This window comes from Pelomonas caseinilytica (assembly GCF_021353235.1).
Lineage (GTDB): Bacteria > Pseudomonadota > Gammaproteobacteria > Burkholderiales > Burkholderiaceae_C > Pelomonas > Pelomonas caseinilytica.
In genome coordinates this window covers 224,863-279,070 of record NZ_JAJTWT010000005.1, presented here as the reverse complement: position 1 = coordinate 279,070, position 54,208 = coordinate 224,863, and the positions used below count along the sequence as shown (strand labels likewise).

55 protein-coding genes (2 of these 55 running past the window's edge) are annotated in these 54,208 nt (G+C 69.4%); 18 read left to right on the top strand and 37 right to left on the bottom strand.

Annotated features, from left to right (window positions below):
* The 4 genes from LXT12_RS14105 to rpoH form a co-directional block, all read left to right on the top strand.
* Positions 1-1,179, top strand: partial view of an ABC transporter permease gene (locus tag LXT12_RS14105; RefSeq protein ID WP_233392821.1) — the end only. Its footprint begins 1,383 nt before the window's first position; the window shows 1,179 of its 2,562 coding nt (coding positions 1,384-2,562); the start codon falls outside the window, past its left edge; its stop codon occupies positions 1,177-1,179.
* Positions 1,176-4,358: a CHASE domain-containing protein gene (locus tag LXT12_RS14100; RefSeq protein WP_233392820.1), complete on the top strand. Its 3,183-nt coding sequence runs from the start codon at positions 1,176-1,178 to the stop codon at positions 4,356-4,358. The genes LXT12_RS14105 and LXT12_RS14100 overlap by 4 nt, the downstream gene beginning before the upstream one ends.
* Before the next feature lie 32 nt (positions 4,359-4,390).
* Positions 4,391-4,891 carry a chemotaxis protein CheW gene (locus LXT12_RS14095; RefSeq protein WP_233392819.1) on the top strand — a complete coding sequence of 167 codons (501 nt, stop codon included), beginning with the start codon at positions 4,391-4,393 and terminating at the stop codon, positions 4,889-4,891.
* A 147-nt stretch (positions 4,892-5,038) separates the two neighbouring features.
* Positions 5,039-5,956: an RNA polymerase sigma factor RpoH gene (gene rpoH, locus LXT12_RS14090; RefSeq protein WP_233392818.1), complete on the top strand. Its 918-nt coding sequence runs from the start codon at positions 5,039-5,041 to the stop codon at positions 5,954-5,956.
* 93 nt (positions 5,957-6,049) lie between these two features.
* Here the strand turns inward: rpoH and LXT12_RS14085 are convergent, their stop codons facing one another.
* The 5 genes from LXT12_RS14085 to LXT12_RS14065 are packed head-to-tail and all read right to left on the bottom strand — an operon-like array spanning position 6,050 to position 10,025.
* Positions 6,050-6,661, bottom strand: coding sequence for an SCO family protein (locus LXT12_RS14085; protein ID WP_233392817.1), 612 nt, complete (start codon positions 6,659-6,661; stop codon positions 6,050-6,052).
* Positions 6,658-7,563 carry a heme o synthase gene (gene cyoE / locus LXT12_RS14080; protein ID WP_233392816.1) on the bottom strand — a complete coding sequence of 302 codons (906 nt, stop codon included), beginning with the start codon at positions 7,561-7,563 and terminating at the stop codon, positions 6,658-6,660. The genes LXT12_RS14085 and cyoE overlap by 4 nt, the downstream gene beginning before the upstream one ends.
* Before the next feature lie 2 nt (positions 7,564-7,565).
* The gene (locus LXT12_RS14075; protein ID WP_233392815.1) at positions 7,566-8,654 is read right to left on the bottom strand and encodes a COX15/CtaA family protein; all 1,089 of its coding nucleotides are present in this window, start codon (positions 8,652-8,654) and stop codon (positions 7,566-7,568) included.
* Positions 8,651-9,358, bottom strand: coding sequence for an SCO family protein (locus LXT12_RS14070; protein ID WP_233392814.1), 708 nt, complete (start codon positions 9,356-9,358; stop codon positions 8,651-8,653). The genes LXT12_RS14075 and LXT12_RS14070 overlap by 4 nt, the downstream gene beginning before the upstream one ends.
* Positions 9,315-10,025, bottom strand: coding sequence for an SURF1 family protein (locus LXT12_RS14065; protein WP_233392813.1), 711 nt, complete (start codon positions 10,023-10,025; stop codon positions 9,315-9,317). Before LXT12_RS14065 ends, LXT12_RS14070 begins: the two co-directional genes overlap by 44 nt.
* Positions 10,026-10,067: 42 nt before the next feature.
* On the opposite strand from LXT12_RS14065, the gene LXT12_RS14060 reads away from it, so the two are divergent.
* Positions 10,068-10,289 carry a DUF2909 domain-containing protein gene (locus LXT12_RS14060; RefSeq protein WP_233392812.1) on the top strand — a complete coding sequence of 74 codons (222 nt, stop codon included), beginning with the start codon at positions 10,068-10,070 and terminating at the stop codon, positions 10,287-10,289.
* A gap of 54 nt (positions 10,290-10,343) precedes the next feature.
* On the opposite strand, the gene LXT12_RS14055 is transcribed toward LXT12_RS14060, so the two are convergent.
* The 7 genes from LXT12_RS14055 to LXT12_RS14025 all read right to left on the bottom strand — a co-directional run bounded on the left by LXT12_RS14055 (position 10,344) and on the right by LXT12_RS14025 (position 16,214).
* Positions 10,344-11,228, bottom strand: a complete 885-nt coding sequence (locus LXT12_RS14055) for a cytochrome c oxidase subunit 3 (protein ID WP_233392811.1) — start codon at positions 11,226-11,228, stop codon at positions 10,344-10,346.
* Positions 11,229-11,276: 48 nt separating this feature from the next.
* Positions 11,277-11,519: a DUF2970 domain-containing protein gene (locus LXT12_RS14050; protein WP_233392810.1), complete on the bottom strand. Its 243-nt coding sequence runs from the start codon at positions 11,517-11,519 to the stop codon at positions 11,277-11,279.
* Positions 11,516-12,130: a cytochrome c oxidase assembly protein gene (locus tag LXT12_RS14045; protein ID WP_233392809.1), complete on the bottom strand. Its 615-nt coding sequence runs from the start codon at positions 12,128-12,130 to the stop codon at positions 11,516-11,518. Before LXT12_RS14045 ends, LXT12_RS14050 begins: the two co-directional genes overlap by 4 nt.
* A gap of 13 nt (positions 12,131-12,143) precedes the next feature.
* Positions 12,144-12,254 carry a cytochrome oxidase small assembly protein gene (locus LXT12_RS14040; RefSeq protein ID WP_233392808.1) on the bottom strand — a complete coding sequence of 37 codons (111 nt, stop codon included), beginning with the start codon at positions 12,252-12,254 and terminating at the stop codon, positions 12,144-12,146.
* A gap of 8 nt (positions 12,255-12,262) precedes the next feature.
* Entirely contained in the window at positions 12,263-13,909 is a 1,647-nt protein-coding gene (gene ctaD, locus LXT12_RS14035) for a cytochrome c oxidase subunit I (RefSeq protein ID WP_233392807.1), read from the bottom strand.
* Positions 13,910-13,936: 27 nt separating this feature from the next.
* The gene (gene coxB / locus LXT12_RS14030) at positions 13,937-15,118 is read right to left on the bottom strand and encodes a cytochrome c oxidase subunit II (RefSeq protein WP_419964779.1); all 1,182 of its coding nucleotides are present in this window, start codon (positions 15,116-15,118) and stop codon (positions 13,937-13,939) included.
* A 172-nt stretch (positions 15,119-15,290) separates the two neighbouring features.
* Complete coding sequence (locus LXT12_RS14025; protein ID WP_233392805.1) at positions 15,291-16,214, bottom strand: class I SAM-dependent methyltransferase; 924 nt, start codon at positions 16,212-16,214, stop codon at positions 15,291-15,293.
* Between the two features lie 23 nt (positions 16,215-16,237).
* Here LXT12_RS14025 and LXT12_RS14020 point away from each other — a divergent pair, with 23 nt between their 5' ends.
* Together LXT12_RS14020 and trmL are read left to right on the top strand one after the other, a co-directional pair.
* On the top strand, positions 16,238-16,993 hold the full coding sequence (locus LXT12_RS14020; RefSeq protein ID WP_233392804.1) for a ComF family protein: 756 nt from the start codon (positions 16,238-16,240) through the stop codon (positions 16,991-16,993).
* A 23-nt stretch (positions 16,994-17,016) separates the two neighbouring features.
* Complete coding sequence (gene trmL, locus LXT12_RS14015) at positions 17,017-17,487, top strand: tRNA (uridine(34)/cytosine(34)/5-carboxymethylaminomethyluridine(34)-2'-O)-methyltransferase TrmL (RefSeq protein WP_233392803.1); 471 nt, start codon at positions 17,017-17,019, stop codon at positions 17,485-17,487.
* Between the two features lie 2 nt (positions 17,488-17,489).
* Here trmL and LXT12_RS14010 read toward each other — a convergent pair whose 3' ends face one another.
* The gene (locus LXT12_RS14010) at positions 17,490-18,488 is read right to left on the bottom strand and encodes an NAD(P)H-dependent glycerol-3-phosphate dehydrogenase (RefSeq protein WP_233392983.1); all 999 of its coding nucleotides are present in this window, start codon (positions 18,486-18,488) and stop codon (positions 17,490-17,492) included.
* Between the two features lie 271 nt (positions 18,489-18,759).
* Here LXT12_RS14010 and LXT12_RS14005 point away from each other — a divergent pair, with 271 nt between their 5' ends.
* Complete coding sequence (locus LXT12_RS14005) at positions 18,760-18,921, top strand: hypothetical protein (RefSeq protein ID WP_233392802.1); 162 nt, start codon at positions 18,760-18,762, stop codon at positions 18,919-18,921.
* Between the two features lie 18 nt (positions 18,922-18,939).
* Here the strand turns inward: LXT12_RS14005 and LXT12_RS14000 are convergent, their stop codons facing one another.
* Complete coding sequence (locus LXT12_RS14000) at positions 18,940-20,040, bottom strand: cation diffusion facilitator family transporter (protein WP_233392801.1); 1,101 nt, start codon at positions 20,038-20,040, stop codon at positions 18,940-18,942.
* A gap of 61 nt (positions 20,041-20,101) precedes the next feature.
* On the opposite strand from LXT12_RS14000, the gene LXT12_RS13995 reads away from it, so the two are divergent.
* From LXT12_RS13995 to LXT12_RS13985, 3 genes are read left to right on the top strand one after another with little or no spacing between them, the layout of a single operon-like run.
* A complete protein-coding gene (locus LXT12_RS13995) occupies positions 20,102-21,088 on the top strand; it encodes a chromate resistance protein ChrB domain-containing protein (RefSeq protein WP_233392800.1) in 987 nt (328 codons plus the stop codon).
* A complete protein-coding gene (locus LXT12_RS13990; protein WP_233392799.1) occupies positions 21,085-22,263 on the top strand; it encodes a chromate transporter in 1,179 nt (392 codons plus the stop codon). The genes LXT12_RS13995 and LXT12_RS13990 overlap by 4 nt, the downstream gene beginning before the upstream one ends.
* A gap of 16 nt (positions 22,264-22,279) precedes the next feature.
* Entirely contained in the window at positions 22,280-23,191 is a 912-nt protein-coding gene (locus LXT12_RS13985) for a Fe-Mn family superoxide dismutase (RefSeq protein ID WP_233392798.1), read from the top strand.
* 57 nt (positions 23,192-23,248) lie between these two features.
* Here the strand turns inward: LXT12_RS13985 and secB are convergent, their stop codons facing one another.
* From secB to LXT12_RS13970, 3 genes are all read right to left on the bottom strand, one after another.
* Positions 23,249-23,722 (bottom strand): protein-export chaperone SecB, encoded by a 474-nt coding sequence (gene secB, locus LXT12_RS13980; protein ID WP_233392797.1) that lies wholly within the window; start codon positions 23,720-23,722, stop codon positions 23,249-23,251.
* 132 nt (positions 23,723-23,854) lie between these two features.
* Positions 23,855-24,115 carry a glutaredoxin 3 gene (gene grxC / locus LXT12_RS13975; RefSeq protein ID WP_233392796.1) on the bottom strand — a complete coding sequence of 87 codons (261 nt, stop codon included), beginning with the start codon at positions 24,113-24,115 and terminating at the stop codon, positions 23,855-23,857.
* 38 nt (positions 24,116-24,153) lie between these two features.
* The gene (locus LXT12_RS13970) at positions 24,154-24,564 is read right to left on the bottom strand and encodes a rhodanese-like domain-containing protein (protein ID WP_233392795.1); all 411 of its coding nucleotides are present in this window, start codon (positions 24,562-24,564) and stop codon (positions 24,154-24,156) included.
* Positions 24,565-24,651: 87 nt separating this feature from the next.
* On the opposite strand from LXT12_RS13970, the gene gpmA reads away from it, so the two are divergent.
* The gene (gpmA, locus tag LXT12_RS13965) at positions 24,652-25,395 is read left to right on the top strand and encodes a 2,3-diphosphoglycerate-dependent phosphoglycerate mutase (RefSeq protein ID WP_233392794.1); all 744 of its coding nucleotides are present in this window, start codon (positions 24,652-24,654) and stop codon (positions 25,393-25,395) included.
* 290 nt (positions 25,396-25,685) lie between these two features.
* On the opposite strand, the gene LXT12_RS13960 is transcribed toward gpmA, so the two are convergent.
* The 3 genes from LXT12_RS13960 to LXT12_RS13945 form a co-directional block, all read right to left on the bottom strand.
* The gene (locus LXT12_RS13960) at positions 25,686-25,988 is read right to left on the bottom strand and encodes a helix-turn-helix domain-containing protein (RefSeq protein ID WP_233392793.1); all 303 of its coding nucleotides are present in this window, start codon (positions 25,986-25,988) and stop codon (positions 25,686-25,688) included.
* Between the two features lie 10 nt (positions 25,989-25,998).
* Positions 25,999-26,391, bottom strand: a complete 393-nt coding sequence (locus tag LXT12_RS13955) for a type II toxin-antitoxin system RelE/ParE family toxin (protein ID WP_233392792.1) — start codon at positions 26,389-26,391, stop codon at positions 25,999-26,001.
* A gap of 550 nt (positions 26,392-26,941) precedes the next feature.
* Complete coding sequence (locus LXT12_RS13945; protein WP_233392791.1) at positions 26,942-27,889, bottom strand: glycosyltransferase family 9 protein; 948 nt, start codon at positions 27,887-27,889, stop codon at positions 26,942-26,944.
* Positions 27,890-27,933: 44 nt separating this feature from the next.
* Between LXT12_RS13945 and LXT12_RS13940 the strand changes: the two genes are divergently transcribed.
* Positions 27,934-28,557, top strand: a complete 624-nt coding sequence (locus LXT12_RS13940; protein WP_233392790.1) for a DUF4254 domain-containing protein — start codon at positions 27,934-27,936, stop codon at positions 28,555-28,557.
* Entirely contained in the window at positions 28,554-29,315 is a 762-nt protein-coding gene (locus LXT12_RS13935) for a hydroxypyruvate isomerase family protein (protein WP_233392789.1), read from the top strand. The genes LXT12_RS13940 and LXT12_RS13935 overlap by 4 nt, the downstream gene beginning before the upstream one ends.
* Here the strand turns inward: LXT12_RS13935 and LXT12_RS13930 are convergent.
* From LXT12_RS13930 to LXT12_RS13905, 6 genes are read right to left on the bottom strand one after another with little or no spacing between them, the layout of a single operon-like run.
* Entirely contained in the window at positions 29,299-30,027 is a 729-nt protein-coding gene (locus LXT12_RS13930; protein ID WP_233392788.1) for a lysophospholipid acyltransferase family protein, read from the bottom strand. The two genes, LXT12_RS13935 and LXT12_RS13930, sit on opposite strands and share 17 nt — an antisense overlap.
* Positions 30,027-31,334: a dihydroorotase gene (locus tag LXT12_RS13925; protein WP_233392787.1), complete on the bottom strand. Its 1,308-nt coding sequence runs from the start codon at positions 31,332-31,334 to the stop codon at positions 30,027-30,029. The genes LXT12_RS13930 and LXT12_RS13925 overlap by 1 nt, the downstream gene beginning before the upstream one ends.
* Positions 31,331-32,293 carry an aspartate carbamoyltransferase catalytic subunit gene (locus LXT12_RS13920; RefSeq protein ID WP_233392786.1) on the bottom strand — a complete coding sequence of 321 codons (963 nt, stop codon included), beginning with the start codon at positions 32,291-32,293 and terminating at the stop codon, positions 31,331-31,333. The genes LXT12_RS13925 and LXT12_RS13920 overlap by 4 nt, the downstream gene beginning before the upstream one ends.
* Entirely contained in the window at positions 32,293-32,778 is a 486-nt protein-coding gene (gene pyrR, locus LXT12_RS13915; protein WP_233392785.1) for a bifunctional pyr operon transcriptional regulator/uracil phosphoribosyltransferase PyrR, read from the bottom strand. The genes LXT12_RS13920 and pyrR overlap by 1 nt, the downstream gene beginning before the upstream one ends.
* Positions 32,775-33,173 (bottom strand): Holliday junction resolvase RuvX, encoded by a 399-nt coding sequence (gene ruvX / locus LXT12_RS13910; protein ID WP_233392784.1) that lies wholly within the window; start codon positions 33,171-33,173, stop codon positions 32,775-32,777. Before ruvX ends, pyrR begins: the two co-directional genes overlap by 4 nt.
* Complete coding sequence (locus tag LXT12_RS13905; RefSeq protein ID WP_233392783.1) at positions 33,173-33,751, bottom strand: YqgE/AlgH family protein; 579 nt, start codon at positions 33,749-33,751, stop codon at positions 33,173-33,175. The genes ruvX and LXT12_RS13905 overlap by 1 nt, the downstream gene beginning before the upstream one ends.
* A 22-nt stretch (positions 33,752-33,773) precedes the next feature.
* Between LXT12_RS13905 and LXT12_RS13900 the strand changes: the two genes are divergently transcribed.
* A complete protein-coding gene (locus LXT12_RS13900; RefSeq protein WP_233392782.1) occupies positions 33,774-35,210 on the top strand; it encodes a cryptochrome/photolyase family protein in 1,437 nt (478 codons plus the stop codon).
* 24 nt (positions 35,211-35,234) lie between these two features.
* Here the strand turns inward: LXT12_RS13900 and LXT12_RS13895 are convergent, their stop codons facing one another.
* The 7 genes from LXT12_RS13895 to LXT12_RS13865 form a co-directional block, all read right to left on the bottom strand.
* A complete protein-coding gene (locus LXT12_RS13895; protein WP_233392781.1) occupies positions 35,235-36,272 on the bottom strand; it encodes a GGDEF domain-containing protein in 1,038 nt (345 codons plus the stop codon).
* A 28-nt stretch (positions 36,273-36,300) separates the two neighbouring features.
* Positions 36,301-42,297 carry an Hpt domain-containing protein gene (locus tag LXT12_RS13890; RefSeq protein WP_233392780.1) on the bottom strand — a complete coding sequence of 1,999 codons (5,997 nt, stop codon included), beginning with the start codon at positions 42,295-42,297 and terminating at the stop codon, positions 36,301-36,303.
* A 153-nt stretch (positions 42,298-42,450) separates the two neighbouring features.
* The gene (locus LXT12_RS13885) at positions 42,451-44,823 is read right to left on the bottom strand and encodes a methyl-accepting chemotaxis protein (protein WP_233392779.1); all 2,373 of its coding nucleotides are present in this window, start codon (positions 44,821-44,823) and stop codon (positions 42,451-42,453) included.
* A gap of 69 nt (positions 44,824-44,892) precedes the next feature.
* Complete coding sequence (locus LXT12_RS13880) at positions 44,893-45,423, bottom strand: chemotaxis protein CheW (RefSeq protein ID WP_233392778.1); 531 nt, start codon at positions 45,421-45,423, stop codon at positions 44,893-44,895.
* Positions 45,424-45,436: 13 nt separating this feature from the next.
* Complete coding sequence (locus LXT12_RS13875; RefSeq protein WP_255763612.1) at positions 45,437-45,802, bottom strand: response regulator; 366 nt, start codon at positions 45,800-45,802, stop codon at positions 45,437-45,439.
* 34 nt (positions 45,803-45,836) lie between these two features.
* Entirely contained in the window at positions 45,837-46,226 is a 390-nt protein-coding gene (locus LXT12_RS13870; protein ID WP_233392777.1) for a response regulator, read from the bottom strand.
* Between the two features lie 55 nt (positions 46,227-46,281).
* On the bottom strand, positions 46,282-46,434 hold the full coding sequence (locus LXT12_RS13865; protein WP_255763633.1) for a rubredoxin: 153 nt from the start codon (positions 46,432-46,434) through the stop codon (positions 46,282-46,284).
* 182 nt (positions 46,435-46,616) lie between these two features.
* Between LXT12_RS13865 and thiD the strand changes: the two genes are divergently transcribed.
* Genes thiD through mpl form a run of 3 tightly spaced genes read left to right on the top strand, consistent with a single transcriptional unit; the run spans position 46,617 to position 50,259 of the window.
* Positions 46,617-47,564 carry a bifunctional hydroxymethylpyrimidine kinase/phosphomethylpyrimidine kinase gene (thiD, locus tag LXT12_RS13860; protein ID WP_233392775.1) on the top strand — a complete coding sequence of 316 codons (948 nt, stop codon included), beginning with the start codon at positions 46,617-46,619 and terminating at the stop codon, positions 47,562-47,564.
* Between the two features lie 17 nt (positions 47,565-47,581).
* Positions 47,582-48,868 (top strand): glutamate-1-semialdehyde 2,1-aminomutase, encoded by a 1,287-nt coding sequence (hemL, locus tag LXT12_RS13855; RefSeq protein WP_233392774.1) that lies wholly within the window; start codon positions 47,582-47,584, stop codon positions 48,866-48,868.
* Positions 48,869-48,897: 29 nt separating this feature from the next.
* Entirely contained in the window at positions 48,898-50,259 is a 1,362-nt protein-coding gene (gene mpl / locus LXT12_RS13850; protein WP_233392773.1) for a UDP-N-acetylmuramate:L-alanyl-gamma-D-glutamyl-meso-diaminopimelate ligase, read from the top strand.
* Between the two features lie 43 nt (positions 50,260-50,302).
* On the opposite strand, the gene aspS is transcribed toward mpl, so the two are convergent.
* The 4 genes from aspS to LXT12_RS13830 form a co-directional block, all read right to left on the bottom strand.
* Positions 50,303-52,093, bottom strand: a complete 1,791-nt coding sequence (gene aspS / locus LXT12_RS13845) for an aspartate--tRNA ligase (RefSeq protein WP_233392772.1) — start codon at positions 52,091-52,093, stop codon at positions 50,303-50,305.
* Between the two features lie 84 nt (positions 52,094-52,177).
* Positions 52,178-52,861 carry a DUF502 domain-containing protein gene (locus LXT12_RS13840; protein ID WP_233392771.1) on the bottom strand — a complete coding sequence of 228 codons (684 nt, stop codon included), beginning with the start codon at positions 52,859-52,861 and terminating at the stop codon, positions 52,178-52,180.
* A 13-nt stretch (positions 52,862-52,874) separates the two neighbouring features.
* Positions 52,875-53,192, bottom strand: coding sequence for an FmdB family zinc ribbon protein (locus LXT12_RS13835; RefSeq protein WP_233392770.1), 318 nt, complete (start codon positions 53,190-53,192; stop codon positions 52,875-52,877).
* Between the two features lie 110 nt (positions 53,193-53,302).
* Positions 53,303-54,208, bottom strand: partial view of a high affinity choline transporter 1 gene (locus tag LXT12_RS13830; RefSeq protein ID WP_233392769.1) — the 3' portion only. 558 nt of this gene lie beyond the right edge of the window; 906 of the gene's 1,464 nt are visible here — the last part of the coding sequence; its start codon lies off the right edge, out of view; it ends in the stop codon at positions 53,303-53,305.

Here is a 54,208-nt window from a genome sequence, read left to right as displayed (position 1 = left end):
CTCGTGCCGGTGAACGTCAGTGGCGCCGCCCTGCCCCGCTGGCTGCTGCTGGCCACCCGCCAGGTCGCGGCCCGGCCGGGCTTCGCCGTCATGCAGGTGGCGTCTTTGGCAGTGGGCCTGCTGGCCCTGGCCCTGCTCGTGCTGCTGCGCACGGACCTGATCGACAGCTGGCGCCGCGCCACGCCCGCCTCGGCGCCTGACCGCTTCGTCATCAACATCCAGCCCGACCAGGCCGACGCCTTCCGCAAGACCCTGGCCGACGCCGGCGTGACGCGCTACGACTGGTATCCCATGATCCGCGGGCGGCTCACCGCCATCAATGGCGACGCGGTGCAAGGCCGGCGCTTTGCCGACGAGCGCGCCCAGCGCCTGGCCGAGCGCGAGTTCAACCTCAGCCATGCCGGCGACCGGCCGGAGCACAACCAGATCGTCGGCGGGCGCTGGGGCAGCGCGGCGGCGGGCGAGACGGGCCTGAGCGTGGAGGAGGGCCTGGCGCAGACGCTGGGCCTCAAGCTCGGCGACACCCTGGCCTTCGACATCGCCGGCCAGCCGGTGCAGGGCCGCATCACCAGCCTGCGCAAGGTGGACTGGTCGTCCATGCGGGTCAATTTCTTCGTGCTCTTCGAGAAGGCCGACCTGCCGGACCTGCCCTCGACCCAGATCGCCGCCTACCGCAACCCGGCCGCCGGCCAGCTGGACCGCGAGCTGGCACGGCAGTTCCCCAACCTCACCGTCATCGACGTGTCGGCCCAGCTCAACCAGGTGCAGGGCGTGCTCGACCAGGTCATCCAGGCGGTGCAGTTCCTTTTCGGCTTCACGCTGGCGACGGGCCTGGTGGTGCTGCTCGCGGCGGTGGGCAGCACCCGCGAGGCCCGCACACGGGAATTCGCGCTGATGCGGGCCCTGGGCGCGCCGTCCGCGCTGCTGGCCAGGGTGCAGCGGGCCGAGCTGCTGGGTGTGGGCGCGCTGGCTGGTTTCCTGGCCGGCGGCGTGGCGCTGGTGCTGGCCGCGCTGCTGGCCCGCTACGTCTTCGAGTTCGAGTGGCAGGTCAAGCCCTGGGCGCCGCTGGTCGGCTCGGCCTGCGGCGCCCTGCTGGCCTGGGGCGCCGGCTGGTGGAGCCTGCGCGGGGTGCTGCAACGCCCCGTCGTGCAGACGCTGCGCGAGGCCCAGGCCGAATGAGGGCCCCCACGCCCCGCGAGGCGGGCCGCTATCTGCTGCTGACGGCGGGCATCACCCTCGTCTACTACCTGCTTGGCCGCCTGGGCCTGCTGATGGTGCTGCCGCCCTACCAGGTGGCGCCCATCTACCCGGCCGCGGGCTGGGGCCTGGCCGTGCTGCTGGTGCTGGGGCTGCGCTACCTGCCGGCGGTGGCCCTCGGGTCCTTCGTCGTGCAGGCCACGATGCTGGGCGAACTCAGCAGCCATCCGGTGGCGCTGGCCCTGGGCATCGGCCTGGGCGCCGCGGCGCAGGCGGCGGCTGGCACCCTGCTGATGCGGCGCTGGTGCGGCCGGCCGCTGGTGCTGGCCTCGCCGCGCGAAGTGGCGGGTTATCTGGCCGCGGCGGCGATCGCCGGTTGCGTCAGCCCCAGTTGCGCGACGCTGGTGCTCATGGCCGCCGGCGTCATCGCCAAGGCACAGATGGGCCTGGTTTGGACGGTCTGGTGGACGGGCGACCTGATGGGCGTGCTGATCGCCACGCCCATCACCCTGGCCCTGATCGGCCAGCCGCGCGCGGCCTGGGCCACGCGGCGCTTCAGCGTGGGGCTGCCCATGCTGCTGACGACCCTGCTCGTCGGGCTGGGCGTGGCGGCCACCATGGAGTGGGACCGCCAGCGCAACCGCGCCGATTTCACCCGCGACGCCGCCAGTGCCGCCCAGGACCTCGTCGGCCGGTTGCGCGAGCCGCTGCTGGCGCTGGAAGGCGTGCACGGCCTGCTGCAGGTCAAGCCGCGGCCGACGCGCGAGGAGTTCGCCCGCGCCACCCGCGGCCTGCTGGCCGAGGACAGCCCCTTGATCGCGCTGGGGCTGACGCTGCGCGTCGCCCGCGCCGACATCGGGCACTTCAATGCCGCTGCCGCGGCGGACGGCTTTCCCGGCGGCTACCAGGTGCGCGAACGCTCGCGGGCCGGCGACCTGGCCCCTCCGCCCGACGAAGACGTCATGGCCATCCGCCTCATCGAGCCGCTGTCGCGCAATGCGGCGGCGCTCGGCGTGAACGTGCGCACCATCCCCGGCGCGCGCGCGGCCATCGGCCGGGCCGCCGCCCTCGGGCGCGCCGTGGCGTCGGCGGGCTTCGAGCTGTCTCAGGACAAGCAGGGCGCCGTGGGCGTGGTCGTCTACCAGCCGCTTTACCGGCCATCGGCTGGTTCCAGCGATCAGGACCTCGACGGCGTCGTCTTCGCGACCTTGCGCCCTGACCTGCTCATGTCGCGCCTGGCCCAGCACTGGCCCGAGCACCTGGGAGCCTGCCTGGTCGACCTGGAGCCGGGCGCCAGCTTCGTCCGGCTGGCCGGCCGGCCGGGCTGCGAGGCCGTGCAGCGCGGCCAGGACGCGACGCTGCCCCTCGTGAAGATGCCGGTGGAGTTCGGCGGCCGGCACTGGGAAGTCCGCATCTACGACCTGCCCGGTCTCGCGCAGGCGCCCGGACGCAGCTGGGCCTTCGCCCTCGTGGGCCTGCTGTCCACGGCCATGGTGGGGGCCCTGCTGCTGCTGATGTCGGGCCGCACCCAGCATGTGGAGGCCCTCGTGAAGGAGCGCACCGCGGCGCTGGAGCGCGAGATCGCCAGCCGCGCCGAGGGCGAGCAGGCGCTGCGCCAGAGCGAGCAGCGCTTTCGAAGCATCTTCGAGACGGCGCCCATCGGCATCGCCTTCACCGACCTCAACGGCGGCTTCCAGGAGGTCAATGCGCATTTCTGCAGCCTGGTCGGCTACCCGCCGGAGGCCCTGGTGGGCCGCCGCGCCATCGATGTGACCCACGAGGACGACCGGCGCGAGGACATCCGCCTGGCGCGCCGGCTGATGCGCGGCGAGATCCCGTTCTACCGCCGGCTCAAGCGCTACGTGCGGCCGGGTGGCGCCATCGTGCATGCACGGGTGCTGGTGAGCCTGCTGCGCGGCGCGGACGGGCGCCCGCACCGCCTGGTGGGGGTGGTCGAGGACATCACCGACCAACTGCGCATCGAGGAGCTGGACCGGGCGCGCGAGGCGGCCGTCGCGGCCAACCAGGCCAAGAACGAATTCCTGTCGCGCATGAGCCATGAGCTGCGCACGCCCATGAACGCCATCCTCGGCTTCACCCAGCTGATGCAGATGGACGCGGTGGAGCCGCTGTCCAGCGCCCAGCGCGGCCGGGCGCAGCAGATCGCCCAGGCCGGCTGGCATTTGCTGGAGATGATCAACGACACGCTGGATCTGTCCCGCATCGAGTCGGGCTCACTGCGGTTGGAGCCGGTGGCCCTGGAGCTGCCGCCTCTGCTTGCCCGGGCGCTGGCCCTGGTGCAGCACAGCGCCGCCGAGCGCGGCCTGGTCATCAGCCAGCGGCTCGACCCGGCCGCGCTGCGCGTGGTGGGCGACCCGACGCGGGTCACGCAGATCTTCACCAACCTGCTCAGCAATGCCGTCAAGTACAACCGCCCCGGCGGCAGCGTGAGCATCGAGGCCCGCTCGCCGGAGCCGGGCTGGGTGGAAGTCGCCGTACAGGACACCGGCCTGGGCCTGACGGAGGAACAGCGGGCCGCCCTCTTCCAACCCTTCAACCGCCTGGGCCGCGAGCACACCGGCCTTCCGGGCACCGGCATCGGCCTCGTCATCAGCCAGCGCCTGGCCGAGATGATGGGCGGCAGCCTGCGCGCCGAGGCCTCGTCCGGCCCCGGCGCCCGCTTCGTGCTGCGGCTGCCCGCAGCAGGCGGCGCGGTCACGCCCGTGGCGGAGCCGGCGCCGCAGGAGCCGGCAGCCCTGCGGCCGACGGCGCACCGGCGGCTCCTCTACGTGGAGGACAACCCGTTGAATGTCGAGGTCATGCGGGGCATCCTGGACCAGCGTCCGGGGCTGGAGCTGGAGGTCGCGACGACGGCCGCGGCCGGGCTGCAGGCCCTGCGCCGGCAGCCGCCGGCCCTGCTGCTGCTGGATTGGCAGTTGCCCGATGGCGATGGCCTGACGCTGCTGGCTCGTCTGCGCGAGATGGGCGGCACGCCGCCGCCGGTCATCGTCGTCTCGGCCAATGCCCAGCCCGAGCAGATGGCCCTGGCCCAGACCGCCGGCGCCCAGCATTACCTCACCAAGCCGCTGGACGTGCGCGAACTGCTGTCCCTGATCGACGAATTGTTGGCAGTGCCCGCCGGGCCGGAGCGGGCAAAATAAAAGTTTCGCCCCCCGCTGCTTCACTGCGCCCGATGAGCTCCACCGACCTCGTTCCCAGCACCGGCGCCCAGGCCGTCCAGACCCTGGCGCGCACCGATGGCCGACAGTTCCTGACCTTCCGCATCGGCGAGGAGGAATACGGCCTCGACATCCTGCGCGTGCAGGAAATCCGCTCCTACGAAGCGCCGACGCGCGTTGCCAACGCGCCGGCCTTCGTCAAGGGCGTCGTCAACCTGCGCGGCGTCATCGTGCCCATCCTGGACCTGCGCGTGCGCCTGGGCCAGCCGGGCGAGTACAACGCCTTCACCGTGGTCATCGTGCTGAACGTGGCCGGCCGGGTCGTGGGCATCGTTGTCGACTCGGTCTCCGACGTGCTGGAGCTGAGCGCCGAGGAGATCAAGGCCCGCCCCGAAGTGCCGGCGGCCATGGACGCCCGCTTCATCACCGGCCTGGGCAAGATCGGCGAGCGCATGCTCATCCTGCTGGACATCGAGGCGATGATCCAGAGCCCGGATTTCGGCTTGGTGGACTGAAAGAAGTTGGTGGAAGCTCACCGTTTCACCAGCGTCAATACTGCGTTTCTCGTATAGGGTCTCGATTCTTAGCACTCGGCAAAGCGGAGTGCTAATATTCCATCACCGCCCCAGCTTCACGGGGTGGTTCTGGAAGGATTCAAGACGATGTCCGCCTCTTCTGCCATTGCCGTGCGCGACCCCTGGGCCCTGGTGCCCTCGCTGGGCAATCTGGACGCCTACATCTCCGCCGTCAACCGCCTGCCGCTGCTGACGGCGGAGGAGGAAAGCTCCGCCGCCCGCAGCCTGCGCGACCAGGGTGACCTCGAAGCCGCCGGGCGGCTGGTGCTGTCGCACCTGCGCCTGGTGGTGGCCATCTCCCGCCAGTACCTCGGCTACGGCCTGCCCCAGGGCGACCTGATCCAGGAAGGCAACGTCGGCCTGATGAAGGCCGTCAAGCGCTTCGACCCCGATCAGGGCGTGCGCCTGGTGAGCTATGCGATGCACTGGATCAAGGCCGAGATCCACGAGTACATCCTGAAGAATTGGCGCATGGTCAAGGTCGCGACGACCAAGGCCCAGCGCAAGCTCTTCTTCAACCTGCGCTCGATGAAGCACCAGCTCAAGGCCGAGCAGGCCGATGGCGAGACGCACCGCAACACGCTCACCGAAGCCGAGGTGGCCCAGGTGGCGCGCGAGCTGAACGTCAAGCGCGAGGAAGTGCTGGAGATGGAGACCCGCCTGTCGGGCGGCGACGTGGCTCTCGAGCCGCAGACCGACGACGAAGGCGAGACCTTCGCCCCCATCGCCTATCTGGCCGACGAGACGCAGGAGCCCACCCGCGTCATCGAGGCCCGCTCGCGTGACGAACTCGCCGGCAACGGCATCACTCGCGCGCTGGACGTGCTGGACCCCCGCAGCCGCCGCATCGTCGAGGAGCGCTGGCTGAAGGTGAACGACGACGCCTCGGGCGGCATGACGCTGCACGAACTGGCCGCCGAGTACGGCGTGTCGGCCGAGCGCATCCGCCAGATCGAGGTCGCCGCGATGAAGAAGATGAAGAAGGCGCTGACCGAAGCCGCCTGAGCGCCGGCCTCCCCCGCAAAGCAAAGCCCCGGCATGCCGGGGCTTTGTTCATGGTGCGTCGGGTTGCCGGTTGGCGTCCGGCCAGCCGTGGGTTTACTTCTTGGCCTCGGCGAGCAGCAGCTTGATGTCGTGCGCCAGGGGCTCGGCGCCGGCGCCGTAGCGGGCATAGACCCGCACGCGGCCTTCGGTGTCGAAGATGAAGCTGGCCGCCGTGTGGTCCATGGTGTAGGTCTCGGGCGTCTTGCCGGGCACCTTGGCATAGAAGACCTTGAACTCCTTGGCCGCCGCCTGCGTCTGCTCCTCGCTGCCGCGCAGGCCGATGAAGCTCGGATCGAAGCTGGCGAGGTAGTTCTTCAGCAGGTCGGCCGTGTCGCGGGCCGGGTCGATGGTGACGAAGATGCCCTGCACCTTGTCGCCGTCAGCGCCCAGGGAGCGCTTCACCTCGGCGACCTCGGCCATCGTGGTGGGGCAGACGTCGGGGCATTGCGTGTAGCCGAAGAAGACCACCAGCACCTTGCCCTTGAAGTCGGCGAGGGACCGGGCGCGGCCATTCTGGTCGGTCAGGCTGAGCTGGCGCGCATATTCGGCGCCGGTCAGGTCGATGCCCTTGAACGCCGGCTGGTCGGGCGCCGCCTTCTGGCAGCCGGCAAAACCCAGGGCGACGAATGCGGCCAGTGCGGCCAGGCCGAGGCGACGTGTGGTCATGAGATGTAGTGGTCGATCAACAAGGCCGCGAACAGCAGCGACAGGTGCCAGATGGAGAACCAGAAGGTCCTGCGGGCCAGCGCCTCGGAATAGGCTCGCCACAGCCGCAAGGCGTGGCCGCAGAAGCCCAGCCCCAGCGCGACGGCTGCCACCAGGTAGAACCAGCCGCTCATGCCGGTGAGGAAGGGTAGCAGCGTGGCGGCGAACAGCACCCAGGTGTAGAGCAGGATCTGCAGCCGCGTGTAGTCGTTGCCATGGGTGACGGGCAGCATGGGCAGGCCGGCACGCGCATAGTCCTCGGCGCGGTACAGGGCCAGGGCCCAGAAATGCGGTGGCGTCCAGAGGAAGATGATCAGGCACAGCAGCCAGGCCTCGAAGCCGACCTCGCCTCGCATGGCGGCCCAGCCCAGCACCGGCGGCATGGCGCCCGAGGCGCCGCCGATGACGATATTTTGCGGCGTCATGGGCTTGAGGATGACGGTGTAGACGACCGCATACCCGACGAAGGTGGCGAAGGTCAGCCACATCGTCAGCAGGTTCACCCAGATCGCCAGCATGACCATGCCGGCCGCGCACAGCAGCGCCGAGAAGGCCAGGGTCTGCGCACGGCTGAGTTCGCCCTTGGCGGTGGCGCGCCAGGCGGTGCGCTTCATGCGGGCATCGATGCCGTCCTCGATCAGGCAGTTGAAGGCCGCGGCCGCGCCCGCGACGAGCCAGATGCCGGCGACGGCAGCGGCCATGGTCATGGCCTGCGACAGGTCCGGCAGCCCCGGCACGGCCAGGGCCATGCCGATGGCGGCGCAGAAGACGATGAGTTGGACGACCCGCGGCTTGGTCAGCTGGTAGAACTGCTGCCAGCGCGGGCTGTGCACGAGGGCACTGGCGGTGGACGTGGAAGCCATGGTCAGGGGCGCCCTTTCTGCAGGCGCGCAAGCAAGGTGGTGAGCAGGGCCAGCAGCAGCGCAGCGCCGCCGGTGTGGCCCAGGGCGGCGACGATGGGCCAGTCGAGCACGACGTTGGACAGGCCGGTGGCGAGCTGCCAGCCGCCGGCCGCCAGCAGCCAGCGCGACCACGCGGGAGCGGGCCCGCGCAGCACCCAGGCGAGGGCGATGAGGGCGCAGAACACGACGGCCGCGCCGATGCGATGGGCCATGTGGATGGCGGCCAGGGCCTCGAAGCCCAGCCAGCCGCCGTCGGCGCGGCGGCCGAGGTCGCGCCAGAGTTCGAAGCCCTGGGCGAAGTCGAGGTGAGGCCACCACTGGCCGCCGTGGCAGGTGGGGAATTCGTCGCAGGCCAGGACCGCGTAATTGGTGCTGACCCAGCCCCCGAGCGCCACCTGCAACAGCGCCAGGGCCAGCACCAGGCCAGCCGCGCCGCGCAACCACGCCGGCGCAGGCAGCGGGCGCAGCTCGTAGGCCTCGCGCTGCCAGGCCAGCAGCATCAGCAGGCCGAGGCCGAACAGCAGGTGCAGCGTGACGATGGCCGGAAAGAGCTTCATGGTGACCGTCAGCGCGCCGAAGGCGCCCTGCACGCAGACCCAGGCCAGGGTCAGGGTCGGCCACCAGGGCGAAGGCGCCGACTCGCCGTCATGGCGCCTGAGCCGCCAGCTCAGCACCGCCATGACGAGGATGAGCAGGCCCACGGCGCTCGCCAGGTAGCGGTGCAGCATCTCGATCCAGGCCTTGGCGTGCGTGACCGGCCCTGTCGGCATGGCCGTCTGGGCGGCCTCGATGTGCTCGTGCGCACCGACGGGGCTGGCGGCGCTGTAGCAGCCCGGCCAGTCGGGGCAGCCCAGGCCCGAGTCGGTGAGGCGCGTGAAGGCGCCGAAGACGATGAGGTCGAAGGTCAGGAACAGCGCCAGCAAGGTGAGCGCGCGCAGGCGGCCGGTGGGCGTGGCAGCACGAGCACGCTGACGCCACCACAGCAGCGGGCCGAGCGCCACGGCACCGCCGATGGCGGCCACCTGGCCGAGAGGCAGCAGCAGGTCGTTCATCGAGGTCCGCCCGGGCGCCCGGCCTGGTCCCAGCCGGCGCTGGCGCGCAGCAGCTTGTCGAGGTCGGCCTTGAGCTTGCGGGGTTCGGGCTCGGCCGGCGCGCGCAGCATCCAGCGGCCGAGCGGATCGACGACGTAGAAATGGTCGGACAGCGCCTTGCCGGCCGCCGGCCGCAGCCACGCCGCCAGACGGTCGCTCGGCACGCGCAGGACCGTCACCTCCGCCCCCTTCTGGCTGATGGCCGACAGCACACGGGCGTCGGGCAGGGTGTCGCCGGGCACGAGCCAGACCTTGTCCACCCGGTCGCGCTCCTTGCCCAGCATCTCGCGCAGCTGGCGCTGCACGTAGAGCTGGCGTTCGCAGGCCGCGCCGCAGGCGGCGGGCTGGGCGACGACGAGCAGCCACTGGCCTTGCAACGAGGCCGCCGGCACCGCGCGGCCCTGCACGTCAGTCAGGGGTAGGTCGGCGGGTATCTCGGCGGTCGGCGAGATGAGCTCGCCATAGGCCGAGCCGTGCGGGCGGATGACGTAGAAGGTGAAGTAAGACGCGACGACCGGGGCCGCGCACAAGGCCAGCACAAGCAGCATCTTCCAGCGCCCGGCGCGCTGGGCCGTGACCTGCCTCGGGTCGGGCAGGCTGTGCACCGCGAAGCTGAGGGGTTCAGGGCTTGCGGAGCCGCGGGCGGACGAGTTGGAACCAGACATAGAGACCCAGGATCAGCGCGCAGAGCGCGAACCATTGAAAGGCATAGCCATAGTGCTTTTGCAGGCCGAGATCGGATGCCGGCCAGTGGCGCAGCAGGCCGTCTTGCGCGCCGGCGGGGGCGGTCTGCACGACGGTCAGCGGCAACAGGGCGAGCCCCGACTCGACGGCGAAGGCCGCGGGATCGAGATTCTGCCGGATCGTTCCGGTGGAACCCTCGCCGAGCTGATAAAGCCGCGATGGCGAGGCGGCCAGGCGGCCCACCACCTCGACTTCGCCCGAGGGCGTGTCCACCGGCGGCAGGTGCTTGCGGTCATAGGGATCGCGCGGCGCCCAGCCACGCTCCACGAGGACGGCATCGCCGCGGCCGGCGAGCCGCAGCGGCGTGACGACGTGAAAGCCGGCCCGGCCGTCCATGGGCCGGTTGTCCAGCCAGACGGTGCGTTCGGCGACCCATCGGCCACGCAGCCGAACCTGACGATGCACCTGACCGGCGCCATCCGTCGCCAGCTCGGCATTGCCCAGGGCCGGGCGGACGGCCTCGGCATCGATGGCGGCCTGCAAGGCGATCTTCTGGGCGGCGCGGTCCAGCTGCCAGACGCCCAGGCGGGCCGTCAGGGCCGCACCCAGCAGGGCCGCCGCCAGGATGAGCCAGCGCCGCGCCGTCATGCCGGGCGGCCCAATGCGACCCGGGGCGGATAATTCGTCGTCATGAGATTCCTGATCCTGGTCGCCTTCCTCGGCATCCTGGGCGCCCTGGGGGCGGCCGGGTTCTTCATGCTCCGCAAGGGCCGCGGCGACGGCAAGCGCAGCCCCAACATGGCCCGGGCGCTGGCCCTGCGGGTGGCCTTGTCGGTGGCGCTCTTCCTGATCATCCTGCTGAGCTGGAAGATGGGCTGGATCCACCCGACGGGCCTGCCGGTCAGATCGTAGCCGCCAGCAAAAAGCGCCGCTTGAGCGGCGCTTTGCTTTCGGGGCCTCGCGGCCTCACATCCAGTAGACGATGACGTACAGGCCCAGCCACACGACGTCGACGAAGTGCCAGTACCAGGCCGCGCCCTCGAAGCCGAAGTGGCGTTCCGGCGTGAAGTGGCCCTTCATCAGGCGGATGGTGATGAACAGCAGCATCAGCGCGCCCACGCAGACGTGGAAGCCGTGGAAGCCGGTCAGCATGAAGAAGGTCGAGCCGTAGATGCCGGAGCTGAGCTTGAGGTTGAGTTCGGTGTAGGCGTGGTGGTATTCGTAGGCCTGGAAGCCCAGGAAGGTCGCGCCCAGCAGCACCGTGATCCACATCCACAGGATGGTCTTGCCGCGATTGCCGGCGATCAGGGCGTGGTGGGCGATGGTGAGCGTGACGCCCGAGGTCAGCAGCAGCGCGGTGTTCAGCGTCGGGATGGGCCAGGGGCCCATGGTGCTGAAGGCTTCGACGGTGCCCGCGGGCGAGGCCGTGAAGCCCGGCGTCGTGCTCGGCCAGATGGCCTTGAAGTCGGGCCAAAGCAGCGAGTTCTCGAGGCTGCCCAGCAGCGGCACGGAGTAGACCCGCGCCCAGAACAGTGCGCCGAAGAAGGCGGCGAAGAACATCACCTCCGAGAAGATGAACCAGCCCATGCTCCAGCGGTAGGAGAGGTCGATGCGGTCGCTGTAGAGGCCGCCTTCGCTCTCGCCGATGGCGTCGCGGAACCAGGCCTGCAGCACGAAGGCCCAGAACAGCAGGCCGCCGAACAGCGAGTACATGCCCCAGCCGTGGCCGTTGACCCACTGGCCGGCGCCCAGGATGACGAAGAACAGGCCGATGGCGGCCATCACCGGATGCCGCGAGGGCGCCGGGACGAAGTAGTACGGGGTCTTGCCCGGGGTTGTCGCTGCCGACATGTCGTTCTCCTAGTTCTACTCTCGTTCTGAACCTTGCCGCCGCCAGCCTCAGCCGGCCGCGACGCCGCTGCCGATGACCCAACGGACCAACAGCACCAGCATCAATACAAACAGGGCCGCGCCGATGACGCCGGCGATGATCACGTGCACCGGGTTGAGCTTGGCCATGTCGTTCTCATGGTCCTTGCCCCGGCGCACGCCGAAAAAACTCCAGGCCACGGCCGAGAGGGTCTGGCCGAAGGACGCCTTGCGCCGCACGGCCTTCTTCAGGTCCTCGCCGGGGCGGCTCACAGGGAACCTCCAGCGGACTTGGGCGCCTGGCCCAGCTTGACTCCACCCTTGCCCGCCACCTCGAAGAAGGTGTAGGAGAGCGTGATGGTCTTGACGTCTTTGGGCAGCTTGGGGTCGATGACGAAGACGACCGGCCACTGCTTGCTCTCGCCCGGCTTGAGCGTGTATTCGTTGAAGCAGAAGCACTCGAGCTTGTTGAAGTGCGCGCTGGCCTGCATGGGCGCATAGCTCGGGATGGCCTGGGCGGCCATGGTGCGGTTCTGCACGTTGCGGAACTCGTACATGACCTGGGCCAGTTCGCCCGGGTGCACCGTCATGTGCCGCACCGCCGGCTTGAAGTCCCAGGGGCCGCGGGCGTTGGTGTCGAATTCGACCGTGATCTCGCGGCTGTAGTCGACCTGCCCGTTGCCGTTGGCCACGCCCTTCTCGGCCAGCGCCGTCTGCCGCTCAGCCAGCGACAGCACATTGATGCCCAGGGCGTTGCAGATGGCCTTGTAGAAGGGCACCATCGCATAGGCGAAACCGAACATCAGCGTCACCACCACGGCCAGCTTCAGCAGGAGGTGGTCGTTGTCGCGACGCAGCGCGGCGGCGATGGAGCGCAGGCCCATGGGAATGCGGGCCTCAGTGCGCGAACAAGGTCATCTTGGCGACGAAGCCCGCACCGAAGACGATGGCCACGGTGAGCAGGATCAACGCCAGCCGGCGGTTAGCCTTGCGCTGTTCGGGCGTCATGGTCGGGCTCAGGCGATGATCTTGGTGGCCGAGGCGTCGAGCTTGGGCGGCTCCTCGAAGGTGTGGAAGGGCGCCGGCGACGGCACTTCCCACTCCAGGCCCTCGGCGGCTTCCCAGGGCTTTTGCGCAGCCTTCTCACCCTTGCCACGCATCATCGGCAAGACGATGAAGAAGAAGAAGTACACCTGCATCAGGCCGAAGGCGAACGCACCCACCGAGGCGATGGCGTTGAAGTCGGCGAACTGCATCGGGTAGTCGGCATAGCGGCGGGGCATGCCGGCCAGGCCCAGGAAGTGCATCGGGAAGAAGGTGAGGTTGAAGAAGATCAGCGAACCCCAGAAGTGGATCTTGCCGCGCGTCTCCGAATACATCACGCCGGTCCACTTCGGGCCCCAGTAATAGACGCCGGCGAACAGGGCGAACAGCGAGCCGGCCACCAGCACGTAGTGGAAGTGGGCGACGACGTAGTAGGTGTCCTGGATCTGGATGTCGATGGGGGCCATCGCACACATCAGGCCCGTGAAGCCGCCCATCGTGAACACGAAGATGAAGCCCACGGCCCAGAGCATCGGGGTCTCGAAGGTCATCGAGCCGCGCCACATCGTGGCCAGCCAGTTGAAGATCTTCACGCCGGTGGGCACCGCGATCAGCATGGTCGCGTACATGAAGAACAGCTGGCCCGTCACCGGCATGCCGGTGGCGAACATGTGGTGGGCCCAGACGATGAAGGACAGGATGGCGATGGAAGCGGTGGCGTACACCATGGAGGCGTAGCCGAACAGGCGCTTGCGGGCGAAGGCCGGCACGATCTGGCTGATGATGCCGAAGGCCGGCAGGATCATGATGTAGACCTCGGGGTGGCCGAAGAACCAGAAGATGTGCTGGTACATGACCGGGTCGCCGCCGCCCGCCGGGTTGAAGAAGGCGGTGCCGAAGTGGCGGTCGGTCAGCGTCATCGTGATGGCGCCGGCCAGCACGGGCATGACGGCGATCAGCAGGTAGGCCGTGATCAGCCAGGTCCAGCAGAACATCGGCATCTTCATCAGTGTCATGCCGGGGGCGCGCATGTTGAGGATGGTGACGATGATGTTGATCGAGCCCATGATGGACGAGGCGCCCATGATGTGCATGGCGAAGATGCCGGCGTCCATGGACGGCCCCATCTGCAGCGTCAGCGGCGCGTAGAGCGTCCAGCCGGCGGCGGGAGCGCCGCCCGGCATGAAGAAGCTGGCCACCAGCATGAGGGCCGCGGGGATCAGCAGCCAGAAGCTGAAGTTGTTCATCCGCGCGAAGGCCATGTCGCTGGCACCGATCTGCAGCGGGATCATCCAGTTCGCGAAGCCGACGAAGGCCGGCATGATGGCCCCGAACACCATGATCAGACCGTGCATGGTCGTGAACTGGTTGAACAGCTCGGGGTTGAAGAACTGCAGGCCGGGCTGGAACAGCTCGGCGCGGATGCACAGCGCCAGGATGCCGCCGATCATCAGCATCGTGAAGCTGAACAGCAGGTACAGCGTGCCGATGTCCTTGTGGTTGGTCGCGAAGACCCAGCGGCGCCAGCCGCTCGGCGCGTGGTGGTCGTGATGATCGTCGTGGGCGTGGTCGCCAGCGTGGCCGCCGTGAACGCCGTGGGGGGGGAGCACTGCACTCATTTGGGTTCCTCTGATTCGGCGTTCCGATTACTTGCGCGCGGCAACCACTTCGGCGGGCTGCACGGTCTGGCCCGTCTTGTTCGACCAGTTGTTCTTGGTGTAAGTGACGACGGCGGCGATCTCGGTGTCGCTCAGCTGCTTCCACGAGGGCATGCCCTTGTCGAGGCGGCCGTTGAGGACGACCTGGATCTGGTCGAGGTGGTTGTCGGACAGCACGACGGCCGAGGCATCCAGCGGCTTGACCGGGCCGGCGCCCTTGCCGTCAGGGCGGTGGCAGACCGCGCAGTTGGCGGCATAGACCTTTTCGCCGCGGGCGATCAGTGCGGCCTGTTCCCAGACCTTGCTCGGATCGTCGGCCTTGGCGGCGGCTTCCTTCTTCTTGCCGTCGACCCAGGCGGTGTAGTCCTGGGCGGACACCACCTTCACGTGGATGGGCATGTAGGCGTGCTCCTTGCCGCAGAGCTCGGCGCACTGGCCGTAGTAGTCGCCCACCTTCTCGGCGCGGAACCAGGTGTCGCGCACGAAGCCGGGGATGGCGTCCTGCTTGACGCCGAAGGCCGGCACCATCCAGGCGTGAATGACGTCGTTGGCCGTCGTGATGATGCGGACCTTCTTGTCCACCGGCACGACCAGCGGGTTGTCCACCTTGAGCAAGTAGTTGTCGACGGGCGCCGGGTGGCCGGAGTTGGACGACTCGCGCTGCTCCGTGTCGAGGGTGGCGAGGAAGCCGATGCCTTCGCCCTCGCCCTTGAGGTAGTCGTAGCCCCACTTCCACTGGTAGCCTGTGGCCTTGATGGTGAGATCGGCGTTGGTGGTGTCCTTCATGGCGACGACCACTTTGGTCGCCGGCAGGGCCATGCCGATGACGATGAGGAAGGGCACCACCGTCCAGGCGATCTCGACGGCCACGCTCTCGTGGAAGTTGGCCGACACCGCGCCCTTGGACTTGCGGTGCTTGAAGATGGAATAGAACATCACGCCGAACACCGCCACGAAGATGACGAGGCAGACGACGAGCATGAAGTTGTGCAACCACATCTGGTCGCTCGCGATGCGCGTGACCGGCTCGTGCAGGTTGAGCTGATTGACGCCCGGGCCGCCCTTGAGATCGTTCACCGCGAGGGCCGAACCCGTTGCCAGGATCGCCGTCGCCGCCACGGCGGCCCGCTGGGCCCAACCGCGTGAGGCGCTATGCACTCGTGCGTTCATCATCGTCATGGTTGTCACTTGGTTCTTTGAATGGCGGGCTTGCAACCGGCCGGACGGCCCGGTCTGCAACGCAAGTTCCGTGTGAGAACAAAGTTTTTCGCTTTGTCCTTGATGCGGCGCAAGAGTTTAGCCCAGGCACATCGCGGCTCTGCCTGGGGCCAGCCCCGGGGAATCACCCACCCGGACGGCCTTTTTTCAGGGTGGCGCGCAGGGCGTCGACCGAGACGCGCGTCTCCTCCGCGACAGTCAGGCGCGGTGCAGCCTTGAAGGCGTGGCCGAAGACCAGTTCCACCGTCAACGCCAGCCGTCCGTCGGCATCGCGAAGGGTCTCCAGCTCGGCGAGCAATCGCCGATGCCAGGCCCGCCCGCGCAGGCCGGCGAATCGCAGCGGCGCCAGGTTGCCGCCCAGGGCGCGCAGGTCGGCCAGCAGGCTCTCGGGCGTGGCCCAGGTCAGGCGCAGGGTCTCCTGGTCCATGACCGGATCGGCAAAGCCCGCCTTGAGCACCAGGTCGCCGATGTCGTGCATGTCCCACCAATCGGGCGCGGACCGGCCCCAGCCGTTGCGCGCGTACAGCGGCCGCAGTTCCACGAAGCTGTCCGGCCCGAGGCCTGAGAACATGACGAAGCCGCCGACCGCCAAGCTGGCCTGCCACTGCGCCAGCACGGCCGGCAGGTCGGCGCAGGTGTGCAGGGCCATGTTGGACCACAGCAGCTCCACCTCGGGCCTGGCGGGCAGCGCCTCGATGCGGCCCGAGTGGCCGCCGCGCAGCTTGCGCCACCAGTTCGGCGCCCGCACCGCGGCCGCACGCTCCGCCAGCACACCGTCGGCCTCGTGCCACAGCATCTCGGCGTTCGGGTAGGCCATCCGCAGCAGGTTGCCGCTGGCGCCCAGGGCCGGCGAGGCGTCGAGCACGCGGGCGGGCTGCAGCTTGATGAACGGCAGCCGCTCGGCCATGCGCCGCGCCACCTCCACGTGCAGCCAGGGCGGCTGCCCGGCCCGCGCCAGGCGCCGGGCGTGATGGCGCAACGCGGCCGCGTCGAGGTCCTGGGGCCGCGGCCCCTTGTTTGAACTAGGGGACGCTGCCGGCTCGCTCATGGGCCGGTCAGTATATTGAGGCGATGCCCGCCCCGCCCCTGGCCACGCCCAGACCCACACTCGTCGAGAAGGTGCTGTTGCGCTGCGCCGGGCAGTGCGCGGTCTGCCGTGCCTGGAGCCACCAGACCGTCTGCGAGGACTGCCTGCAGCGCTACGCCCGCCCCGTGCCCCGTTGCTGGACCTGCGCCGCGCGGCTGCCGCTGACTCTGATGGGCAGGCCGCATCCGCAATGCGGGCGCTGCCTGATCGAGGCGCCACCGCTGGATCGCACCGTGGCGGCCCTGGACTACCGCTTCCCGTGGGACGGCCTGTTGCAGCACTTCAAGTACCACCAGGCCCTGGAGCTGCGCGAGAGCCTGCTGGAGCGGCTCAACTGCGCACTGACGGCGGCGGAGGTCGACCCCCCCGACTGGTTGCTGCCCGTGCCGCTTTCGGCCGAGCGCCTGCGCGAGCGCGGCTACAACCAGGCCCACGAGCTGGCCAAGGCGCTGGCACGCCGGCGCGGGCTGCGCTGCGAGCCGGGCCTGCTGCTGCGCGTACGGCACAACGAGCGCCAGGCCGGGCTCAAGCTCGACGCCCGCGCCGCCAACGTGCGCGGCGTCTTCGCCGTCGATCCCCTGCACGCGGCCCAACTGCGCGGCACCAGCGTCGCCCTCCTCGACGACGTGATGACCAGCGGCGCCACGCTCTTCGAGATCGCCCGCGTGCTTCTGCAGGCCGGCGTGATGAGCGTGCAGGCCTGGGTCATCGCACGCACGCCCGAGCCGGGCGAGGACTGAAGCCGCGGGGATACTCCCGGCCCATGTTCCGCATCGTCCTCGTCCACCCCGAGATCCCGCCCAACACCGGCAACGTCATCCGGCTGGCGGCCAACACGGGCTGCGAACTCCACCTGATCGAACCGCTCGGCTTCTCGATGGAGGACCGCCTGCTGCAGCGCGCGGGCCTGGACTATCACGAGTACGCCCGCGTGCAGCGCCACGCCGACTGGGCGGGCTTCCTCGCCGCCGAGGCGCCCGATCCGACGCGGCAGTTCGCCTTCACGACGCGAGGCAGCCGCCCGCTGGCCGACGTCGCCTGGCGGGCGGGCGACTGGCTGGTCTTCGGCAGCGAAACCGCCGGCCTGCCGGCCGCCCTGCGCGACGCCTTTCCCGACAGGCAACGCGTGCGGCTGCCGATGCGGCCCGGCCAGCGCAGCCTCAACCTCAGCAACAGCGTCGCGGTCGCCGTGTTCGAGGCCTGGCGGCAGAACGGCTACGCTGGCGGCGGCTGAAGCTACTCGGCCCGCGCCTCGCGGCCCATCAGCACGTCGACGGCCTGTGCGGCCAGAAGGCGCCCCTCCAGCAGCGCCACCATGGCCTCGGTGATCGGCATCTCGACGCCGGCAGCCCGCGCCCGCGCCAGCACGGTCGGCGCGCTGTAGACGCCTTCGGCCACATGGCCGAGTTGCTGCAGGATCCGTTGCAGCGCCAGGCCCTGGGCGAGCATGAGCCCCACCCGCCGGTTGCGCGACAGGTCACCCGTGGCCGTCAACACCAGGTCGCCCAGCCCCGACAGGCCCATGAAGGTCTCGGTCCGCGCGCCAAGGGCCAGGCCCAGACGCAGCATCTCGGCCAGGCCACGCGTGATGAGCGCCGCACGCGCGTTCAGCCCTGGCGCATCGGGCGCGGAACCCGACAGGCCATCGCAGACACCCACGGCAATCGCCATCACATTCTTCACCGCGCCGCCCACCTCCACGCCGACCGGGTCGGCCGAGGTGTAGACGCGCAGCCGCTCGCCGTGGAAGGCGTCGACGGCGGCGCGGGCGAGATCGGCATCGTCGCTGGCCGCCACCAGGGCCGTCGGCCGGCCGGCGGCCACTTCCTGAGCGAAGCTCGGGCCCGACAGCACCCCGACACGCATGCCGGGCCGCAGCTCGCGCGCAATCTCATGGCCGAGGCGACCCGTGCCGGCCTCGAAGCCCTTGCACAGCCAGAGCACGCGCTGCGTCTCAGGCAGCGCGGCGAGCGTTCCACGCAGGCCGGACATCGGTGTCGCAATGATGGCCAGACCGCCGTCGGCATGGCGCAGCGCCCGTGCGAAATCGTGCGTCAGTCCCAGGGCCGGGGGCAGTTCGCTGTCGGGCAGATAGGCCGTGTTGCGGCGGCTGGAGCACATGCGCTCGATGGCGGCGGCATCCCGCCCCCAGAGCTGCACCTCATGCCCCGCCTTGGCCGCCTGGATGGCCAGGGCCGTACCCCAAGCGCCGGCCCCGAGCACGCTGATTCTCATCGTTGTCATGCGCAGCAGTGTCCACGAATCGGATAGGGGTCCGCCATTGTCGGTCGAGCCTCTCGCATGCCGCGAACGTGCGGGTCCACACAGCGCAGCATTGCGCGGGCCACGCGGGCCACGCGGGCCACGCGGGCCATTTTCCCTGAGACAGATCCGAAGCTCGATTGATGGCCATCCGCGGCGCCTGGCGCGTCGCCGCCATTCAGAACGCGTTCATGTCAAGCGCTCAATACTGGGTTCATCGATTACTCCACCACCGGAGCCGACCATGCATCACGAACTGCGCCGCTTCCTCTCCCGCTTCATCGGCACCGTCGTCTTGGCGCTGATTGCCGTGATCTCCGTTGCCTTCCTATCGATGCCGATCAGCCTGAATCGCCATCCCGGCGAAGCTGTCCCGGTCGACCTGCCGTCCAGGCACATGACCTGAGGCTTCATTCCGTGCCCCTCAGCCCGGAGCGGAGGGCGCCACCTTCTCGTGGTCTCCATCCGGGCGGCTCCAGGGGTCCACATGGGTCATCAGGTTCAACACGCGGTGGCGCTGCATGACGCGACGCCGTGCTTCAACGGCGATGTCATGGCCGGCTTCGACGGTCAGTGAGGCATCCACCTCGATGTGGGCGTCGACCACCACCATGTCGCCCATCTTGCGGGTGCGGATGTCATGGACCCCCTCGACGCCGGCCGTCTCGGCGAGCGTTTGACGGATGGCGGCGACCTCCTCTTCGTCGACGGCACGATCCATCAGGTCGTGCAGTGCATCCCAGCCGAATTCCCAACCCATCTTGGTGACCATGAAGCCGACAATGGCGGCGGCGATGGGATCCAGGATGGGGTAGCCAGCCAAGTTGCCGATGATGCCCAGACCCACCACCAGGGACGACGCGGCATCCGAGCGGGCGTGCCACGCATTGGCCACCAGCATGCTGGACTTGACCCGCTTGGCCACGGCAAGCATGTAGCGGAACAGCAGCTCCTTGGCCGTCAGCGCACCCAATGCGACCCAGAGCGCTGCCATATGTACCTGGGGGATGGCGTCCGGCCGCTCCAGCTTGACGACGGCGGACCACAGCATGCCCAGGCCCACGGCCAGCAGCAGCAGGCCCAGCACGAGAGAAGCCGCTGTTTCGTAGCGATGGTGGCCGTAAGGGTGGTCCTCGTCGGCGTCCTTCTGGCTGTGATGATTGGCCAGGAGCACGACGAAGTCGGCGATGAGGTCCGACAGCGAGTGCACGCCATCGGCCACCAGGCCCTGGGATTTGGTCAGCACGCCGGCGACGATCTGCGTAGACGTGAGCGCCAGGTTGACGCCCACGCTGACCCAGGTGCTTCGCGAGGCCGCAGCCGCACGTTCGCCACTGGTGCGCTCGCTTGCTTCTGAATCTTCGGGAAACTGGTTGATCACGAGGTCTCGGTCGTCGGACGACGCGGGCAAGGCAAAGGCGACAGGATAGTTCGCCGCGCCTGAACCCTCGATGAACGGTCGGCGCGTGACCGCCCCGGTTGGGAAGGGACGCCGGCACCAGCTCGAGGCAGACGTGCGATCCATCGCCCTAAGGGCCGAATGGTAAATCTCGTATCGATATCTACATTCATGTATTGTTCTCTACATGACTAGTTCCGATCCAGACTGGCTGCTGCTGGTCCTGTCCCTCCCGACCTCCGGCGCCACCGCGCGGATGCGCATCTGGCGGGGCCTCAAGTCGCTGGGCTGTGCGGCGCTGCGCGACGGGGCATACCTTTTGCCATCCGAGGCTGAGCGAGAGCGGGCTCTGCAGGCCCTGGCCGACGACTGCTTGCGTGAAGGTGGCAATGCCTGGCTGATGAGGGTCGAGCCTCGCTCCGTCGACGAGACCCTCGCCCTGCGCCAGCTCTTTGACCGTCACGAGGACTACGCCGAACTCCGCAAGTCGTGGAAAGAGGCCCATGCAACGGTCGGCCACCTCGGCCCTGCGGAGCTGACACGACTGCAGCGCAAGCTGCGGCGTGAGTTCGATGCACTCCGGGCGATCGACTTCTTTCCGGGAGAGGCGTCGATGGAGGCAGAGGCCGACTGGGTGGTATTCAACCAGCGCGTTGAAGGCATCCTGTCGCCGGACGAACCGCAGGAAACCGAAGGCGGCATTCCGCGGCTGCAGATCGCCGACTACCAGGGCCAGGTCTGGGCCACCCGGCGAAGGCTCTGGGTTGACCGGGTGGCCAGCGCCTGGCTGATCCGCCGGTTCATCGACAGGCAGGCGCGCTTTCAGTGGCTGGCCAAGCCCTCGGACTGCCCCAAGCGAGCCTTGGGTTTCGACTTCGACGGCGCGGCCTTCACCCATGTCGGCAACCGCGTCACTTTCGAGACGTTGATCGCCAGCTTCGGCCTGGAGGCCGACGCGGCGCTGATGCGCCTGGCGACCCTCGTCCACTCGCTCGACGTGGGCGGCGACCCGGTGCCGGAGGCCCGGGGCTTCGAGGCCGTGATGTCCGGCGCCCGCGAGCGGCTGACTGATGACGACGCGCTGCTGGACGAGATGGGCCAGGTCCTCGACTCCCTGTACGCCCACTTCCGGCGCGACGCCGCTGACCCCAAGCACAGGAGCGCTCGCCGATGAACGAGATCGTGGGCGACAACCCGGCGCCGCCCCGCTACACCCTGTGGCAGATGGTGCGCTACATGATAACCCTGGGGGCCTGGGGCTTCGGTGGCCCCGTGGCGCTGGTGGGCTACATGTACCGCGACCTGGTGGAGAAGCGCGGCTGGATTTCGGAGGCCGAGTACAAGGAAGGCATGGCCCTGGCCCAGTTGATGCCCGGGCCGCTGGCGGCCCAGCTCGCGATCTACCTGGGCTACGTGCACTACCGCGTGCTTGGCGCCACGCTGGTGGGCGCCGCCTTCGTGCTGCCGTCCTTCTTCATGGTGGTCGCCATCGGCGCCGCCTACACAGCCTTCGGCGGCATCGGCTGGATGCAGGCCGTGTTCTATGGCGTCGGCGCCTCGGTCATCGGCATCATCGCGATGAGCGCCTACAAGCTCACCACGAAGAACATCGGCAAGGACAAGCTGCTCTGGGCCATCTTCGCGGTCAGCGCCGCGGTGACCGTCATCACCAAGTCCGAGGTCGTCTGGGTCTTCCTCGGCGCTGGCGCGCTGGTCTGGCTGCTGCGTGCACCACCGGGTTGGGCCACCAAAGGCAAGGTGAACAGCGCGGCGGCCCCGCTGGCCGCGTTCTTTGCGATGGACAACCTGGACTGGCACAAGCTCGGCCAGATCGGCGCCTACTTCGCCTATGCGGGCAGCTTCGTCTTCGGCAGCGGCCTGGCCATCGTGCCCTTCCTGTACGGCGGCGTGGTCCAGGAGTACCACTGGCTCAACGACCGGCAATTCGTCGACGCCGTGGCGGTGGCCATGATCACGCCGGGTCCCGTGGTCATCACGACGGGCTTCATCGGCTTCCTGGTGTCCGGCTTCTGGGGCGCGGTCGTCGCCGCAGCGGGCACCTTCATACCCTGCTATCTCTTCACCATCCTGCCGGCCCCGTATTTCAAGAGGCACGGCAAGCGCCCGGGCATCGTGGCCTTCGTGGACGGCGTGACGGCGGCGGCCATCGGCGCGATCACGGGAGCCGTCATCGTCATCGGCCAGCGCTCCATCAGCGATGTCGCGACTGCCGTGCTGGCCCTCGTCACGGTTGCCGTGCTGTGGCGCTTCAAGAAGCTGCCGGAGCCCGTCGTCGTGGCCGTGGCGGCTCTTGCCGGGCTGGCGCTCCACCCCCTTGCCCACCTCTGACTCCACCGGAGCATTCATGGACCTGCAGACCGTCCCGTTGCCCTTTGATCCCACGAGCCTGCGAGGCCTCTCCGAGAAGCTGATCGTCAGCCACCACCAGAACAATTACACCGGCGCCGCGAAGCGGCTGAATGCGATCCGCAAGCAGTTGGGCGAGCTGGCCGTCGGCCAGGCACCGGGATTCCAGCTCAATGGCCTGAAGCGCGAAGAGCTGATCGCCACCAACTCCGTGCTGCTGCATGAGCTGTACTTCGCCAGCCTGGGCGGAGACGGCGTCACGATGGCACCGGCCATGACGTTGGCCCTGGACGCCAACTTCGGCAGCGTCGAGCGATGGCGCGAGGAGTTCGTGGCCTGCGCCAAGGCCTTGGGCGGCGGCTCCGGCTGGGTGCTGTTGGTCTTCCAGCCGCGCGAGGGCGCGTTGGTGAACCAGTGGGCGGCAGACCATACCCACGCCGTCGCCGGCGGCGTACCCATCCTCGCGCTGGACATGTACGAGCATGCCTACCACCTGGACCACGGTGCCGCCGCCGGGGGGTATGTGGACGCCTTCATGGACAACATCGACTGGGAAGGCGTCTACGAACGCTATCAAGCCGCGGTCCAGGGAGCCAGCGAGCCGCTGGCAGCGGATGCGGATGCGCTCAAGGGTGCGATGGTGCTCGATGTGCGGCGCCGGGGCGCCTACGAGCAAGCCACGTCCATGATCCCCGGTGCACTGTGGCGGGATCCGATGACGGTCGGCACCTGGGCCGCTGAACTGCCCGCTGACCAACCGGTGGTCGTGTACTGCGTGTACGGCCATGAGGTGGGCCGATCGACGGCGATGCGGCTTCGAGCCGCCGGCCGCAATGCGCGCTTCCTGGCGGGCGGCATCGATGGCTGGGCATCTGCCGGCCGCGCCACCGTGGACAAGCCTGCGGGATGAGCCATGTGAAAACGCCCCGCACGGGCGGGGCGTCGTGGCCGCAAGAAGCGCGGCGTTTCAGTTGACCGACTGGCCGCCCTGGGCGGCGCGCTGGGCCTGCTGGGCCTCGAACATGGCCTGGAAGTTCACCTCGGTCAGCAGCACGGGCGGGAAGCCGGCGCGGGTGCAGACGTCCGACACGATGGCGCGCAGGTAGGGGTAGACCATCTGCGGGCAGACGATGCCGAGGATGCCCTCGACCTGGTCCTGCGGCACGTTGCGGATCTCGAAGATGCCGGCCTGCTTGGCCTCGACGAGGAACAGGGTCTTGTCGCCGACCTTGGTGTTGACGGTGGCCGTCACGCAGACTTCGAAGATGCCGTCGGTGACGTTCTCGGCCGACAGGGTCAGGTTGATGTCGACCTGGGGCTGCTGCTGCTCCAGCAGGATGTGGGGCGCGTTGGGCTGCTCCAGCGACAGGTCCTTCAGGTACATGCGCTGGATCTGGAACACCGGGGTGCCGGCTTCGGCGGATTGGATGTCGTCGGCCATGGGGGCGGTTCTTTCAAAAGACAAGCCCGCGAGCGGCGTGCTGCGGGCGGCATCGCGGATTATCGGCGCTCGGCCGTGACAACCCCGTGGGGCTTGCCCGGCCTTGAATTCCGGGCCGTCGCCCGGAGGTCCTCAGGAGGACTGCAGCAGGGGCATCAAGCCGCCCCGCTGGTCCAGGGCAACGAGGTCATCGCAGCCACCGACGTGGGTGTCGCCGATGAAGATCTGCGGCACGGTGCGGCGGCCGGTCATGTTCATCATGGCTTCACGCTCGGCCGGATCGAGATCGACACGGATCTCCTCGATCTCCGCCACGCCGCGCTGCTTCAGCAGCATCTTGGCGCGGATGCAGTAGGGGCAGACCAAGGTCGTGTACATCTTGACGGGGGCCATCGCCGGATCTCCTTGCGCAACTCAGGGCGGACTGCCGCTCAGGCGGAGCGTTCGACCGGCAGGTTGGCCTCCCGCCAGGCCTTGAGGCCGCCTGCCAGCACGCGGGCCTTTTCGTAGCCCAGCTTGCGCAGCATGCCTGCGGCGCGGCCGGCGCGCGCGCCGGTCGGGCACACCAACACCAGCGGCAGGGCCTTGTTGGAAGGCAACGACTTGTGGCCCTCGATCTGCCCGAAGGGGATGTTGCGCGAGCCGACGGCGTGCGCCTTGGCGTATTCCTCGGGCTCGCTGACGTCGATCAGCACGCCCTTCTCGCGGTTCACCAACTGCACGGCCTCGGCCGCGCTGACGCCCGCACCTTGGGAGCCCGATACCAGCAGGGGCCACAGCAGCATGCCGCCCGACACCAGGGCGGCGACGACCAGAAACCAGTTCTCGATCAGGAAGTTCAAGCAAGCATCCCGTGCAGTTCAACGAAGCCCGGCATTATCGCCGCAGCCGATAATCCGCCGCCTTCCATCACCTGTGCGCCCTGCCCCATGTACAAGCTCGTCCTCATCCGCCACGGCGAATCGACCTGGAACCTGGAAAACCGCTTCACCGGCTGGACCGACGTGGACCTCACGCCCACGGGCGTCGAGCAGGCCAAGACCTCGGGCCGGCTGCTGAAGGAGGCTGGCTACGACTTCGACATCGCCTACACCTCGGTGCTCAAGCGCGCCGTCTGGACGCTGTGGCACTGCCTGGACCAGATGGACCGCACATGGCTGCCGGTGCGCCACAGCTGGCGCCTGAACGAGCGCCACTACGGCGCCCTGCAAGGTCTGAACAAGGCCGACATGGCCAAGCAATACGGCGACGAACAGGTGCTGATCTGGCGCCGCAGCTACGACACGCCGCCGCCGGCTCTGGAAGCGACCGACCCGCGCAGCGAGCGCGGCGACCGCCGCTACGCCGGCCTGAAGGACGGCGAGGTGCCCCTGACAGAATGCCTGAAGGACACGGTCGCCCGGGTACTACCGTTCTGGAACGACACGATCGCGCCGACGATCAAGTCGGGCCAACGCGTGCTGATCGCCGCGCATGGCAACAGCATCCGCGCACTGGTGAAGTACCTGGACAACATCGCCGACGACGCCATCGTCGGCGTCAACATCCCCAACGGCATCCCGCTGGTGTACGAGCTGGACGCCGACCTCAAGCCCATCAAGAGCTACTACCTGGGCGATCCGGAAGCGGCGGCGAAGGCGGCGGCGGCGGTGGCAGCGCAGGGCAAGGCGTGAGGATGCGGACCGGAGCGTCTGGCTGACGGGCGGTGCATTTTTCGGGTTGCTCTTGCTGAGAGCTCTTGCAACTTGGCGCTTTGGTTTGCTGGGTTGCTTTGCGTCAAGCCTTTGCAACTCGGGGCCGGTTTTTGGTCGGGTTGCGTTTACATGGAGCCTTTGCGACTCTCTGCACCGCCGCGGGAATCCGCGGCATTATGGGTGAGCCACCCCTAGCAGAATCAAGCACTTAGTGCTTGGTTGGTCGCTATAGATGCCTTCCGTGGCCGCCGTAGCCCGGCTCTGCCGCGTCAGGCAATGAGCGCTTCCACGCCCTTGGACTCGACCAACTGCAGCAGCTTTGCGGCTGCGCCGCTTGGATGCTTGTCCGCGGACGGAGACTCCCATTTTTGAACTGTCGAGACGCTCACGTTCAGGAACGAAGCGAAGACAGCCTGACTCATCTTGGCGATGGTCGTGCGAACGGAAACGACTCGGTCTGGCGTATAGACGGGAGGTTCCGCACAGAGGGCCCGCACCTTGGCCATGTTCGTCTTCGACATGACGCCGTACCCGTTGAGGTCCTCGGCGGTCTCCAGCAACTCGCGGAGCATGCGAGCCTCTTCACTGCTTCTCTTTGGCATTGCAAATCTCCTTCAATTTGCCGTCGGTGGCCATTGTTTCCAGTTGGGCAATCGGCATCTTGCTGAGGTCCGATGCGATGGTCTTGGCGGCTTCGACCACCACATCGGAGAAGTCTGGTCCAGGTTCGTTCTTCTCTCTTCCGACGAGGAAGATGATGGCCGCTGCGTGTTGCTTGGCTACAAGCGTTCGAGTGCCCCCACTCTTGCCTTTCCCCGAGACAGCGATGCGCTTCTTGCACACCCCTTGTCCAAGGTCAGCCTCGTACACGCCTTGCTCGATTTCGCGGGCTGCAGCACAGAGAAGCGCATCAGTCAGGACCTTCTTCGCCCATCGGTCGAACGACTTGGTCTTGAATACTCTCTTGCGCTTCATCTTGCCGGCACAGTGTAGCACACAGTGCTACAGTATCAGAAGTTTGTCCTTGGTAGAGGCGCTCTAAACCCAGCACCCTCTGCGTCAAACGCCAAGAAGTGCCCCGAGGCTACCCGCTGCGCGCTCGCCGCTGTCACTATCCGGAGCGCCACACGTCGGACCTTCACGCCGCTTAACGCCGGCTGCACGCCGGCTGTGGCGTGCAGGGCCCGCACATGGCCTGAAGCTGCCTCGAAGCGGCCCAGCCACTTGTTGCCCGTCTTGGGGCTGATGCCGAACTGGCGACACAGCGCACCCGCGTTGGCACCCTCCTGGCGGGCCGGGTGCACGAATTCTTGACGCAGGGACACGGTGTTGTTCTCCGTCCAGACCATGGGCTTCTTCCGGGGCTACGAAACCCCGAAAGCGTTACCCATGTCCTGGCACACCCATTACCTATGTCCCCTGTCTGTACAGCGCCGACAGACATAAGTTACCCGCCCTCGCGGGACGGATCCGCGGCGGTGCACCGGGTTGCAAAGGCTCTCAGCAAAAGCAACGCAAGCCCCCTCTACCCCAACGCCCTGCCCACCTCTGCCATCACCTCATCCACGTCCACCCACCCCGGCTGCCGCCTCATCAGCGTCACTGTCGACCCCCACGGCGCCCAGCGGCCCGGGTCGACCGGCCCCCAGATGCTGAGGAGCCGGGCGCCGACACCCGCGGCCATGTGGGCCGGCCCGGTGTCGTTGGCCACCACCACCCCGGCCAGCTGCAGCAGGGCGTTGTAGACGCCGAGGCCCACGCCATCGAGCCGGATGGCGTCGGGGTAGAGCGCCTTGGCCCCCTCCACCTCGGCCGGCCCCGGCACGATGACGACCTGGCGGCCCGCCGCATGCGCGCGGCGAACGAAGTCCGGGAACACCGGCCAGCTGCGGTCGAGGAACTCCACGCGCCCGTTGGCGAACGGGCAGATCAGCACATAGCCCGCACCCACGCCATGCCCGGCCAGCAGGGAGCGCGCGGCATCACGCTGCGCCTCGCTGACCTTCATCCCGATGTCGATGGGCGGCTCGGCCTGCACGCCGAGGAAATCGCAGGCCAGCTCCCAATACTCGACCAGGGTGTGGCGTCCTTCGCGGCGTGGCAGGCCGCGGCGCAGCAGCCAGGTGCGCCCATCTCCGGCATGGCCCTCGGCCTTCAGGCCGGCCAGGCGCGCATCCAGCGCCGCCGAGAACGCGTAGGGAAAAAGCAGGGCGTTGGAGCGCCGGTCGAAGCCGGGGTCCTCGGCGCGCAGTTGCCTGCGTAGATCGCGCAACTGGCCTATGCGCTCGGAAAGCCCGTTGGGCCGTACATGCACGCGCCAGCCCTCCGCCTCCAGCAGGCCGCGCGCCCAGCCCTTGCCCACGAGCTCTAGCCGCCAGCCGTGCTGCTCCAGCAGGCGCAACGCCGGCACGCTCAGCACCGTGTCGCCAACGAAATTGCGCAAACGGACGATCAGCGGGCGGCCTTCTATCATCGATGGGTCTCTTCTCAGGTGGCGCGGGATTTTCCACCCCATTCATGAACTCACTGCCCTCTTCCGCCGAAGTCATCGCCTTGCACGATGCGGCACTGGCCCATGCCCCGGTCGCGGTCGACGCCGACGACCTGCGAGGCTGGATCGCCGTCAACCACTTCCACAACCGCAGCCTCTGGGCCCAGGAAGACCTGGCCCGCCGCACGCAGGCGCCCGACGCCGAGATCGTGGCCAACAAGCGCGCCATCGACCGCCACAACCAGGCCCGCAACGACGCCATCGAGCGCATCGACGAGTTCCTGCTCTCGGCCCTCGGCCTCGTGGACCCGTCGACCCTTGCCACCGCCCTGCCCCGCTCGACCGTGCCCGCGGGCGCGCGGCTCAACAGCGAGACGGCCGGCTCCATGCTCGACCGCATTTCCATCCTCGGCCTCAAGATCGCCGCGATGCGCGAGCAGACGCTGCGCCGCGACGTCGACGATGCCCATCGCCAGGCCTGCAGCGAGCGGTTGCAGCGCCTCGTCCAGCAACGTGCCGACCTGGGCGCCTGCTACGACGAGCTGCTGGCCGACTCGCGCGCCGGCCGGGCCTACTTCAAGGTGTATCGGCAGTTCAAGATGTACAACGACCCGCGGCTCAATCCCGCCCTCGTGGCCGAGTCCAAGTGATCCCTGCGCGCTTCGCCGCCAACCTCGACTGGCTCTACACGGACCGGCCCTACCTCGAGCGGCCGCAGGCGGCGCGCGAAGACGGCTTCGCCACCGTCGAGCTGCAGCAGCCCCATCTGCACGATGCCGGCGCCCTGGCCGAGCGCCTGAGCGGGTTGAGCGTCGCCTTGATGAATGCGCCGGCCGGCGACTGGGCGGCCGGGGAGCGCGGCTTCGCGGCCCTGCCGGGGCAGCAGGCGCGCTTCCGCGAGGCGACGCTGCGCGGCCTGGAGCTGGCGGCCTGGCTGGGCGCGCCGCGCCTGCATCTGCTGTCCGGGCTGGCGGAAGACGGGGCCGAGACCCGCGCGACCTGGCTGGACAACCTCGGCTGGGCCGCCGAGCAGGCGGGCGACATCACGCTCACCGTGGAGCCCATCAACCGCATCGACATGCCCGGCTACTTCCTGCACCGCCAGGCCCAGGCACTGGCCCTGCTGGCCGACCTCGCCTCGCCGCGCGTGGCGCTGCAGCTCGACCTCTACCATTGCCGTCGCACGGAAGGCGAGTCCCTGAGCCACCTGGGCTGCGCTCTGGACCTCGGCCTGCTCGGCCATGTCCAGGTGGCCGGTGTCGATGGCCGCCATGAACCCGGGCGCGCCGAATACGCCGCCGAGCTGGCCCTGCTCGACGAATGCGGCTGGGCCGGTACGGTCGGCCTGGAATACCGGCCTCGCGGCGACACCTCCGCAGGCCTGGCCTGGCTCACAGCCGCGCGCTGATCGCCTCGCGCAAGGCCTCGCCGAGGGCGCGCCGGTCCTGCTCCTGCGGCTCGACACTCGGCAGGATCTGCACCTCGATGCCCAGGCCGCGCGCCGAGGCGATGCGCCACAGGCTTTGCGCCAGCGTCGTCTCGCCGATGAAGCGTGCCGCCGGACTGAAGCGTTCGCCCGGCTCGAACCAGCGCAGCACCACGGGCAGCACCGGCGCACCGGTGGACACCGCCGCCTGCAGCAGGTTGGCGTGAAAAGGCAGCAGCTGCGGGCCGGCGCCGGTCGTGCCCTCGGGAAAGACGGCCACGCAGTCACCGGCCTGCAGGGCCGCCGCCGTCTGGTGGACGACGCGCAGGGCGTCGCGCTTGCTGCTGCGCTCGATGAACAGCGTGCCCGCTCCCTCGGCCAGGGAGCCGACCAGCGGCCAGTGCTTCACGTCGGCCTTGGAGACGAAGCGCGCCTGGGGCAGCACGGCATGCACGGCCGCGATGTCCAGCCAGGAGACGTGGTTGGCGACGATGAGATGACCCGCCGGCAGCGCCTGGCCTTGCGCGCGCAGCGCGATGCCGAGGATGCGCAGGGTCTTGAGCGACCACCACTGCACGAGGCCGTGCTTCTCGGCGGCCGTCAGCAGGTCGAAGCGCCGTCTGACGATCCACAGCCCGTGCAGCACATGGGGCGCGAGCCGGGCCAGGCGCCAGGCGGCGACCAGGGCACGCATCAGGCCTCGTAGGCGACGTGGCCGGCCACCAGGGTGCAGCGCACCCGCGCCGGCAGCTCGAAGCCGCTGCGCGAGAACTCGAAGGGCGTGTGCTTGCCCTGGCTGGCCAACTGCTCGGGGGTCACGGCCCAGCTCGCACCGGCGTCGAAGACGCAGACGTCCGCCACGCCGCCCTCGACGAGCCGGCCCGCGCTCGCGGCCAGGGAGCCGAGGGCGCCGCCGAGCACCCGCACCGGCTCGGCGGTGACGACCGCGAGGGCCCGGTGCAGCGGCAGACCCGAGTCCTGGGCCCAGCGCATGGCCAGGCTCAGCAGCAGCTCCAGGCCGGTGGCGCCCGGCGTGGCTTCGGCGAAGGGCACGGCCTTCTCGTCGGTCGTGAGCGGCATGTGATCGGACACCAGGGCGTCGATCGTGCCGTCCGCCAGGCCCGCGCGCAGCGCGTCGCGGTCGCGGCCCTGGCGCAGCGGAGGCGTCAGCCGCATGGCGGAGTCGAAGTAGCCGATGTCCACGTCGCTCAGGTGCAGGGAGTTGATGGAGACATCGGCCGTGACAGGCAGGCCTTCGCGCTTGGCGGCCCGCACGATGTCGACGCCTGCGGCGCTGGAGAGGCGGCACAGGTGCACACGGGCCCCGGTCGTGCGCACCAGCTCCAGGATGGTGTGCAGGGCCACCGTCTCGGCACTGACAGGCACGCCGGACAGTCCCAGCCGCGTGGCGACGGCGCCGCTGGCGGCCACGCCTCCGCCCAGCCAGGCGTCCTGGGGACGCAGCCAGACGGTGTAGCCGTAGGTGGCGGCGTACTGCAGGGCGCGGTGCAGCACCAGGGTGTCGCGGATCGGCGCGTCGGCCTGCGAGAAGCCGATGCAGCCGGCCTCGGTCAGCTCGGCCATCTCGGTCAGGGCGGCGCCCTCGAGCTGGCGCGTCAGGGCGCCGAGCGGGAAGAGGCGACAGCGGCTGAGCTTGCGGGCACGGAACTTCAGCATCTCGACCAGGCCCGGCTCGTCCAGCACGGGGTCGGTGTCGGGCGGGCAGACGAGACTGGTCACGCCGCCGGCGGCGGCCGCGGCGAGTTCGCTTTCGAGCAGGCCCTCATGCTCGTGGCCGGGCTCGCGCAGCCGCGCGCAGAGGTCGACGAGGCCCGGCGCAACGACGAGGCCGGCGGCATCGACGGTACGGTCGGCGCCGAAGTCCGCCACATCGCCCAGGCCGACGATGCGGCCGTTGGCGATGGCGACATCGCCGACACGGTCCAGGCCGGAGGCCGGGTCCAGAAGGCGGCCGTTCTTGATCAGGATCTTCGTGCTCATGCTTCGTTCCCTGCGAGGATGGCCATCACCGCCATCCGGACGGCGATGCCGAAGGTGACCTGCGGCAGGATGACGCTGCTCTTGCCGTCGGCCACTTCGGAGGCGATCTCCACGCCGCGGTTGATGGGCCCCGGGTGCATGACGATGGCGTCGGGCTTGGCCAGGGCCAGCTTCTCCGGCGTCAGGCCGAAGTGCTTGAAGAACTCGCCGCTGCTGGGCAGCATGGCGCCGTTCATGCGCTCGTTCTGCAGGCGCAGCATGATGATGACGTCGGCGTCCTTCACGCCCTCGGCCATGTCGTGGCAGACGCGCACGCCCATCTCGCGCAGGTCGCCGGGCACCAGGGTCTTGGGGCCGACGGCGCGGACCTCGGGCACGCCGAGGATGTTGAGGGCGTGGATGTCGCTGCGGGCCACCCGCGAATGCACGATGTCGCCGACGATGGCGACCGTCAGGTTTCGGAAGTCCTTCTTGAAGTGCCGGATCGTGTACATGTCCAGCAGGCCCTGCGTCGGATGGGCGTGGCGACCGTCGCCGGCGTTGACCACGTGCACGTGGGGCGCGCAGTGCTGGGCGATGAGATGGGGCGCGCCGCTCTCGCTGTGGCGCACGACGAACATGTCGGCGTGCATGGCGCTGAGGTTGGCCACCGTGTCGAGCAGGGTCTCGCCCTTGGCCGTGGAGCTGCGGGCGATGTCGAGGTTGAGCACGTCGGCCGACAGGCGCTTGGCGGCGATCTCGAAGGTGGTGCGGGTGCGGGTGCTGTTCTCGAAGAACAGGTTGAACACCGACTTGCCGCGCAGCAGCGGCACCTTCTTGACCTCGCGGTCGTTGACGGAGAGGAAGCTGCCGGCCGTGTCCAGGATCTGCTCGATGACCGCGCGCGGCAGGCCTTCGATGGACAGCAGGTGGATGAGTTCGCCGTGCTTGTTCAGCTGGGGGTTGCGTTTGGAGAGCATCACTTCACCTCGAAGCGGAAGCGGCCGTCGTCGGCACGGGCGAGGCGCAGGCTCTGGCCGGCGTCCAGCGTCACGCGCGCGGCCGAGAAGGCCGGCTCGATGGGCAGCTGGCGCCCGCCGCGGTCCACCAGCACGGCGAGCTGCACGCGCGCCGGGCGGCCGAAGTCGAAAAGCTCGTTGAGCACCGCCCGCGTCGTGCGGCCGGTGTAGAGCACGTCGTCGATGAGGAGGATGTCGCGGCCGTTGACGTCGAAGGGCAGCGTGGTGTGGTCGGCCTTGGCCAGGCCCCGGGAGCCGAAGTCGTCCCGGTGCAGGGCGCTGGAGATGGTGCCGGAGGCCAGGCCGAGATCGGTCGCCAGCCGCTCGGCCAGCCAGGCCCCGCCGCTCCAGATGCCGACGAGGGCGGTGTCGGGCGTCAGCAGCCGCTGCACGCCCCGCTTGAGCTCGAGGTACAGGGCCTCGGCATCCAACTTGAGGTCGCTCATGGGTGTTCTCGGAAAAACTGTTCAAGGATGAGCGCGGCTGCGGCGGCATCGACGTCGCCCGCGCCTTCGCCCTCCGCTTCGACGCTGGTGTAGCGCTCGTCCACCTCGAAGACCGGCAGGTGGTGGCGGCCGGCGAGCCGGCGGCCGAAGGCCTGGGCCTTGGTGGTCATGTCGTGCGGCGCGCCGTCGGGGTGTCGCGGCACGCCGATGACGAGGGCGTCGGGCTGCCAGGTCTTCACGAGGGCGGCGATGGCGTCGAAGTCGCCGCCCCGGACCGTGCCGCGCGGCTCGGCCACGCCGAGCATCCGCGTGCCCGAGGCCACGCCGATGCGGCGCAGGCCGAAATCGAAAGCGAGAAAGGATTGGTGGGCCGGCGTGAGGGCGGATGCCGACATCACGCGTGGCCCGCGTCCAGGCTGAGCATGCGCGGGTCGATGCCCAGCAGGCCCAGGGCCTTCTCGTAGCGCTGCTCGACCGGCGTGTCGAAGATGATCTCCGGCGTCGCGTCGACGGTGAGCCAGCCGTTGCGGCCGATCTCCTCCTCGAGCTGGCCGGCGGCCCAGCCGCTGTAGCCCAGCGTGACGAGGAGCTTGCGCGGACCGGCGCCGTTGGACAGCGCCTCCAGCACGTCGCGGCTGGTGGTCATCTCGAGGCCGCCGGGCACAGCCAGGGTGGCGTTGTAGTGACCGCCCTGGGCGTCCAGCGGCTCGTGCAGCACGAAGCCGCGGTCGGTCTGCACGGGGCCGCCGTAAAAGACCGGCGTGTCGGCCAGCGGCTCGGCCGGCGGGCTGAGCTCGACCTTCTCGAACAGCGTGCCCAGCGTCAGCGAGATGGGCTTGTTGATCACCAGGCCCAGGGCGCCGTTGTCGTTGTGCTCGCACAGATAGACCACCGTGCCCGCGAAGGCCTCGTCGGCCATGCCGGGCATGGCGATGAGGAACTGGTTGGTCAGGGAGATCCGGTCGGCGGCCATGAACGCATTTTATTCTGCGGGCATGAATGCCCCCATCGACCGGGCGCTGGTCTGGTTCCGCCGCGACCTGCGGGTGGACGACCAGGCCGCCCTGTACCACGCCCTGCGCAGCGCCCGGCAGGTGTACTGCGCCTTCGTCCTGGACCGCGACATCCTCGACGCCCTGCCCCGGGCCGACCGGCGCGTCGAGTTCATCCTGGCCGCGCTGGAGGTGCTCGACGAGGACCTGCGCCAGCGCGGCGGCGGGCTGATCGTCCGCCACGGCATCGCGGCCGACGAGATTCCGCGCCTGGCCGAGGAGCTCGACGTGCAGGCCGTGTTCGTCAACCACGACGACGAGCCCCAGGCCCTGGCGCGCGATGCCCGCGTCGCCGAAGGCCTGCGCAGCCGCAGCGCCGAACTCCGCAGTTTCAAAGACCATGTCGTCTTCGAGCGCAGCGAGGTGCTCACCGGCACCGGCGGCGCCTACGGCGTCTTCACGCCCTACAAGAACGCCTGGCTGCGCAAGGTCGACGCCTTCTACCTGAGCGCCTACCCGGTGGACCGCCATGCCGCCGCCCTGGCCATGAGCGAACGGGCTGGCGGTGTGCCCACGCTGGGCGACATCGGCTTCCAGCCCGCCGGGCTGACACCCCACGTCGGCCGCGGCAGCCGCGGCGCGGAGGCGCTGCTCGAGGATTTCCTCGAGCGCATCGGCGAGTATCACGAGAAGCGCGACTTTCCCGCCCTGAAGGGGCCGAGCTACCTGAGCGTGCACCTGCGCTTCGGCACCGTGTCGATCCGGCGGCTGGCGCGGCTCGCCCACGAACGCATGCACGGCGGCGATCGCGGCGCCGAGGTCTGGCTGTCGGAGCTGATCTGGCGCGACTTCTACCACCAGGTCATGCACCACCATCCCCGGGCGATGACGGCCTCCTTCCGTCCGGAGTACGACGCCATCCGCTGGGAGACCGGGCCCCATGCCGACGCCCTTTTCCAGGCCTGGTGCGAGGGCCGCACCGGCTATCCGCTGGTCGACGCCGCCATGCGCCAGCTCAGCCAGACGGGCTATATGCACAACCGCCTGCGCATGGTGGCGGCCAGCTTCCTGTGCAAGGACCTCGGCCTGGACTGGCGCCGTGGCGAGGCCTGGTTCGCGCAGCAGCTGCTCGACTTCGACCTGGCCGCCAACAACGGCGGCTGGCAATGGGCCAGCAGCAGCGGCTGCGACGCCCAGCCCTATTTCCGCATCTTCAACCCGACGAGCCAGAGCGAGAAGTTCGACCCCGATGGCCGCTTCATCCGCCGCTACTGCCCCGAGCTGGCCGCGCTGGACGGCAAGGCCATCCACGCGCCCTGGCAGCGTGCGCCGCTGGCGATGCAGGGGGTGGGCTACCCGCGCCCCGTCGTGGACCACGCCGAGGCCCGCGAGCGCACGCTGGCGCGGTATGCGGTGGTGAAGTCGCGCGCCCTGCCCTGACGGCCGCTGCCGGCCGGCAGGCGCTCAGAACAGCTCGATGTCGCTGAGCTGGGCGGCTTCCTGGATCACGCCGCTGGCCACCAGGGCCGCGTAGTTGTGCACCTGGTTGCGGCCGTGGGCCTTGGCGTGATAGACCGCCTTGTCGGCGCGCTCGAAGGCCGCCGCGGGGGAATCGCCAGGGCGCACCTCGGTGAAGCCGATGCTGACCGTGATGCGGCCCACCTGCGGGAAGACATAACGCTCAGTGTTCACGCGCAGCCGCTCGAAGGCCTCGCCGGCATGGATCTCTTCGTCGCAGCGCATCAGCACGACGAATTCCTCGCCGCCGAAGCGGTAGAGCAGGTCGTGGAAGCGGAAGGAGCCGCGCATCAGCCGCGACAGCAGCAGCAGCACCTCGTCGCCGATGAGGTGACCGAAGCGGTCGTTGACCGACTTGAAGTGGTCGATGTCGATGACGCCGAGCACGTAGTGCGGCGTGGCCGTCTCGTGGCGGCGGTCCTCGGCCTCGTGGCTGACGTCGTGCTGGGTGGGAATGTCGGAGACGACCTTGAGGAAGCTCTCGTCGAAGGTCTTGCGGTTGAGCAGGCCGGTCAGGGTGTCGCGCTCGGAATAGTCGAGCAGGCCCTGGAAGTTGTGATAGATGCGCAGCACGCTGCTGACCATGCGCTGCGCCCCCGTGCCAAGCCGCCGCGTGGACAGGATCTCGATGACGCCGACGACGTCACGGTCGGTGGCGATGGGGAAGAGATAGAGCCACTGGCCGCCCTGGGCGACCTGGGTGACGCTGCGGTTGCGCATCGCCTCCAGCCGCAGTGGATGGGCGGCGGCCGGCGGCAGGGCCTCGGGCTTGGCCCACAGCGGGTCGGCCGAGGCCACGGCATCGCCGGCGCGCAGATGGGCGCGCGTCAACCAGCGCTCCTGCCCTGGCTCGCCGACGCAGCGGTAGATGGCCACGGACTCCGGCTCCAGCAGGTCGCGCAGCGCCATGACCAGGGTGACGTCCATGACGTCACGGTCACGGAAACCGGTCAGTTCGGCGAGATGGTCGACAACCTGGGACATGGGGCGCGATCAGAACACAGCTGGAGGCTCAGGCGGTGACGCTTTGCTCGGTGTACTGCCGGATCAGGCCGAGCAGCTGCTCTTCGTCATAGGGCTTGCCGAGGTAGTGGTCCACGCCGAGCTGGGCTGCGTAATCGCGGTGCTTCTGTGCGATGCGCGAGGTGATCATGATGACCGGCAAAGCGGCCAGCCGCGAGTCGGCGCGCATGTTGCGCACCAGGTCGAAACCGTCCATGCGGGGCATCTCGATGTCCGACAGCACCACCGCCGGCAGTTCGTCGCCCGACAGCCTTTCCATGGCGTCCAGGCCGTCCTTGGCCAGCATGACGCGCAGGCCGACACGCTCCAGCAGCCGCTGGGTCACGCGACGCACGGTCAGCGAGTCGTCGACCACCATCACCAGCGGCGCCTGCGGCACCTCCTCGGCGACAGGCGCGGCCGGCTCGTGAGACTGGGCCTGCGCCTGGGCGGCGGCCAGTCGGGCCCGGGCGTCCACGCCGTACCAGTCGGCCAGGGCGACGACGTTGTAGATCAGGGCCACCTCGCCGGAGGCCAGCAGGCTGATGCCCGCCAGGCCCGGCACGCGGTTGAGCTGGGCGCCGAGGTTCTTGACGACCACTTCCTGGTTGCCGACCACTTCGTCGACGTGCAGCGCCAGCGCCGCCTGGGCACTGCGCACCAGCACGACGGGGGCATGCCGCCCGTGCACATGGCCGCGCCCGGCCTGGCCGAGCAGGCCGCCCAGCCAGTAGAACGGCAGCTCCGTATTGCGGTGCTGCAGCTTGCCGCTGGCATAGGCCGCCTCGACGGCCTCGGCCGGCACGCGCTGCACCGACTCCATCAGGGCCGCCGGCACGGCGACGATCTGGTCGCCGCTCTTGAGCAGCACGATCTGCGTCAGCGCGGTCGTCAGCGGCAGGCGCAGCAGGAAGCTGGTGCCCTGGCCGGAGGTCGACGTGGTCTCGATGCTGCCGCCCAGTGTGCCGACCTCGGCGCGCACGACGTCCATGCCGATGCCGCGACCGCTCAGCTCGGTGACCTGGCTGGCGGTGGAGAAGCCGGGGGCGAAGATCAGGCGCTTGAGCTGGGCATCGTCGGGCTCGGCGTCCGGCGCGATCAGGCCGAGCTGCACGCCGCGCTCGCGGATGCGGGCAAGGTTGAGGCCGGCGCCATCGTCCGAGAAGTTGAGCAGCACCTCGTTGCCCTGCTGGCTGACCTCGATGCGCAGGGTGCCGACCGGGTCCTTGCCGGAGGCGGCCCGCGCCTCGGGCGCCTCGATGCCATGGGCCACGCTGTTGCGCAGCAGGTGCTCGAAGGCGCCGGCCGTGCGCTCCAGCACCGAGCGGTCCAGCTCGGTGTGGCCGCCGCTGATCTCCAGCTTGACCTGCTTGCTGCTGTCGCGCGCGGCCTGGCGCACGACGCGGTGCATGCGCTCGCCGATGGAGTCGAACTCCACGAGGCGGGTGCGCAGCAGGTCGTCTTGCAGTTCGCGGGTCAGGCGGGACTGGGCGGCGAGTTCGTCTTCGCCGGTCTGCACGTTGCGCGTCAGCGAGCGCTGCAGCGTGGCCACGTCGCCGACCGACTCGGCCAGCATGCGGGTCAGCTCCTGGAAGCGGGTGTAGCGGTCGAACTCCAGCGGGTCGAACTCGCGGCCACCCTGCTGCGCCATCTCCTGCTGGATGTGCATCTGGGCCTCGGCCTGCAGCTCCAGCTCGCGAAGCTGGGCGCGCAGGCGCTCGAGGTTGTCGTCGAGATCGAGCAGCGCGCCCTTCATCTGGGCCAGCTCGGACTCCATCCGCGCGCGGCGGATGCTGACCTCGCCGGCCTGCGTGGCCATGCGTTCGAGCAGGCTGCCGCGCACGCGCACCAGGGCCTGGCCGATGGCGAGGCTGTCGCCACCCGAAGCCACCTCTTCTTCGTCGGCGAAGCGGCTCCAGTCGATCTCGCGCGCCGGCTCGGTGGTCGACACCTCCGCCACCGGGGCGGGCGTGGCGAAGCGGGCCAGCGGCTCCGGGCGGGGTTCGGGCGCTGCCGCGGGCTCGGGGGCCGCCACCGGCATGGCCGGGGTGGGCGCCTGCGCGGGGGCGGCGGGCGTGCTCAGGCTGCGGCCGAGGGCTTCGAAGGCCTGGTCCAGCGCATCGCCGTCGTTCTGCAGCGCCTGGACCTGGCCGAAGTCGGCGCTGCCGGCGTGCACCAGGGCCTCGATGGCCGATTCCAGGCGGTGGGCCTGTTCGCCCAGGCGCATGGCGCCGGCCAGGCGGGCGCCGCCCTTGAAGGTGTGCAAGGCCCGCATGCAGGCGTCGGAGCGCCCGAGGTCGGCCGGCTCGGCCAGCCAGTCGCGCAGGGCGGCGTGCAGCTGCTGCAGGAGATCGCGGCCTTCCTCTTCGAAGATGGGGAAGAGGTCGGGCTCGATGCTGTCGGCCTCGCCGGCCTCGGCGGCCTGAGGCTCGGGCTCGGCCGGCGTTTCCGGGGCCGGGACGAAGGTCTCGGCGACGGCCTGCTCGACGGGTGGCTCGGCCACCGGTTCCTTCACCGGCTCGACCAGGGCCGGGGCAGGCGGCTCGGCCGGCTCGTCGGCGAAGCTGTCGTGCAAGGCCGGCACCGGCGTCTCGTCGAAGGAGGCGGCGGCCGTCAACGGCTCTTCCTGCGGCTGGTAGGCATGCAGGCGCGCGACGACCTCGGGATCGTTGGCCTTCAGGAAACCGGCAGCGAACTGGTGCAGCAGGCGGCGGATGTCGTCGGCGGCGCGCTGGAAGAGTTCGGCGTCCGCCTCCTCGTAGCGGACCGCGCGGTGGGCGCGTCCGAGCGCATGCTCCAGCTCGCGGGCGAGGCTGGAGAGGTCGTCGTAACCCACCGTCGCCGCGTTGCCGGCGAGCTTGTGGGCATGGGCTTCGCAGCTCTGGGGCACGGGCTGGTCCAGCTCGGCGCCCCACTCGGCCAGCTCGATGGACAGGCGTCGCGACAGCTCGTCGGCCTCGTTGAGGAAGATGTTGAACAGCGCGATGCTGATGCGCAGCGGGCCGATGAGCTTGTAGCCCTCGTCGGACTCGGGCGACGAAGGCTCGGACTCGACGACCTCTTCCTGGGGCGCGGGCGTTTCGACGAGATGCAGCACGGGCGCGGCCTCGGCCGGCTCCAGCGCCGGGATGGCCAGCGTCGACTCCTCGGGCCGCTGCGGCGGCTCGCCGAGGGGCAGCGCGTGGACGGTGGCCAGGGTCGGCTCGTCCAGGTCGAGCTCGAGGTGGAAGTTGGCGAGGGTGGCCTCTTCCTCCCGCGGAGGCAACGGCAGGGGCAGCGGCTCGGTGGGCGCATGGCCCAGATCGAGGGTGGGCTCGTCGTCGGGCAGGGCTGCCGGCGCGGCCGACTCGGCGACTGCCGGTGCGGTCGAGCCAGCCTCGGTCAGGTCGAGCACGAAGTCGGGTGCGACCGGCGCGGCAGCGGGCTCGGCAGCCGCCGTGATGTCGACCAGTTCGCCCGGCGATGCATCCTCGGCGAGCAGTTCGGGGCCGAACTCGACGATCTCCACGCCGGGGACGTCCAGCGCCAGGTCGACCGCGGGCTCGACGGCTGGTTCCACGGCCTGTTCTTCAGGCGGCTGCACCGGAGCGGCGGCTGCCGCGGGCTCGGCCAGCGGCAGGGCCAGGCCTTGCAGGCGCAGGGCATCGGCGCTGCGGCGCAGCGGCTCGGGGCCGCTGTGGCCGGGCTCGGTACCGGCGATCTGCTGGCGCCAGCGGGCGAAGTAGTCCAGGGCCTCGGCGGTGAAGCCGAGCAGGGCCGCATCGGCCTGCGGCGTGGCCTCGGCCAGACGGGCGTTGTAGAGCTGTTCGCAGGCCCAGGCGCCCTCGCCGAAATCGGTGAGGCCCACCATGCGGGCACTGCCCTTGAGCGTATGGAAGGCACGGCGCACGACGGTGAGCTGGCCGTGGTCGGCCGGCGCCTCGCGCAGCGCTTCGAGCGCAGCGCGGGCGTTGCCGATGACCTCGTCCGCCTCCTCCAGGAAGATCTCGCGCATCTCCGGGTCGTCGGCGACGCTGGGCTCCGGCATGGCCACCGGGGCCGGCGCGGGCGAGGCGACGGGAGCCGGGGCAGGCTGCGGAGCGGGCTGGGAGAGGTCGAGGTCGGGCAGGCTGAGGTCGGGCAAATCCAACGCCGCGAGGTCGACGCGCAGCGGCTGGGTCGCCTCGTGGGCGAATTCGGCGGCAGGTGCTGGCGCGGCCTCGGGCTCGAGGTCGATGTGGAAGCCGCTGGCCTCGAAGTCGGGCAGCTCGACGGCGCCTTCACGGCGGCCCATGACAGCGTCGAGCCGGCCGGTGGCCTCGTCGAACTGGAACATGCGCTTGGCCAGGGCCGGCTGCACGCTCAGCATGTCGATGAGGAAGCCGAGGGCGCCGAGGTTGTTGGCCAGGCGCTCGAAGACATCACGCGCGCCGGGGCGGTTGAAGTCGATCTCGGTGTTGGCCAGGCCGTCGATCTCGTCGCGCATGCGCACGGTCGCCTGGGCCGCCTGGTCCAGGCCCAGCACGCTCAGCACGCCGCGCATGGCCTGCAGTTGGCCGGGCACGGGAATGAGCAGCTCGCGCTGGGTCGGGCTGCGGAAGTACTCGTCGCACTGCTTCTCGACCTCGGACAGGCTGGCGCGCAGCTCGTGCACGACGCTGCCCAGGGTCTGGCGGTCGGAGACGCGGCGGTAGAGGTCCTCCATCCAGTCTTCGAGAGGCTCGGCCGGCTGGCCGTGGGCCACGGCCTCGACGCGGCGGGCCAGGCGGCGCACGCGGTCAGCCTGGTCGGGCTGGTCGAAGGCCGCATCTTCCAGCGCGGCTTCGACGTAGAGCAGGCTGGTGGCGACTTCCATCGCCAGGGCCGGCGGCGGCGTGCTGCGCGAGCGCAGCGTGGCGACGACGGCGCGCTGCAGGGTCTGCGCGAGCACCTCGCCGCTCGGGAACAGGCGGGTGAGTGAATCGGCCAGGGCGGCGAACTGCTCGTCCAGGCCGGTCAGGCGGTGCTGGTCGCCCTCGGCGGCGCTGGACCAGCTCTCCTTGGCAGCCAGCACGCGGCGCTTGGCCTGGGCCACCCAGGCCGGGTCGATGCGGCCGAGGCTGGCGTCCTCGTAGTCGCCGGCGAGTTCGTCGGTCAGGCGGTAGGCCTCGTGCACGGCCTTCAAGCGCGGGCCGGCGCCCTTGGCGATGCGGCATTGGGCGCAGAAGAAGAGCAGGTCCTGCGCGAGGCGTTCGGACACTTCGCCACGGCCCAGCACTCGCAGTTCGTGCAGCAGCTTGGAACCCAGGCGCTTGGTGTAGGCGTCGCTGCCCAGCAGCTTCAGGGCCTGGCCTTCGAAGACCGCGGCGGCCAGTTGCCACAGCGTGCGCGCCGACCCGGCCGGCAGCGCCGCCGCAAGGCCCGCGCAAAGGCCGGACAGGTTGGCGGCGTGGGAGGGGCTCGGCGCGCGCATCTGGCGCAGCAGCGCTGCCTCGAACGGCGCGCGCACCGCGTCGGCCGAGCGCGGCAGCACGCCTTCCTCGAGCGGAATGCTCCGCCACGCCCAGTCGTAGGACCAGAGGTCAGCCGGATGGATGCGTTCGGCACCGTTGAGCTGCTGCAGCTCCCGGTAGCCAGGGTAGAGGGCCAGCGTCGAGGTCTTGTTACCGGCCAGGAGCCGCGCGACATAGGCCAGCAGCGCGAAGTCGGCCCGCTCGATGATGTCGACCGTGGCGGCCTCGACCTCCAGCGGCCGCTCGGCCAGGCGGGCGACGGCCGTCTCGGCGGCACGCAGCACGGCGGCACCGGCCGGCAGGCCGACCAGGGACAGCACGCCGCTGACCTGGTGGAGCTGGGCCGCGGCCTGTTGCAGCGGCGCGCTGGGCTGGGCGTCGGCGCCGAAGGCCGACAGGCGGTTGTCCGCCCCGTCGCGCACGAGGCGGCGCAGGGTCTTGTGCACCGACTCGAGCGAGCGGCGCAACTCCTCCTGCACCCAGGCCAGTGGGCTGAGGTCGGCCGGGAATTCGGAGTCTCGCAGGGAGCTGTCCATCAGTTGTCCACTCCACAACGGCCAGCATTTCGGGCCGAGCGCCGGGCCGCCCCAAGCCGGCCCGCCGGGCGATGTGCGAGCGGCTCAATGCCGCGAGCATCGCCACCCCCTCGGGGGGTGGGCCAAGGTGCTCCTTGGACCGGGGGCATCATGTCAAGCCACCTTGAACCGCGCGACCGACGCACGCAGCGCCTCGGCGGACCGGGACAGCTCATGCACCATCTGGGCGGTGGAACGCGTGCCTTCGGAGGTCTGCTCCGTCACGGCGAAGATGTGCTGGATATTGGAGGCCACCTCGTTGGCGTGCTCGGCTTCCTGGCGCGCCTGCGAGGAGATGCGCACGATCAGCTCGTCGAGCTGGCGCGACACGTTGTCGATGTCTTCCAGCGCCTTGCCGGCCGCGTCGGACAGCTGCGTGCCCTCCACCACGCCGCGCGTCGAGCGCTCCATGGCGGCCACGGCGTCGTGGGTGTCGGTCTGAATGGTCTTGACCAGGGCTGCGATTCGCCGCGTCGCGTCGCCGGAGCGTTCCGCCAGCCGCTGCACTTCCTCGGCCACGACGGAGAAGCCGCGGCCCGCCTCGCCAGCCGAGGCGGCCTGGATGGCCGCGTTCAGCGCCAGCACGTTGGTCTGCTCGGTAATGTCGGAAATCAGCTCGGTGATCTCGCCGATCTCCTGAGATGACTCACCCAGGCGCTTGATGCGCTTGGAGGTCTCCTGGATGGAGTCGCGGATGGTATTCATACCCGCGATGTTGTTCTGCATCGCGGCCAGGCCCTGCTCGGCGGCCTGCCGGCTCTGGCGCGCCACCTCGGCGGTGGTCTGCGCCTGCGCGGACACCTCGTTGATTCGGCTCGCCATGCCGAGCACGGCCTCGCCGGTGGCGCGGATCTCGTGCAGCTGCTCCTTGGACGCAGCCAGCAGGTCGGTCGAGGTCTGGTCGACGGCGCCGGTCGTGTCCGTCACGCGCGCCGCGGTCGACTGCACCTGGCCGACCAGGTTGCGCAGCTCCTCCACCGTGTAGTTCACCGAGTCGGCGATGGCGCCGGTGATGTCCTCGGTCACCGTGGCCTGCTGCGTCAGGTCGCCCTCGGCGACCGTGGCCAGTTCGTTCATCAGCCGCAGAATGGCGGCCTGGTTGGCGTCGTTCACGCGCTTGGCTTCGGCCTCCTCGGCCTCGGCGCGCTGCTTCTCGGCTTCGGCCAGTTCCGCGCGGCGGCTCTGGTCGGCCAGGTACAGGCGCAGGAAGCCCACCGCGCCGCCCACCAGCGCGGCCAGCGAGACGAGCATGAAGACGATGGTGCCCCAGCCGGCGCCACCGGACCTTTCCAGGTCGGCCGCGGCCTGTTCCAGGCCTTTGCGCAGCGGCTCCGAGTCGTTCAGGATGGCCGTCTGCGCTTCGCGAGCCGACACCAGGCCCTGCAGGTTGCCGAGAATGGCCGAGGCCTGGGTGCGCGTCTGCTCGTACTGCTTGAGCAGGGTCTGCAGGCGTTCCTTGAGCTGCGGGTCCTTGGCGGCGTTCAGGCGCAGCTCGGGGCTGCCGCTGATCAGGGCCTCGGTGATGAGCTTGAAGGAGTTCAGGTCCTTGCCGAGCAGGAAGACGGCCTCGGGGCTGACGCCTTCCTGGGTGAGGAACTCGTTGGCGCTCTTGCCGATGCGCTGGGTCAGCATGACGAGCTGGCCGACCGCGGACACCTCGCCCGCCGAGGAACCGATCTGCAGCGCCTGGGACGACACCGCCTCGGCGCTCTCGAGCAGGTCGCTGGACTGGCGGTTGATGGCGCGCAGGGCCTGGCCGACCTGGGTCAGGATCTTCTCCTGGCTCTGCACGATCTTGCCGTTCTTCTCGGCGCGCTCGACCAGGGGCTTGATGGATTCCAGCGTGGGCTGCACGGCCGCCGGCGCGATCGCCAGTTCGCCTTCGCCGGTGCGCAGGTTGTTGACGACGCCGCTGAGCGTGCCGACCGACTCGCGCAGTTCGGCGAAGGCCGCCGGGTTGCCCACCAGGGCCGCGGACACCGACTTGGCCATGCGCTGGGAATGCATCAGCGCCTGGCCGGTGGCACGCACCTGGGCGGCGCTGCGGTTGGAGCTGACCAGCACCATGCTGACCGACACCGCCGTGCCAATGAGGCCGAAGGCGACCAGGCCCGTCAGCACGCGCTGGCGGTGACGGCCGAAGAGGTCACCGAGCTTGTCGGCGCCGTCGGCCTGAGGCTGCGGCAGGGCCGTGGGGTCGGCGGCCTGGGTGGTCGGCGCAAAGCTCATCGAGCTGGACGGGAACTCGCTGCTCGGCCCCGGCTCGGTCGGGACGGCCGGGGAGATGATGGAGGGCGCCTCGGTGCGCCCAAACGCCTCGGTGCGTGTGGGCATCTCGACGCCGGCGAGGGTGGAGTCGTGGGCACGCGAGGTCGTCGCGTCGAAACCGCCACTGTGCGAGTCGATGGTCGTGTCGACGCCCTCGGGCGCCGCGGGCGCAAGCTCATCGACGTCGGACTTTCCCCTGATCTTGTCCAGCAGGCTCATCTCACCCTCGTCCTTCAATGTTTGCGATGTCCGCGCCAGCGCGCGGGCCGTGGGGCTTGTTAATGCGGATCACGCGACGATGTGCAGGAAGTTCTCCTGCCTCGACAGCGCTTCGAGATTGATTTCTTGCCAATGGCGGCCGGCTTCGTCGCGACGCAAGGCGCCGGCGAAGCGTGGCCTCGGCCCGGTCGCGGCCTCGGCCACGAGCGGCAGTTGTTCGTCGCTACGCAGGCCGGCCAGGCGGTCCACCACCAGCGCGCAGTTCAGGTTGAGATCGGCGCCCAGCGAGACCAGCCGGCTGTGCGATGGGATGACGCGCCCGGGCGTCGGCTCCCTCAGCCCGAGGTAGACGGCCAGGTCCACGACGGTGAAGAGGCCGCCGCGCAGGTTGGCCACGCCGACCAGCCAGGGCTTGGCATAGGGCACGGGCTTGACCGGCACGGGCGCGAAGATCTCGCTGGCCTGGCGCAGCGGGAAGAGCAGGCCCACGCCTGCGCAGTCGACGGCCAGCCAGGTGGCGATGAGCGTCTGCTCGCGCGCGGCCTGCATGCGCTCGGCCAGGCGCTGCTGCAGTTCGCGGAGTGCGGTCTTGTTGGCCATGTCGGCGCCGCCTTCAGCCGAGGGCCTTGATCTTGGCGATCAGTTCCTCGGCCTTGACGGGCTTGACGACATAGTCGCTGGCACCCTGGCGCATGCCCCAGACCTTGTCGGTTTCCTGGTTCTTGCTCGTGCACATGATGACGGGCACTTCCTTGTAACGCTCGTCGCGCGTGATGGCGCGGGTCAGCTGGAAGCCGTTCTGGCCGGGCATGACGACGTCCATCAGGATCAGGTCGGGCTTGGCCTCGGCCAGGCGCTTCATCGCCTCTTCGCCGTTCTCGGCGGTACGCACGCTGTAGCCGCGCTTGACCAGCATCTCGGACAGGGCGTGCAGCTCGGTCTTGGAGTCGTCGACCAGCAGGATGTTGTGGATGCTCATGGCAGTTCTCGCTCAGTAGTCGCTTCAGGCCCCGTCAGGGCCGGTGCTGCAGCACCGCCTGAAGCAGCTGATCCTTGGTGAAGGGCTTGGTCAGGTAGTCCTGCGAGCCCACCATGCGCCCGCGGGCCTTGTCGAAGAGGCCGTCCTTGGACGACAGCATGATCACCGGCACGCCCGAAAACTCCGGGTTGCGCTTGATGATGGCGCAGGTCTGGTATCCGTCCAGACGCGGCATCAGGATGTCGCAGAAGACGAGGTCGGGATGGAAGTCGCCGAGCTTGGCCAGGGCATCGAATCCGTCTTCGGCGAGGGCGACCTCGTGGCCGCCCTGTTTAAGGAAGATCTCCGCGCTGCGGCGGATGGTGTTGCTGTCGTCGATGACCAGGATGCGGGTCGGCCCCGCGTCGGAAACTTGCTCTTTCAAACCTCGTCTCCTCGAAACTTCGTCAGCTCGGGGCCAGGCCGGTGGCGAGACGGCGTCAGATGCGCACCATCTCGAAATCTTCCTTGCGTGCGCCGCAGTCGGGGCAGGTCCAGTTCATGTCCACGTCCTCCCACTTGGTGCCGGGGGCAATGCCATGCTCGGGATCACCCGCTGCTTCGTCGTAGATCCATCCGCAGATCAGGCACATCCAGGTACTGGGTTCGCTCACGTTGCTCTAACTTTGCTCACTACAATCGAATCATTCTAGCCAGGGCCCGAGAGCGCAATGCTGAGGGCAAACGCCTGTGCTTAGGGCCTCGGAAGCGGCCTTTTAGCGGCAGACTCCACGCTTTGCGGCAGCTCTTTCGGCCGCGACCGCCACGACTCCTCATGAGCTCAACACCCCTCCCCCCCGACACCGAGGTCGAAGACCCCCAGGACGAACAGGAAAGCCCGCCGCCCGCGTGCGTGCTGAGCTTCAACGCCAGCGACGCCTCGGGCGCAGGCGGCCTGGCCGGCGACGTGGCCACCATCGCCGCGATGGGCGCCCACTGCCTGCCCGTCGTCACGGCCATCGTCATGCGCGACACAGCCGAGGTCTTCGAGCACGAGAGCCTCGACCCCGACACGGTCGCCGAGCAGGCCCGCCACATCCTCGAGGACGTGCCCATCACGGCCTGGAAGGTGGGCTTCCTGGGCAATGCCGAGGCCGTCAGCGCCGTGGCCGAAGTGCTCAGCGACTACCCGGACGTTCCACTGGTGACCTACCTGCCCTCCGTCGCCTGGATCGACGAGGACGAGCAGCAGAGCTACCTCGACGCCCTGCGCGAGCTGGTGCTGCCGCAGACGACGGTGCTGGTCGGCAACCACAAGACCATGACGGACTTCCTGCTGCCCGATTGGGACAGCGAGCGTTCGCCCTCGGCCCGCGAGCTGGCCGTCGCCGCGGCGCAGGCCGGCGTGCCCCACGTGCTCGTCACCGGCATCCAGCTGCCCAACCAGTACGTGGACAACGTGCTGGCCAACGCCCAGGGCCCCATCGCCGGCGAGAAGTTCGAGCGCTTCGAGACCGCCTTCGTCGGCGCCGGCGACACGCTCTCGGCCGCGCTGGCGGCGCTGCTGTCGGTGGGCGCCGAGCTGCACTCGGCCGTCAGCGAGGCGCTGTCCTTCCTGGACCAGTCGCTGGACGCGGGCTTCCGCCCGGGCATGGGCAACGTCGTGCCCGACCGCTTCTTCTGGGCGCTGCCGCCGGCCGACGAGGACGGCGCCGAGCCCGAGCCGGAGGACATCGAGCCCGAACCCGAGCCGACGCCCAAGACGCCGCGGCGCATGCACTAACCCCCAGATCCCGTTCCATGGCCAGCAATTCCGAGCTCTTCGAGCGCGCCTCGCGCGTCATCCCCGGCGGCGTGAACTCGCCCGTGCGCGCCTTCCGCGCCGTCGGCGGCACGCCGCGCTTCATCGCTCGCGGCGAGGGCGCCTACATCTATGACGCCGAAGGCCGGCGTTATGTCGACTACATCGGCTCCTGGGGGCCGATGATCCTCGGGCATGGCCATCCCGCCGTGCTGGAGGCCGTGCTCAAGGCCGCCGCCGAGGGCTTCTCCTTCGGCGCGCCGACCGAGCGCGAGATCGAGCTGGCCGAGGAGATCCTCAAGCTGGTGCCCAGCATCGACCAGGTGCGCCTCGTCAGCTCCGGCACCGAGGCGACCATGAGCGCCATCCGCCTGGCCCGCGGCGCCACCGGGCGGCCCAAGTTCATCAAGTTCGAGGGCTGCTACCACGGCCATACCGACGCCTTGCTGGTGAAGGCCGGTTCGGGCCTGGCGACCTTCGGCCACCCGACCAGTGCCGGCGTCACGCCCGGGGCGGCGGCCGACACCGTCGTCCTGGAATACAACAACGTCGAGCAGCTGGAGGCCGCCTTCGCCGAGTTCGGCCGCGAACTGGCCTGCGTCATCGTCGAGCCCATCGCGGGCAACATGAACTTCGTGCGGGCCTCCCTGCCCTTCATGACGGCGCTGCGCCGGCTATGCACCGAGCACGGCGCCCTGCTGGTGCTGGACGAGGTGATGACGGGCTTCCGGGTCGGTCTCGGATCGGCCCAGGGCCACTACGCCCAGCTCATCCCCGGCTTCGCGCCGGACATCTCCGTCTTCGGCAAGGTCATCGGCGGCGGCATGCCGCTGGCCGCCTTCGGCGCCCGGCGGGAGGTCATGCAGCACCTCGCCCCGCTCGGCGGCGTCTACCAGGCCGGCACGCTCTCCGGCAACCCGGTGGCCACGGCCTGCGGCCTGGCCACGCTGCGCGAGATCCAGAAGCCCGGGTTCTTCGACGCCCTCGCCGCCCGGACCCGCCAGCTGGTGGACGGCTTGAAGGCGGTGGCAGCCGACAACGGCGTGCCCTTCAGCGCCGACTGCGAGGGCGGCATGTTCGGCTTCTTCCTGCTGCCCGAGCTGCCCCAGAACTACACGACCGTGATGACCACGGACAAGGAGCGCTTCAACCGCTTCTTCCACGCGATGCTGGATGCCGGCATCTATCTTGCTCCGGCGCTGTACGAGGCCGGCTTCGTGTCGGCCGCCCACAGCGAGGCGGACATCGCCGCCACGCTGGCCGCCGCGCGCACGGCCTTGCGCTGAACCTGGAGCGCCCCTCGGGCGCCATCGACATGCATCTGCACATCCTCGGCATCTGCGGCACCTTCATGGGTGGCCTGGCAGCCCTGGCGCGCGAGGCCGGCCACCGGGTCACCGGCTGCGACGCCAACGTCTATCCGCCGATGAGCACCCAGCTCGAGGCCCTGGGCATTCAACTGATCGAAGGCTTCGGCGCCGAGCAGCTGGAGCTCAAGCCGGACGTCTTCGTCATCGGCAACGTCGTCACGCGCGGCGAGCGCTTCCCGCTGATGGAGGCCATCCTGGACGCCGGCCTGCCCTACATCTCGGGGCCGCAATGGCTGGCGGAGCACGTGCTGCAGGGCCGCCACGTGCTGGCGGTGGCCGGCACCCACGGCAAGACGACGACCACCTCCATGCTGGCCTGGATCCTGGAGCATGCCGGCCTCAAGCCGGGTTTCCTCGTCGGCGGCGTGCCGCAGAACTTCAGCGTCTCGGCCCGGCTCGGCGAAGGGAAATGCTTCGTCATCGAGGCGGACGAGTACGACACCGCCTTCTTCGACAAGCGCAGCAAGTTCGTGCACTACCGGCCGCGCACGGCCATCCTGAACAACCTCGAGCACGACCACGCCGACATCTTCCCCGACCTGGCCGCCATCGAGACCCAGTTCCATCACCTCGTGCGCACCGTGCCCGCGAGTGGCCGACTCGTCGTCAACGCCCGCGAGGAAGCGCTGCAGCGCGTCATCGCCCGCGGCTGCTGGAGCGAGGTGCAACGCTTCGGCGCCAAGAAGGAAGAAGCCGGCATGCTGCGCGCACGGGGCGAGCCCCAGGCCTTCGACGTGCTGCGCGGCAGCCTCAAGGTCGCCCGCGTCGAATGGAGCCTGATCGGCGAGCACAACCAGCTCAATGCGCTGGCGGCCATCGCCGCGGCCGAACACGTGGGCGTGGCGCCCGAGCAGGCGGCCGCCGCCTTGTCCGAGTTCCAGAACGTGCGCCGCCGCATGGAGCTGCGCGGCGAAGTCAACGGCATCAAGGTCTACGACGACTTCGCCCACCACCCGACGGCCATCCGCACGACCATCAACGGCCTGCGCAGGCGCATCGCGCCGGCGGAACGCATCCTCGCCATCTTCGAGCCGCGCTCCAACACGATGAAGCTAGGCACCATGAAGGCGCAGCTGCCCTGGGCGCTGGAGGAGGCGGACCTGGCCTTCTGCAACCAGCAGGGCCTGAGCTGGGACGCCAGGGAGGCGCTCGCGCCCATGGGCGCCCAGGCCGTCGTCGGCGCCGACGTGGACGCCCTCGTGGCCGCAGTGGTCAAGGCCGCCAAGCCGGGTGACCACCTGCTGTGCATGAGCAATGGCGGATTCGGCGGCATTCACGACAAGCTGCTGGCCGCCCTCGCGAAATGAAAGAAGCCCCGCATCGCGGGGCTTCTGCATGAGCGGCTGACGATCAGGTCGCCGGCGTCACGTTGCGCAGCCGGATGTGCAGCTCTCGCAGCTGCTTCTCGTCCACCAGCGAGGGCGCGCCGGTCAGCAGGCATTGCGCGCGCTGCGTCTTGGGGAAGGCGATGACGTCGCGGATGGACTCGGCCTTGGTCATCAGCGTGACCAGGCGGTCCAGGCCGAAGGCCAAGCCGCCATGCGGGGGGGCGCCGTACTGCAGGGCGTCCAGCAGGAAGCCGAACTTGACGCGCTGGTCCTCGGGACCGATGTTGAGGGCGTCGAAGACCTTGGCCTGCACTTCGGCGCGGTGGATACGCACCGAGCCGCCGCCGAGTTCCCAGCCGTTGAGCACCATGTCGTAGGCCTTGGCCACGCACTTGCCCGGGTCGGTGGTCATGAAGTCCTCATGGCCGTCCTTGGGCGCCGTGAACGGGTGGTGCACGGCGTTCCAGCGGTTGGCTTCGTCGTCGAACTCGAACATCGGGAAGTCGACCACCCACAGCGGCGCCCAGCGGTCCTCGAAGAGGCCGTTGGCCTTGCCGAATTCGCTGTGGCCGACCTTCAGGCGCAGGGCGCCGATGGCGTCGTTGACGACCTTGGCCTTGTCGGCGCCGAAGAAGAGCAGGTCGCCGTCTTGCGCGCCGGTGCGCTTGAGCACCTCGGCGATGGCCTCGTCGTGCAGGTTCTTGACGATGGGCGACTGCAGGCCCTCGCGGCCCTTGGCCACCTCATTGACCTTGATCCACGCCAGGCCCTTGGCGCCGTAGATCTTGACGAACTCGGTGTAGGCGTCGATCTCGCCGCGGCTCATGGCGCCGCCGCCCGGCACGCGCAGCGCAACGACACGGCCGCCCGGCGTCGTGGCCGGGCCGCTGAAAACCTTGAAGTCCACCGTCGCCATGGCATCGGTCAGCTCGGTGAACTCGAGCTTGACGCGCAGGTCGGGCTTGTCGGAGCCGAAGCGGTGCATGGCCTCGGCGTACTTCATGACCGGGTAGTCACCCAGCTCGACGTTCATCGTCTTGCGGAAGACGTGGCGGATCATGCCCTCGAACATCGAGCGGATCTCCTCCTCGGTGAGGAAGCTGGTCTCGATATCGATCTGCGTGAACTCGGGCTGGCGGTCGGCGCGCAGGTCCTCGTCGCGGAAGCACTTGGTGATCTGGTAGTAGCGGTCGAAGCCCGCCACCATCAGCAGCTGCTTGAAGAGCTGGGGCGACTGCGGCAGCGCGAAGAAGTGGCCGTCGTGCACGCGGCTGGGCACGAGGTAGTCGCGCGCGCCCTCGGGCGTGCTCTTGGTGAGCATGGGCGTCTCGATGTCGATGAAGCCGTGCTCATCCAGGAACTTGCGCACCTCCATGGCCACGCGGTAGCGCAGCATGAGGTTGTTCTGCATGTAGGGGCGGCGCAGGTCCAGCACGCGGTGCGTGAGGCGGGTCGTCTCGGACAGGTTGTCGTCGTCGAGCTGGAAGGGCACGGCCACCGAGGGGTTCAGCACCTCGATCTCGTGGCAGAGGATCTCGACCTTGCCGGAGACGAGGTTGGCGTTCTCGGTGCCCGCCGGGCGCGAGCGGACCTTGCCGATGATCTTGAGGCAGAACTCGCTGCGCACGCCCTCGGCGATCTTGAACATGTCGGGGCGGTCGGGGTCGCAGACGACCTGGACGAGACCTTCACGGTCGCGCAGGTCGATGAAGATGACGCCGCCGTGGTCGCGGCGACGGTGGGCCCAGCCCATCAGGGTCACGGTCTGGTCGAGCAGCTTTTCGCTGACTTGGCCGGCATAGCAGGTACGCATGGAGTTCTCCGGAATTCAGTACGGGTGTCTTGTGGGCGCTGGCGAGCTCGCTCGGCTCTCAGGATTGAACGCCTGCCGGGGCGTTCAACCCGGCCGGTTTCGCGCCGTCTCGTCCAGCGGCAGGGCGCCCGCCTGGTCGAGGTGGGGCAGCGGGGCGACCGTCCCCATCGAGATGATGTATTTCAGCGCCTCGTCCACCGTCATGTGCAGGGGCTTCACGTCGGAGCGCGGCACGATGAGGAAGAAGCCCGAGGTGGGGTTGGGCGTGGTGGGCACGTAGATGCTGAGGTGCTCCTCGTCCAGGTGGCAGGCGACCTCGCCGCTGGGCGTGCCGGTGACGAAGGCGATGGTCCAGGAACCGGCGCGCGGGTACTGCACCAGCACCGCCTCGCGGAAGGCGTTGCCGCTGCTGGAGAACAGCGTGTCCGAGACCTGCTTGACCGAGCTGTAGATGCTCTTGACGATGGGGATGTGGGACATCAGCCGGTCCCACTGCGCCAGCATCCACTGTCCGAAGATGTTGGCGACGAAGACGCCCGTCAGCAGCAGGCCGCCGGCCAGGATGACGAGACCCAGGCCGGGCACGTGGCGCAGCTCCAGCAGGCCCTCGCGCAGCGACGCCGGCACGACGAGCGCCAGCGCGGCCAGCAGCGAGCCGAAGACGCCGTTGACGACATCCAGCGCCTGGGTCAGCACCCAGACGGTGATGGCCAGCGGCAGCCAGACCAGCAGGCCGGCGACGAGGTATTTGCGGAGTGATGCGCCCACGAAGCCCTGCTGGTCAGTGGCAGGCGCAGGAGCCGCCGCAAGGTGTGGACGGGGCCGACGACGAGGAGGCCTCGGTCGACGACGACTCCGACTTGGCCGGCTCGGCCGCGGGTGCCGCCGCGCTCGCAGCGGCGCCGCCGCCGCTGTTGCCGCCGCGGAAGTCGGTCACGTACCAGCCCGAGCCCTTGAGCTGGAAGCCGGCGGCCGTGACCTGCTTGCCGAAGGCCTCGGCGCCGCAGGACGGGCAGGTGGTGAGAGGGGCGTCAGAGAGCTTTTGCAGCACGTCCTTGGCGTGGCCACAGGCGCTGCAGCGGTAGGCGTAGATCGGCATGGTGGTGCAAAAGAGTGGGCAAAGCCCGTCATTTTAGGGGCACCGCGCCGATTTCAAGCCGAAGCCAGGTGGGCGGCGGCGGGCACGGGCCCGCGAACGCCCTCCGGCCTTCAGGGGTGGGGCTGCAAATGGTGGCTGACGTGCTCGTGGCGGTTGGTCAGGATCTGGGGCATCAGCGAGCCCACCACCATACCGGCCAGCGCGGCGAAGAGGCCGGCGAGCTGGCCCGGGAAGAGTTCGCCCCAGGCCGTGACCTGCGGGAAATAGGCCACCCAGACGCCAACGCCGGCGAAAATGGAGAACACGGCTCCCTGCGTCGTGGCGCGGTGCCAGTACAGGCCGAAGACCAGCGGCACGAAGGCGGCGACCAGCGTCACCTGGTAGGCGGCGCTGACGAGGTCGTAGATGGACGTGCCCTGCAGCGCGATGGCATAGGCCAGCACGGCGAACGCGAAAACGACGAGGGTGACCCGCATGGCCACGAGCTGCTGCTTGTCGCTCATGCCGGGGCGGATCTGCTTGAGGATGTTCTCGACGAAGCTGGTCGTCGGCGCCAGCAGCGTGGCCGACGAGGTGCTCTTGATGGCCGAGAGCAGCGCGCCGAAGAAGAGGATCTGCATCACCAGCGGCATGTGGCCCATGACGAAGCTGGGCAGCACGCGCTGGTAGTCGTTCTGGGCCAGCTCCAGCGCCTTGTCGCCCATCACGCCGACGGCAGCGAGCACGATGAACATGGGCACGAAGGCGAAGGCGATGTAGCTGAAGCCGCCGATCATGGCGCCGCGCTGCGCCGTCTTGGCGTCCTTGGCCGACATGACGCGCTGGAAGACGTCCTGCTGCGGGATGGAGCCGAGCATCATGGTCAGGCCGGAGCCGATGAACATCGCCAGCTGCGTGAAGCCCGGCTCAGGCAGGAAGCGGCCGAGGTCGCGCCTCTGGGCCAGGTCCAGCACCTTGCCGGCGCCGCCGGCCAGGTCGGACGCGAAGACCGCGATGATGGCCAGGCCGACCACCAG

Excerpts from the sequence above, each read along its gene's own strand:
- LXT12_RS14100 (WP_233392820.1), top strand. The coding sequence starts at position 1,176 with ATGAGGGCCCCCACGCCCCGCGAGGCGGGCCGCTATCTGCTGCTGACG.
- LXT12_RS14095 (WP_233392819.1), top strand. The coding sequence starts at position 4,391 with ATGAGCTCCACCGACCTCGTTCCCAGCACCGGCGCCCAGGCCGTCCAG.
- rpoH (WP_233392818.1), top strand. The coding sequence starts at position 5,039 with ATGTCCGCCTCTTCTGCCATTGCCGTGCGCGACCCCTGGGCCCTGGTG.
- LXT12_RS14085 (WP_233392817.1), bottom strand. The coding sequence starts at position 6,661 with ATGACCACACGTCGCCTCGGCCTGGCCGCACTGGCCGCATTCGTCGCC.
- cyoE (WP_233392816.1), bottom strand. The coding sequence starts at position 7,563 with ATGGCTTCCACGTCCACCGCCAGTGCCCTCGTGCACAGCCCGCGCTGG.
- LXT12_RS14075 (WP_233392815.1), bottom strand. The coding sequence starts at position 8,654 with ATGAACGACCTGCTGCTGCCTCTCGGCCAGGTGGCCGCCATCGGCGGT.
- LXT12_RS14070 (WP_233392814.1), bottom strand. The coding sequence starts at position 9,358 with ATGTCTGGTTCCAACTCGTCCGCCCGCGGCTCCGCAAGCCCTGAACCC.
- LXT12_RS14065 (WP_233392813.1), bottom strand. The coding sequence starts at position 10,025 with ATGACGGCGCGGCGCTGGCTCATCCTGGCGGCGGCCCTGCTGGGTGCG.
- LXT12_RS14060 (WP_233392812.1), top strand. The coding sequence starts at position 10,068 with ATGAGATTCCTGATCCTGGTCGCCTTCCTCGGCATCCTGGGCGCCCTG.
- LXT12_RS14055 (WP_233392811.1), bottom strand. The coding sequence starts at position 11,228 with ATGTCGGCAGCGACAACCCCGGGCAAGACCCCGTACTACTTCGTCCCG.
- LXT12_RS14045 (WP_233392809.1), bottom strand. The coding sequence starts at position 12,130 with ATGGGCCTGCGCTCCATCGCCGCCGCGCTGCGTCGCGACAACGACCAC.
- LXT12_RS14040 (WP_233392808.1), bottom strand. The coding sequence starts at position 12,254 with ATGACGCCCGAACAGCGCAAGGCTAACCGCCGGCTGGCGTTGATCCTG.
- ctaD (WP_233392807.1), bottom strand. The coding sequence starts at position 13,909 with ATGAGTGCAGTGCTCCCCCCCCACGGCGTTCACGGCGGCCACGCTGGC.
- coxB (WP_419964779.1), bottom strand. The coding sequence starts at position 15,118 with ATGAACGCACGAGTGCATAGCGCCTCACGCGGTTGGGCCCAGCGGGCC.
- LXT12_RS14025 (WP_233392805.1), bottom strand. The coding sequence starts at position 16,214 with ATGAGCGAGCCGGCAGCGTCCCCTAGTTCAAACAAGGGGCCGCGGCCC.
- LXT12_RS14020 (WP_233392804.1), top strand. The coding sequence starts at position 16,238 with ATGCCCGCCCCGCCCCTGGCCACGCCCAGACCCACACTCGTCGAGAAG.
- trmL (WP_233392803.1), top strand. The coding sequence starts at position 17,017 with ATGTTCCGCATCGTCCTCGTCCACCCCGAGATCCCGCCCAACACCGGC.
- LXT12_RS14010 (WP_233392983.1), bottom strand. The coding sequence starts at position 18,488 with ATGAGAATCAGCGTGCTCGGGGCCGGCGCTTGGGGTACGGCCCTGGCC.
- LXT12_RS14005 (WP_233392802.1), top strand. The coding sequence starts at position 18,760 with ATGCATCACGAACTGCGCCGCTTCCTCTCCCGCTTCATCGGCACCGTC.
- LXT12_RS14000 (WP_233392801.1), bottom strand. The coding sequence starts at position 20,040 with ATGGATCGCACGTCTGCCTCGAGCTGGTGCCGGCGTCCCTTCCCAACC.
- LXT12_RS13995 (WP_233392800.1), top strand. The coding sequence starts at position 20,102 with ATGACTAGTTCCGATCCAGACTGGCTGCTGCTGGTCCTGTCCCTCCCG.
- LXT12_RS13990 (WP_233392799.1), top strand. The coding sequence starts at position 21,085 with ATGAACGAGATCGTGGGCGACAACCCGGCGCCGCCCCGCTACACCCTG.
- LXT12_RS13985 (WP_233392798.1), top strand. The coding sequence starts at position 22,280 with ATGGACCTGCAGACCGTCCCGTTGCCCTTTGATCCCACGAGCCTGCGA.
- secB (WP_233392797.1), bottom strand. The coding sequence starts at position 23,722 with ATGGCCGACGACATCCAATCCGCCGAAGCCGGCACCCCGGTGTTCCAG.
- grxC (WP_233392796.1), bottom strand. The coding sequence starts at position 24,115 with ATGGCCCCCGTCAAGATGTACACGACCTTGGTCTGCCCCTACTGCATC.
- gpmA (WP_233392794.1), top strand. The coding sequence starts at position 24,652 with ATGTACAAGCTCGTCCTCATCCGCCACGGCGAATCGACCTGGAACCTG.
- LXT12_RS13960 (WP_233392793.1), bottom strand. The coding sequence starts at position 25,988 with ATGCTCCGCGAGTTGCTGGAGACCGCCGAGGACCTCAACGGGTACGGC.
- LXT12_RS13955 (WP_233392792.1), bottom strand. The coding sequence starts at position 26,391 with ATGAAGCGCAAGAGAGTATTCAAGACCAAGTCGTTCGACCGATGGGCG.
- LXT12_RS13945 (WP_233392791.1), bottom strand. The coding sequence starts at position 27,889 with ATGATAGAAGGCCGCCCGCTGATCGTCCGTTTGCGCAATTTCGTTGGC.
- LXT12_RS13940 (WP_233392790.1), top strand. The coding sequence starts at position 27,934 with ATGAACTCACTGCCCTCTTCCGCCGAAGTCATCGCCTTGCACGATGCG.
- LXT12_RS13930 (WP_233392788.1), bottom strand. The coding sequence starts at position 30,027 with ATGCGTGCCCTGGTCGCCGCCTGGCGCCTGGCCCGGCTCGCGCCCCAT.
- LXT12_RS13925 (WP_233392787.1), bottom strand. The coding sequence starts at position 31,334 with ATGAGCACGAAGATCCTGATCAAGAACGGCCGCCTTCTGGACCCGGCC.
- LXT12_RS13920 (WP_233392786.1), bottom strand. The coding sequence starts at position 32,293 with ATGCTCTCCAAACGCAACCCCCAGCTGAACAAGCACGGCGAACTCATC.
- pyrR (WP_233392785.1), bottom strand. The coding sequence starts at position 32,778 with ATGAGCGACCTCAAGTTGGATGCCGAGGCCCTGTACCTCGAGCTCAAG.
- ruvX (WP_233392784.1), bottom strand. The coding sequence starts at position 33,173 with ATGTCGGCATCCGCCCTCACGCCGGCCCACCAATCCTTTCTCGCTTTC.
- LXT12_RS13905 (WP_233392783.1), bottom strand. The coding sequence starts at position 33,751 with ATGGCCGCCGACCGGATCTCCCTGACCAACCAGTTCCTCATCGCCATG.
- LXT12_RS13900 (WP_233392782.1), top strand. The coding sequence starts at position 33,774 with ATGAATGCCCCCATCGACCGGGCGCTGGTCTGGTTCCGCCGCGACCTG.
- LXT12_RS13895 (WP_233392781.1), bottom strand. The coding sequence starts at position 36,272 with ATGTCCCAGGTTGTCGACCATCTCGCCGAACTGACCGGTTTCCGTGAC.
- LXT12_RS13890 (WP_233392780.1), bottom strand. The coding sequence starts at position 42,297 with ATGGACAGCTCCCTGCGAGACTCCGAATTCCCGGCCGACCTCAGCCCA.
- LXT12_RS13885 (WP_233392779.1), bottom strand. The coding sequence starts at position 44,823 with ATGAGCCTGCTGGACAAGATCAGGGGAAAGTCCGACGTCGATGAGCTT.
- LXT12_RS13880 (WP_233392778.1), bottom strand. The coding sequence starts at position 45,423 with ATGGCCAACAAGACCGCACTCCGCGAACTGCAGCAGCGCCTGGCCGAG.
- LXT12_RS13875 (WP_255763612.1), bottom strand. The coding sequence starts at position 45,802 with ATGAGCATCCACAACATCCTGCTGGTCGACGACTCCAAGACCGAGCTG.
- LXT12_RS13865 (WP_255763633.1), bottom strand. The coding sequence starts at position 46,434 with ATGTGCCTGATCTGCGGATGGATCTACGACGAAGCAGCGGGTGATCCC.
- thiD (WP_233392775.1), top strand. The coding sequence starts at position 46,617 with ATGAGCTCAACACCCCTCCCCCCCGACACCGAGGTCGAAGACCCCCAG.
- hemL (WP_233392774.1), top strand. The coding sequence starts at position 47,582 with ATGGCCAGCAATTCCGAGCTCTTCGAGCGCGCCTCGCGCGTCATCCCC.
- mpl (WP_233392773.1), top strand. The coding sequence starts at position 48,898 with ATGCATCTGCACATCCTCGGCATCTGCGGCACCTTCATGGGTGGCCTG.
- aspS (WP_233392772.1), bottom strand. The coding sequence starts at position 52,093 with ATGCGTACCTGCTATGCCGGCCAAGTCAGCGAAAAGCTGCTCGACCAG.
- LXT12_RS13835 (WP_233392770.1), bottom strand. The coding sequence starts at position 53,192 with ATGCCGATCTACGCCTACCGCTGCAGCGCCTGTGGCCACGCCAAGGAC.